Source organism: Bacillus sp. JJ1566, assembly GCF_036962685.1.
Classification (GTDB): Bacteria; Bacillota; Bacilli; order Bacillales; family Bacillaceae_L; genus Ferdinandcohnia.
In genome coordinates, this window is the sequence record NZ_JBALOP010000073.1 from 1 (window position 1) to 48,633 (window position 48,633).

Sequence of the window (48,633 nt, forward strand, 5' to 3'; positions counted from 1 at the left end):
GTTTGTTACTTAGAATTAAACGTTGACGCTTGTATTGTGTTCAGTTTTCAAAGAACTTTTTTTGGTACGCTGTTCATTAGCGACTTTTATAATATACCATCTTTAAAAGTCTATGTCAACACCCTTTAATCGGTGATTCTTTTTTTAAGGGGCTGTAGCAGCGACCTACTTAATATACCAAGTTTATACCGCACCGTCAACCTAATATGTTCTGGAATTTTCGACCAATTCCGCACCAGTATACTAAAACGCAACACATGTTGTCAGAATTAGTGCATCGTTCGAGTCAAAATAAAAAAGGATGCCAGATTTCGAATCCGGCATCCCCACTTTTAAACTAAGAAAATGAAATATAAAATAAAGATGATGAATAAAGCGTACATGATTGGGTGTATTTCTTTCGATCTTCCTTTTACCAACATTGTGATTGGGTAAAAGATGAAGCCAATTGCAATTCCGGATGCAATACTAGATGTTAATGGCATTGCAATGATTGTTAAGAATGCTGGAACTGCAATCTCGAATTGTTTCCATTCGATATCACCTAAGGTTGCAACCATTAGTACACCAACGATGATTAATGCTGGTGAAGTAACAGCTGGTGTTACTACTCCTAATAGAGGTGAGAAGAATAACGCTAATAAGAAAAACAATGCTGTTACAACTGAAGCAAATCCCGATTTCGCGCCTGCTGCAACACCTGCTGTTGATTCAACATAAGATGTTGTTGAAGAAGTTCCTAAGATTGCTCCGATTACTGTTCCAGATGAATCTGAAACTAAAGCTCTTCCTGCACGAGGAAGTTTATTATCTTTCATGATTCCTGCTTGGTTCGCTACCCCTACTAATGTTCCTGCTGTATCAAAGAAGTCTACAAACATAAATGTAAGGATAACAACCAACATTTCTATATTAAAAATTTCACCGAAATGTGTAAATGCTGCTCCGAATGTTGGTGCTAAACTTGGCACGTGACTTACAATTTTATCTGGGGCATCAATTAAATTAAATAGCATCCCAATGATAGCTGTAATTACCATACCAATAAAAACTGCTCCGTTTATCTTACGAACCATTAATATAACCGTAATAACAACACCAAAAACAGCTAATAATGTGTTTCCATTAGATAAATCACCCAATGCTACCATAGTAGCCGGATCCGCAATTACAATCCCTGCATTTTTTAGTCCTATAAATGTAATAAACAATCCAATCCCTGCACCAACTGCTAATTTTAGGTTTTGTGGGATGGCATCGATAATTTTTTCACGGATACGAGTTAAGGTTAGTATAACTAACACAATACCCGAAACTAAAACACCTGATAATGCGGTTTGCCATGCAATTCCCATTCCTAGTACAACTGAGTAAGCAAAGAATGCATTTAATCCCATACCTGGAGCTAAAGCAACTGGATATTTCGCAACGACACCCATGACGAGTGTGCCAAGCGCTGCTGCAAGAGCTGTCGCAACGAACACTGCGTTCGCATCCATTCTTAATTCTGCTGGTAAATCTGGTACATCGCTTAATGATAAAATTGATGGGTTAACGAATAAGATGTACGCCATAGATAAGAACGTTGTGATCCCACCAATGATTTCTCGTCTATAAGTAGTTCCAAGCTCATCGAATTGAAAATACTTTTTCATATGATTCCCTCTCCCTTTGTTCCATATCGTCGTAATTCATAAAACAAGCAAACAAAAGCGCTCCAGAGAAATATCTGAAGCGCTTGACGTTAAGGATAACGATAGAAAAGTAGAATCATATAGTAGACTCTCTTCATTATCTGTTATACCTCGTAGTCAAGCTAATTTACGGTAGCCTGGTAGAAACTTTTGGGCCATATCCCCAAGATTATACGACGTATTTCAACAAAATCTTAATTTCGACTTTATTATATGACAATGTACCTAGAGAGTCAACACTAAAAACGAACATTTATTTATTTTTATTTTTCATCGTTCGGATATCATTCCCACTCGATTGTTGCTGGCGGTTTACTTGTAATATCATACACAACTCGGTTGACATGACTTACTTCATTCACAATTCTTGTTGAAATGACTTCAAGAACGTCCCAAGGGATACGAGCCCAGTCTGATGTCATCCCATCAATTGATGTAACAGCACGGATTCCAATTGTGTGATCATATGTTCTTGCATCTCCCATTACTCCAACACTACGGATATCTGGAAGGACAGTAAAGTACTGCCAAATTTCGCGCTCAAGACCCGCTTTTCTAATTTCTTCTCGAAGAATGTAGTCAGATTCACGAACAATCTCCAGCTTGTCCTCAGTGATTTCACCTAGTACACGGATACCTAGTCCAGGACCTGGGAATGGTTGACGCCATACGATTTCATCAGGAATACCTAGCTCAGTTCCTAATGCACGAACCTCATCTTTAAATAACGCGTTAAGTGGTTCGATTAATTGAAACTGCATATCTTCCGGTAGTCCACCAACATTGTGATGTGATTTGATCGTTTGTGCAGTAGCTGTTCCACTTTCAATGATGTCTGTATAAAGAGTTCCTTGTGCAAGGTAATCGATTCCTTCAAGCTTAGCAGCCTCATCATCAAACACATAGATAAACTCATTACCGATGATTTTTCGTTTTTGTTCTGGGTCACTTACTCCTTTTAACTTAGATAAGAAGCGTTCCTTTGCATCGATTTTAATCACATTCATATGGAAGCCTTCACTAAAAGTCTTCATCACACTTTCAGCTTCTCCCTTACGAAGAAGGCCGTGGTCAACGAACATACATGTTAATTGATCGCCGATTGCTTTATGGATTAACACAGCGACAACTGAAGAATCTACGCCACCGCTAAGTGCGCAAAGTACTTTTTTATCGCCAACAGTTTGACGAATCTTTTCCATTTCGATTTCAATGAAATTTTCCATTGACCAGCTTTCTGTACTTCCGCAAACACCGAATACAAAGTTTTTAAGTAGATCATTTCCATATACGGAATGACGTACCTCTGGATGGAATTGAACTCCATATAATTTACGACCCTCGTCACTCATTGCTGAGATTGGGCAAGACGGGCTAACCGCATCAACAGTAAAACCGTCTGGTGTTTCTACTACTAAATCCCCGTGGCTCATCCACACTACTTGTTCATTTGGGATATTTGAAAATAGAGCAGATTCAGTTTTGACATTAATGGTTGCTTTACCGTACTCACGGTTATGCGCCTTTTCAACACGTCCACCGAAGTGTTGTGTCATGAGCTGCATTCCGTAGCAAATTCCTAATACAGGTATGCCTAAGTCGAAAATTTTCTCATCACATCTAAATGAATTTTCATCATAGACACTATTTGGGCCACCAGATAAAATGATTCCCTTTGGCTGCATCGCCTTAATCTCTTCAACTGTCAAAGTATGCGGGTGGAGCTCACTATATACCCCGAACTCGCGGATCCTTCTTGTAATTAATTGATTATATTGGCTGCCGAAATCTAAAACAACGATCATTTCTTGAACGTTATCCACAAAATCACCTCGTTATATTTTGTAATATACCTATTAAATAATATACATCAAATGCACCTTGCGTATTTGCGCCCAGATTTTTCGGCCTACAGGAAGTGGGTCATAAAGACGTTGCCACAGGAAATGGCGTTTTTAGTCTTTGAACTTACTGCTCGAAAAATTTCCTTTAAAAAATCTGAGGCACCCGCGGGAGGCTTTTACTTTATTCAACCGCAGTTCAAACCCCGGTTGAATATGGTAAAAAAAATAGAATCCCGCCTTTAAAAAGGCAGGATTCTAGTTCACGTACACAAATAGAATAGCTGCCTTCATAGTCAAACCATTTACGGTGGTTTGGTAGAAACTTTCGAACCATATTATCGAGGATATACGAAGGTATTTCTATTAAATTTGTGATAATTTTATCAATCAGGCACCTATTGGTCAAGATGATATCTTTTTAATTAAATTTTCCCATAATTCAACGGACTTTATCCATTCTTTATTTGCATTATCTTTACGATATAGAGCACGTTCGTAACTTAACGTTAATTGCTCCATTTCATGTCCTTTATAAAATTGATCAACCTGGACAGAATATTCCCTTAAGGTTTGCCCATCTTTTCTCGGGAAGCCAACACGTTCCAATTGTTTTAGCAGCGCTTTATAGGCTTTAAAATACACCTCTTCATCATTGGCATTTTTGTATAACCAAATATAAAGATACGGCATCCATTTCCTCCGAGTCTTAAATAAGCCATATGCAATCAAGAAAATGCTTAATAAAAAAATCAGTACATATTTCCATGAGAAGGTATCCGCCAGTTTTTCAAAAATGCTACTGTCTGTGTCTTCCGAAATAGGTTTTGCCACAGTTTCTTCCGCCTCTCCTTGCTTAGGCATTTCCTCTAGTGTAGTTTGTGGGGTTTGACTATTTTGGTTTCCAGTCGCTGTTAAATCATAGGAAAATAGATTGGAGTTACTAAAACCCTTGGTTGGTTCAAAGGGTACCCAACCGAACTCCGGAAAATAAACTTCAACCCAAGAGTGCGCATTATTATTCGTAACTTCATAGGAGTTTGTTTCAATTCGTTGTCCCTCTGTATACCCCTTTACCCATCTAGCCGGGATATCAACTGCACGTAATAAAACAACCATTGAAGTTGAAAAGTTATCACAATAGCCCATCTTTGTATCAAACAAGAACTGGTCAACATAGTCCTCGTTAGCTTCTGGGACGGCTACATTTTGGGTATCATATACAAATCCATTTACCTGGAAGTAATTTTCGACGGCTTTTACTTTATCGTATCGGTTCGTTTGTGAACTAGTAATTTCTACTGCAAGTTCTTTCACACGGTCTGGTAGGTCAATAGGTAGTTGTGTGTACCTTTTTTTGAAAATGTCATTCAGCTCAAAGCTCCCTGGCTCTGCAACCTCTGTTAGATGGTTAATATAGTATTTCGGATACTTATAGTTCAGAGAATAGTTCTCCAATTTAACCTCGTCATCGCCTCTGTATGTCGAGATTTTTTCAGATAGCAGGTTTACACTAAATTGGATATCTGGATTTACTTCAACAGACGTTAAACCTAGCGGATACACGATATGCGAATATTTTAGATCCATTTGAATTTCAGATTCGAATTCCTCTACCTCTGTTTTGGACTCATACCAATTCAATACGGTATTTTCATCGTAGAAAATTTCTTTTTCAGCTTGCCCTGATAATCTCCAACCCTTCCCAGTGTAGGTATCCTTGGATTCAACACGCCAATAATGGCGCTTTTCAGTCTTGGCTGTAAATACAACCGTGTCATCAGCGATAAAGGGTCCACCTAGATTTTGGTCATTTGTACCATAGCCTATTTTCTTTACTCCGTTAATAGCACCATTGGCATTATCCTGCCCATAGCCCTTTAAAAAAGGAACTGGGTCCGGCCATTGAGGAGCCGCTTTCGGTGATACATAGCCGATAAATGTCGAAAACAAAATAAAAACGGCTAATGGAATCGCCCAGCTTTTTCCAACATTTACGTGCTTTGAAAACTCTTTATCCTTTAAGCGCTCAAACTGTAATATTCCTAGCATGAAGAATCCGATTAACACAGTCCGAGTAATGGCAGCTTGGGCATTATACGGGCTAAATGTATCGATTACCGTAATATATATGATGGTCAACACAAAAAACAAAAGGATTCTTTTTTGATGAGTAAACCAATAATGAAGTAAATAACTCATTAACCAGAGCAATATACAAAAAAGAAGCGTCCGGAAAATCGGTGTCATGCCATACCAGTCCGCTTGGAACATGAGTCCGATATTTTTAAGTAATTCTGCAGCGAATTCACCCAACCATGCTAAATCTAAAAAGTCCTGTTTAAAATAGATGGAATGAATCATATAGAGCATTAGAAAAATCTTAATCGGTGCACCTAATAAAAACGGCACTCGTAGGAATAACAAGAGAAAACATACACCAATAAAAATAACAAACCCGGATGTCTCCTGAGTATCTGTCACGGTTTTAAGTGGTCGTAGCCATTCCCACAGCAATAGAAAGCCAAATATATTCAAGAATAGGTTGCGAATATCACGTTGTGCTGGAATTTTAGGCTTCATGATTTACTCACCTCCAATCAAATGCGCCATGGCGTATTTGCGCCCAGATTTTTAGGCCCACACGATGTGGGTCATGAAGACGTTGCCACAGGATGTGGTGTCTTTAGTCTTCGATCTTACTGCTCGAAAATTTTCCTTTTGAAAATCTGAGGCATTAACTTTATTCGGCCAGTGTTGCTCCCCAAACTAAATCATTTTTTTGTATTCATCCCCACTATCAAATAGAAAACTTCTACTGAATAAAGTTAAAGGTATCTGCAAAATTTCCTTCGTAGACGACTTTTGCAAATATATTGTGCTTTCTAATGGCTCCAAGGACGCCAACTTCTTCTTGTGTCAGCTGAGTTCCTTGCTCTTTTATCACGAAAATTTGCAAATCTGCATTTCGCATGGAGAATCTTGCGACTAAATGAATCGTATCCTCACTTAACTCACCCGTGACAAGCATGAAGGTAACAGGTTGATAGATTTTTTTAATCTCTGATTCTACAATTTGTGAAAAAGAGATGGGGCTATTGTCCTTTACCTTTGCTAGATGGTGATAGATTACCTGCTGCTGGGATTCACCATCTTTTAATGGAAAAATAGCTTGGTCCTCCCCAATGGAGACAAATGAAACCTGGGCACCCTTTCTCAAAATTGCTTTTGTAAGGGAGGCTGTAAAAGTAACAACCTGTTCAAAATGATTGGACTTCGTGCGGTCCATGAATAAAACGACATCATGGCTTTGCTGCTGCTCGAATTCCTTCGTCATAATATTATTTCGTCTTGCTGATGCCTTCCAATCAATCCATGAAAAACGGTCGCCCGGAGTGTACTCTCTTACACCAATTGCGATTGCTGTATCCCGCTGCAATCTCACATTCGAAGAGGTCATCCCTTGTTCAAAGCGACTTTCGAGCTGTCGATATACCATATCTACGTACTGTGGATATACTAAAAACTGGTCACGAACTGGGGTGATGGTTTCTTTTTCGACCAGCCCGAACAAATCTCCCGTCTTGATGCGAATTCCTTCTAATATATGTTCTCCCCTCGGAATTGAATCGAACTTATATTTATATGTTAATTCCCGCTTAAACCAGGGGAATAGAATGACCTTTGATTGCTTCGATTGCTCGTATTTTTTTAGTTGCGGCGGAAGAAGCTCCTCAATTATTACGTACATTAACGGGAAAGGAATCTTTCGTTTTATCACTATGGTTGCTTCAAATTTTTCCCCAGCCATATACTCTGCCTGGTTGATATGACGCATCATTTTAAAATCTTTAAGAGGATAGATTGATAGAACGAAAGAATATAATCCAAACGGAATAAAACTATAAAATAGAAACCAGCTTACAAACCCACCTTGAAACATCGCATATACAAATGTTGCAGCAATAAGAAGGAAGATGTTGACGAGCCTACCCGTTTCTTTTAGCTTTCGAAATAGTCTCCTCATCAACGATTCAACGACCTTTGAACTGGAATTGGTGTTCTTTCAATGATTTTTGCCACTATCTTATCGGTTGTCATTCCTTCAAATCTCGCTTCCGATTTTAAAATGAGACGATGTGGAAGAACAAATGGTGCAAGGTATTGGATATCGTCTGGAATGACAAAATCCCTTCCATGTATCAAGGCATAGGCCTGAGCTGCCTTCATTAACGCGATTGAACCACGTGGACTTGCTCCTAAATAGATAGAGTTATGCCCTCTAGTTCTGCCTACTAGATCAACGATATATTCTTTAATTGTTTGGTCAACATAGACCGCTTTTACTTCCTTTTGAAGCGCTACTAATTCTTCAAGGGTAATGACTGATTCAAGCTGTTCAATCGGCTTAGACTTTTCCGCTCTATTTAAAACCTCGATTTCCTCACTAACCGACGGGTAGCCCATTTTCATTTTTAATAGAAAACGATCGAGCTGTGCTTCTGGGAGTGGGTATGTTCCTTCATATTCAATCGGGTTTTGAGTTGCCATTACAAAGAATGGCTTTGGTAAGGCCCTAGTTACCCCGTCAACCGTGATACTACTTTCTTCCATTCCTTCAAGTAAAGCAGATTGTGTCTTCGGAGATGTCCGGTTTATTTCGTCCGCAAGTACAATATGACCAATAATCGGCCCCGGTCTGAATTCAAATTGGAGTTCTTTAGGATTATAAATTGACGTTCCAGTTACATCGGACGGCAATAGGTCTGGCGTAAATTGAATCCTCTTGAAATCCGCACTCACTGATTTTGCTAGCGAACGCACCATCATTGTCTTTCCTACACCTGGTACATCCTCTAACAAAACATGTCCTTCAGCTAGTAATGCAACCAAGCTCAATGTGGCCACATCTCTTTTTCCAATCATGACTTTTTCGATATTTTCGATAACTCTTCCTAAAACTGGATGTAACGTATCAAGCTGCGCCATTTTCCGTCCCCCTAAAACTCGTATCATCTTACAATATATGTAACTATTATACTATCCGCCCACTAATTATAAAAGCGATTAAAGACGATTCCATAATTCAACAAGTACCGTTCTTCAAGTTTCGATTGTGTCCGAAAACCTCAGCATGGAAGTATTAAAAAAATGACTCAGATTATGAAAACAATCTGAGCCATAAAATGTGAGTATTCTATTAAACGAGACTTGAAAGTACATGTACACGGAGGATGATTCCTAATAGTCGCCGATCCTCGTCCACTACTGCTAACGGGAATTTTGTTTCTAATGCCTTTGGAATAATATCTTGAACGTATTCATCCTTTGAAACTGTAAAAATATCATCCCGAATCACCTCAGACAGTGTCTTCTTTTCTTTGATTCCATCGATGCAATCGTCAATGGTAACAATTCCCTCTAATCGTCTATTCCTATTAACTACAAACACACTTGAAATTCCATTCTTCTGCATTTCTTTTACCGCTACCTGTAAACCATCCTTCAGGGAAACTAATGCATTTGATTTAATCATTACATGCTCTGCTTGTAAAATTTTCGAACGGTCGATATCCTTGATAAATTCAGAGATATAATCATTGGCCGGAGTCTCGATAATTTCCTCAGGTGTACCAATTTGCTCAACAACCCCGTCCTTCATTACAGCAACCCGATCTCCTAATTTAAAAGCTTCATTGATATCGTGGGTAATAAAAATAATCGTCTTTTGAAGCTTATCCTGCAGCTCTAATAACTCAAGCTGCATTTCTCTACGAATGAGTGGGTCAAGCGCACTAAAAGGTTCATCCATAAGCAGGATATCAGGGTCGTTTGCAAGCGCACGAGCAAGTCCTACACGCTGCTGCATTCCACCTGAGAGCTCTCCAGGATATTTATCCTCGTATCCTTTTAGGCCAACACTTTCAATATTTTTTAAAGCAATTTTTCTACGTTCTTCCCTTGAGACATTTTTAATCTCAAGACCATATTCCACATTTGCTAAGACCGTTCGGTGACTGAATAAACCAAAGTGCTGAAACACCATTGCAATTTTATCCTGTCTGAACTTCTTTAGCTGAGAAGAATGATAGCGAACAACATCTTCCCCATCTACAAAGATAGAGCCTGATGTAGGTTTATTTAAAAGGTTAAAGCAACGAATCAAGGTTGACTTACCACTTCCGGAAAGTCCCATGATGACAAAGATTTCACCTTTTTTAATTTCCATTGATGCATTGTACACACCCACGGTATGATTGGTTTTTTCTAAAATCTCTTTTTTACTCATTCCTTTTTCAACCATTGGAATGATTGATTTTGGTTTTGGACCAAATATTTTTGAGACGTTCTCTATTTTAATTTTCGTTTCCATTATTCCGACCCCCTGTGTTTCTGGAAGGAACTCGCTACTCCCGATGTCACACGGTCAATAATGATCGCTAGAAATACGATACTAATACCCGCTTCAAATCCAAGCGCCATGTCAATACGGTTAATTGCGATTAAAACCTGTTCCCCAAGGCCCTTCGCACCAACCATGGATGCAATAACCACCATCGCAAGTGCCATCATTGTTGTTTGGTTTACCCCAGCCATAATGGTTGGAAGTGCCTGAGGCAATTGAACTTTAGTCAGCATCTGCCATCTTGATGATCCGAACGATTGAGCAGATTCAATGACATCTTCATCAACATTTCGAATCGCTAGCTCAGTTAATCGAATAACTGGTGGCAATGCGTAAATTAACGTTGCAAATACAGCCGAAACATTTCCTAGGCTAAAGAAGAAAATAGCTGGAATTAAATAAACGAAGCTCGGCATTGTTTGCATCGCATCTAAAATTGGCCTCATGATAACGGAAAATCCCTTACTAAATGCCATCCACACACCAAGTGGAATCCCGATAATGAGGGATATAAGAACGGATGTTAAGACAATGGCTATCGTAATCATCAATACATCCCAAAGTCCAAACGTTCCAATTAAGAAAATAAAGAATGCATATAACACACCTGAAAGAATCGATTTAAAACGCCATCCTAAAAGGAAAATAATAATTAAGAAGAGCCACCATGGAATGAAATTAAGAAAATCACTTATTCCATTGATTGTTTGAGAGGAGATAAGATGTATGAAATCAAAAAACCCTTCGAAAGTTGTATCAATCCATTTAATAAATTTTTCTACATATTCACCGATAAATTCCCATCGTATATCTGGAAAACTACCCATAAGCAGGTTACATGCTGTAACCATTCACCTCACTTTTATTTAAACCATATATTCCTTAAAAATTGTAGTAGCTGGCAGGCTGCCAACTACTACTTTGAGCATTATTCCTGTCTAGCTTCAGGCGCCATCGGCTCTCTGGTCTAGCCAATCGCCTCTGAAGGCAAAAGAACGCCTTCTGTCAGCGCTTGTCTTATGCTTGTCGCCTAAGGCTGCGCGCCTTGTGCTTTTCCTATTCTAATGATTTTTTTACTTTTTCAGCAATGTCCTCTGAAACCCAAGTTGTCCAAATATCTTCATGCTGCTTCATCCACCACTGTGCAGCCTCTTCGGCAGATGCTTCTTTTTCATTCATATATTTCAGAGCCTCTTCTGTTAAGTCGTTACTCGTTTTATACTTTTTTAGAAACTCCACAACCTCTGGTGCTTGTTCAGGCATATCCTTATGAATAGATATAACTACATCGTTTGGTGGGAATGCAGTTCCAAAATCTTTGTTCCATTGTTCTTCGTTATATTCTGCTTCTTCTAAAAGAGTGAGATCATATTTTGCTGTTACCCATGTTGGTGACCAGTAATATCCGACCCAACCTTTGCCCTTTTCATATGCATCAACTAGAGTTGCAACTGCACTTGAGTCTGAACCAGGGCTAATATAGTTAAACGTATCTCCTAAGCCATAGGTGTCAACCTTAACCGACATTGTTTCCCCAACAGCCCATCCAGTAGGTGCACCTACGACAAGACCCTTGCTTGAATCCTCTGGGTCAGGGAATACTTCAGGGTATTTCTTCAAGTCCTCAACCGTTTTTAAATCCGGAGCTAATGGCTCAATTCCTCTTTCTTTATCCCCTTCAATCACATAGGTCGGAACATAAAACCCTTGGCTATTATCATCAAAGTTTGTAGAAACTGTTTCAATATCGCCGTTATCTAACATTTCCTGATAAAGCTCTTTTACATTGTCAGTCCAAACTTCCATATACACATTGATGTCACCTTGACGTAAGCCTTCAAGTGTTGCAGCAGTCGATCCAGCTGTAACCTCTGTTTCATATCCATATCCTTCTTCAAGGATTCTTTGTGCAATGCTATTATGGACGCGAATGCTATCCCAACCAGCATCAGCAAATACGATCTTATCTAATTTTTCCGGTTCTCCATCACCTGAAGACCCTCCGCTGCTACATCCAACTAAGGCTAGTAATAAAACAGTTAGTACTATAAATAACTTACTTTTCATAAATGATTTCTCCCTTTTTCCGGTTTTTTGTTAGTAAACCGATATATTTACTGTGTCAAAAATAAAGAATAACCCCCAAAAAATGAATACCCATTCATTTTTTTGTTGCTAACATATTCTATCTAACTTTTACAATGTGCCGACTATTTGATTAGAATAATAGAAAGGTAAGGATTAATTATTCAATCTGACGAAAAATGTAGAGGACTTAACAGGGCTACATTTTTCAGATATTTGAGGATACGTCTTTTGAACTATTGATCTTGGAGGAAATAAATATTTGTTTGTTGAACAGTGGTAAATCTCAGGGTTACATTAAAAAGTATAGAGGAATAATAAAATGAGGACAAACCTGATAATCTAGCATATTTCATGATAAACTAGCATATTTCGTGATTTCAAAACCTCAGAGGAGGAAAATGTTTTATCCTTCACAGATACTCCCATATCCTCTCATATCCTCCAAAAATGGTGTAATTTTCTGTTTTTTTATCAAAATACGCTATATGTAGTATTGGGGTAGTTCCTTAGTCCCCCCATTTAGTGCAGGTATGATTGGATATGTTCTTGTAAACAAGGGATTTTTATCGAAAAAAGTAAAAAAAACCAGAATGGAGCATCTGGTTTTCGTTTTTCCTCTATTTAACTTACCTTTTTTTCTTCTGCAAGTATTTTTCATTAATCACAAGCACTTTTCCGTCATCAGCCGGTCTGTACTTACGAAACTTAAATTTGTTTTTTTCAATAATGTTATTCCCAACCATATAAATCGGTAGAATAATAATTAAGTTAATTAGCATTTGAAGCAACAGGTTTAATTCATTTTCAAATATATAAATGGTAAAGACCGCATGAAACGCAAACGACACCATTAACACAATAAGCACATTACAAATATGAAAAGGGATTACACTCGTTTTTTCACGAAACATTCGTTCTAGTTCGACCTTGAAAAAAAGTGTAATAAACACTGAAATTCCTATTGCAATAAGGGTAACGATATACGTAAAAAACGTCTGCACTTTCCCAAACCCCCTCGCACTTATATATCCCCTTTTAATGAATGGTTTTATTGAGCCAAAGTTCTGAATATGTAATTTCATTGTATCACAATAGCAAAAAAGTAGGATTCTTACCTTACTATCAAGCAAGCTAAGGTTTCCCATTTTCTAGACTTTATTAGGCATTCGCACAATCGTTTGGGTATTGCGCTACATATGGTATACATGAGGAAAATACCTATTGTTTTGGAGGGGTTCATTTGTTCAAGCCATTTCAGGAACATTCGTATGGCAACCATACGTATCCTCGGATCGTAGCATTACTAGACAAGAAGCAAGGTGATGTTACTGGTGACGGTATTATGGATTACATCTATTTATATGGAAATAAACAATCTGAAACCGATATCTTTGCAGATAATATTACACTTGTAATTAAAGATGGCCGTTCTAACCAGGTATCGACAATTTATCTCCAAAACAATGCCGGGTACAATGCTAAGCTCTTCCTTGGAGATTTTTCTAAAGATAACATATTAGATATTTTCGTAAGTATTGAGTCTGGTGGAAGTGGGGGCTATGGTCTGTTCTATATATATAGTTTTAGAAATAATATTCCGCTCGAATTATTTGATTTTGAAAAATATAATAATGACTATAAGTTCGAAGTAAATTATCAAGATTTTTATAAAGTATGTGTAGTGAATCATTCACTAGGGGTATTTTTCACCCTTGACATTAGCCACAAAGGTAATGAGTATCTATCACAGATCTACGATGACAATGGGAAATTAAAAAATCCTGTAAAAGGGGAAGTTCTTGCTTTAGGTGTTTTATATCCTATAGTAACAAATGTAAATAGTACAAATTATGATTTACTTGCTTTTCAACGTATTATTGGTACTTCTAACTCGGATACATTAGGGTATATCGAAAATCTTTTATCCTGGGATGGAACACAATTTATATCATCAAGATTAACAACAGCCATACTTGGAACAAAGTTAATTAGGATTTACTAATCAAATTTTTTGAAAGCGTTTGGAGGTATGTGTATGACAAACTTTTATTCTTTCCACGGAACTGTTACCAAGATTAGTGATTTTTATACTGGTCAAGAAGGAGAAGGCTGTAATAAATTAATGACTGTAGAAAACGGATCGGGAGCAATAGTAAATTTTGTAGTATCACCTACTACTTACTTTGTCAATCATGTAATGGTAGCAGTAGGAGATCGGGTAACTGGATATTATGATGGAAATGCACCTGCTCTTCTTATTTATCCCCCACAATATAATGCGCTCGTCATGGTAAAAGATAACCCAAATCAGAATGTAAAAGTAGATTATTTTAATAGTCAGTTGGTGAGTAGCGATGGACAATTACAATTAAATATCTCTCCTTATACTCCAATCGTAATAAATAATGGGCAGGCCTTTACAAGACCCCCGGTGAACCGAGATTTAATTGTTATCTATGGACCTTCTACATTTAGTATCCCTGCACAAACTACACCCTATAGAATAATAGTATTGTGTTAGAGATTTTAATAAAAAGTCTAAGAACTCGCCTGTTTAGGCGGGTTTCTTAATAATATCAAAATTGCAATTACTGAACCCAAGCTATGAGCAATAACACATAAAGGGGCATCACCAGCTCCAGTTTCAATGGCGGGTTCTTTTAATTTTTCATCGATTTTATCATGTATTTTTTTAAAAAAGTTTTTTTGAGATGATACGTCCAGATAAAAAACTACCTCCTTCCTTTAGTTAAGCATACGTGAAAATAGCAGTTAATTATGTAAGTATGTTAGAATAGGCAAAAGCTAAACATACAAAACGAGGTGACGATATGTTTGATAAAATCAAAAGACAACTAAGAAATATCGCACGAGGAAGCAGTGGTAGAAGACACCGATCCTACGGAGGCAGTAGTAGCAACAAAAGACATCGTTACTTCGGAGGTAGTAGTAGCAGAAGTCATAAATATAACCCAATGAGTGGTAGTAAACGCTATAAGCGTAGGAGCTGGGGAAGTAGCAGCTGATTACCAGTCATCGACTATTTTTCGAAAGCTTTTACTGCTGTTTCAAGATTATTTAAGATTGGATCTATTGCAGTGTATGGTTCATCTATTCTTAGCAGTTTTTTCAATAAATAAACGGTTTCCTGTGTTAACGAAAGTTCTTCTGTCCACGGAAGGGCTTTTTTCTTTTTTGAAGTATACGTCGTATATAGCAAATATAAAAGAATATCCCCTAAATCATAATAGTCCTGAAGTTTCATCTCTTCACTATTATTTTCCATGAATGTCCCATTTGATTGATTAGGCTTCACTAGCTTTGCCAAGCCAAAATCGATTAAATAAGGCTCATTGTCTTTTAATAAAATGTTTGGGATCCGTAAATCAAGATGGTAAATATCCTTTTTATGAAGGTAATCAACTAGTTCAATTAATTTAGCAATAAATAATAAAGACTCTTTCTCATTAAATGTCTTCTTATTTAGGAAAATCTCATCCTCCAAGTTTATCCCATCAATATATCTCATTGCATAAAAATAATGACCTCTTTCCGAAAAGGCCTCATACAACATCGCCATTCGATTATTATTCAGTTTCCCCATAATTGATACTTCATCATGAAATAGCTTAATTTCATTCACATTTTTGCGCTTACTTGGTCGCAGTTGCTTTATAACCTTGTCTTCCTTCGTTTGTAAATCATGACAAAGATACACAATTCCATAGCTTCCAGCTCCAATAATATCTAGAACCTGGTACCGTTGATTTATTATTTCTGCTTCTTTTATAGGTTTATCAACAATATGCTGATAGATTTTTCGAAAGGGACGTAGCATGACTTACTCCTTTTTTTGATTTGAAGGTTACATCTTTAAAGGGATAATACCATATCGGATTGAGTTGCAAAACGCTTCATACAAAAAAAGCCTATAGAAGAACAAATAAATGCTTCTCCTATAGACTAATTTAAAAGAAATTTTTTTCTACAAAAGTATTGATATCATTTTTCGTTTTGTTTACACTAATAAACGGCAAAACACTTACGTAATAACAAAAGTGTTATGTGTTGTCGTTTTGGGTCTGTCTTATTTCCTATTTTCAACTTACCAGGTTAATTGGTAGGATTAGACACCCGAAACTTCAACTTCACTTGCTTCTTCATCATTGCTTGCTTGAACTCTTGGATAGTCAATCAATACGATTGTTTCATCATCTTCATGTTTGATTGTACACTTACTATACTCTTTTTTAATATCTTCTACTCTTACGGCATGACCGATTACAAATTCAGTGATGTCAATCTCAATACTATCAGGGAGATCATTCGCTTTTGCTGTTATATCCAATTCGTGAAGAAATTGATTCACAACTCCCCCGGATTTCTCTCCATTCGATGTTCCCTTTAGAATGACACTTACTTTTGTATCAATTTCAGTATCCTTATTTACTTGAAGAAAATCTACATGAAGGATCTCTTTTGTTACAGGGTTATTCTGGTAATCTCTTAAAATTACATTCTTTGATTTCCCATCAACATTTAGTGAGAAAATACCATTTCTCCCCACCTCTTTTAAGACATTTCTTAAATCAGCGTTATTAATTAAGATTGATTCTGTTTCAATAGCTCTACCATAAACGACCGCCGGGATTTTCCCATCACTTCTAAACCTTTTTAAATCAGATCTTTTGACGGTTTTTCTTTCTTCTGCCACTAGAGTACCCATTTTATTTCCACCTTTCTTTTTTAAAATCTTAGACATAAGTTTTTATAAAAGTATATCCTAAGAAATATTAGAATTACTTATATTTCTAGTATATCGAATCCATTCTTTTATTTCATCTAATTGGCTTTAATTACGAATTCGGAATACTTTATTGGTAAGTGGATATAAAAATTTAACCCCTTTTTTCGTAAGCATATCGGTTACTATATGCGAAAGGTAAGATATCGTAGAAATAAGTGCCAAACCGTCCACTTCGGTGCTAACCTCTAATAGATGTGACATATACCACCAATAAACCAATGCCCAAATACTATGCGTTGGACCTCTGTGTGCAAACCACCCTGCTCCTCCTATGTATACAGCAAACATAACCAACCACCAAAATTCATTCGAAACTGCATAGTATAGAAGGAATAAACTTAAGAGGCTCATTAGAATATTTTTTAACGTTTCCTGACTCTTCAAGGAAAGTCCCAAAATAACGGCTCCCCACCCAAATAGTAGGAGTTTATTTTGTTGATTAAACCATTTTTCATCTAAGAAAGATAAGAAATTTAAATCTAAAAAGAATGTAACCAACGACAGGAGCATTAACATCCCACCAACAAATACTCCACCCTTTTTAATTAGTTTAGCTGTTTTAGTTACACGTTTATTTAACAAATTATTTCCATCTAAATCAGGAGCAAGGGAAGCCACACCTGATGCAACTAATATGACAGGCATCATTTCAAACGACTGGCTAACAGACGCCACTACTCCTATTCCTAGACCCACTGTTAAATGAGTACGACCTTTCATGTTGCCACCTCTATTTTGTTCATTCTCTTTTTCTAGCAGGGTTATTAAAAATTGATCAACTTAACAGTTTGCCTCTATTAATCTAGAAAACGATATATAACACCAAGACATCCATTAGTCTTATTTCTATAACCTCTTACTCAACTTAAATCTACATATTTCGCTCTAATCATTTGTCGATTTCTACTTATAATTTGTGATATTTCCCGGGAATTTGTTGAAATTTGAAAATAGTGATGTTTATTGGGGGGGCATGGTAATGTTTCTATTGCTCAAGTATCGCGTAACGCTATATGGATCCGATGTAGGATTCTGCAAAGCATATCGCCCGGCGATACGAATTAAAAAATAGTGACCATCCATTCTCGTTGAACATATTCATGAGCGTTCTGTTAACTTGTGAACCTTTCTTTTAAACTGAATCCTATCGCTTATCAGATTGATATCACTTCACATGTAGCCGAGAGTTCATTGGTTCAATCTAATCTTTTTGTTTCTTGTTCGTATCGCGTAACGCTATAAGGCTCCATGTCTGGTTTAACATAAATACACAGATTGCCCTCTTTTAAAAAACTCATATCTTTTACACTTTTGAAATATGATCCTATCTTTGAACTTGTGGGTGCTGCATCCCCAGCTATGATATTCATCATATGTATATCATATCGCTTATCTGACTTTCTTTTCATTAGGCTCAGAGGATTGCAACGGCATATCGCCCAACGATACACAACAAAAAAAAGAGCCTCTCAACCCTTTCTTGATTACTCGATTAAATTAAGATTCTTAACTGCTTATCAAACATTCTTTTTTGCTTGCATCAAGTTGTGTCCATTTATTATTCAATTAAGCATAAAAAATTCAATCAGGCATCTTATTTTCGGAATAACGAGAAGATTCCTCCCCATTTTTCTTTAGGTTTATGTATCGCTTCTTCTAAACGTTTATTGAAATCACTTTGTGAATTCCATTCTTTTTTCTGTTCGTCCCGCATATTCTGTATTTCTTTTTGTAAAAGTTCAGTTTTTTCTTTTTCCTGTTGTAGCATTGTTTCGTAATGGTTCTTTTGTTGTTCAGTTAGTTTTTCAATTTTTGCATTTGTTTTTTGCGCTGAATTTCCAATAGCAGAACTTATTATATGATGATCTTGCTGAAGTCGGGATACCTTTGTTTTAAGCTCTACCATATCGTTCGTCAATTGGACATTCATTTCACGTGTGGCTGCGAGTTCATTTGCTAAAAACATGAAGATTTCTTTTAATTGATTAGGGTCTTGAGGTAAATTTTCATATGGATTGGTTATCGCAATCTTTGTTTCATTTGATTCTACTAATCTTTCTTTTTGTTGATTAACAAGGTCTTTAGCTGTATCGTCTAGAGACTTGTCTGTATCGCGTAACGCTATAAGCACTTCAATGTCAGAGTGAACAAAAATACGTCGATCGCCATCTTTTAAAAACTCATATCCATTCTGCTCTAAGATTTGACCATACTTTCGGACAGTTGGGGTTGCAATACCCACTTTTTCTGCAACTTCCTTAGTAGTGAAAGCTTGTTCATTAGGTTGTATATCGCGTCTCATATCGCACCTCCTCTTTATTTAATATGAATGTTTTTAAATTTATTTGCAAGTGTTATATCGCCCGGCGATACGAAACAAATTAAGAGCTGTTACTTGAAAAAAAGGAGAATTACATATGAATGGGATGCAAAATAATCCTTAATTCTACAACACATTAAATTATGTTGTCAATATAAAATTTGCATTTTTTTCAAAAAAAAGGTACAATAGTAGTACATTAACTATTTACAGCGTATTTCAAATTCTTTTGTAATTTTTTTACAGATTGAATATGGGTACGTTATTTTTTTTATCCCTCCTTCAAATCGAAGGAACTAAAGAAAAATGAAGGTAATAATGTGTGCTGTTATAGTATTAAGGAGGTCAAAAATATTGAATCTTATTAATGAAAAAGTATCACACAAGCGCTTTGGCAAGGGAAATGTTGTAAGTCTTAACGATTCTATCATAGAAGTACATTTCGCATCTGAAAATAAAAAGTTTGTTTTTCCCGATGCCTTTGGAAAACACCTTAAGCTTCAGGATAAAACTGCTGCTGATTCAATTAAAAGGATTATACAAAAAAAGGAATTGGAACAAGAGAAGGTAGAACAGGAAAAGGAAGCAGATAAAGAACGACAACGTAAAGAACAGCAACTTCGTTTGGAACATGAAAAACTTATGAAAAATTATAAGCTTCATCCCGATTCTCAAATTGTTTTTTGGTGTGACAGCGAAGAACTTAGTAAGGTATTTACGGAGTGGAAAGTTTTTACTGACTTAATAAAAAGCGGTAATAACAAAGGAAAGCCAAATAAACCTACCCGCATATTCCCAAATAGCGTTTGTCTTTTAACAGAGAGAGATTCCAGTATGAATGAAAAAGACAGACGTATCTTAGGTGTTTATATGGTGAATGAAGATTTTATCGGTAAGCTTTGTGAAGATGGATATATTCCTGCTCATTCAGAATACAAACTACAACTTACAGAACAGGAATCTGATAGGATGCCTTTTTGGAAGTATTATTTAAATGAAAAGTCCCCTCATAAAATGACTTGGAATACAGGTAAATACCGTTATTTTAATAATGTATGGATGGCTCAAATTTTACTTGATATTGTTTCTTTGAAAAGCGACACACCGGAACAAAAACTAGCACAGGACTTTTTTAAACATTTTTGTAGAATGAATCGGATCTTGGAAGAAGAGATACCAGAGCCTAATGGTGCATTAATGCGGATATAGATTTTGGCTCTAGTCGATTAACACCGTTATTTGTTGAAAATTGTTAGATAAGATAATAAAAGGATAGTTCATATTTTAGAATTGTAATCAATGTTAGAGAGAATAGCATCGTTCATTTTCCCTCAAAAAACGACGTTCATCCTATTAAAATGAACGTCGTTTTTTTATTGAATTTTTTCCTGAATATTATTTATGTATATCCCCCTTTTATCTCTAAATAATTACATTAAAGCATTTCACTTTTAAATCTAATATCGCAGACCCCTAGTGACTCTTCACCATATTTAACTTCCAAATGGTCTCCATCCTGCAGTGTTACTATGCCTTTTGGTGTCCCGGTGTAAATCAAGTCTCCGGCATCTAAACCGTAATTATTTCCGATAAAGTCTACTAGTTGCTGCAAAGAAAAGATCATTTGACTTGCCGATGCAGCTTGGGCTGTTTTTCCATTAAGAAGCATTGAAAATTCTTTGGATTGAATGTCTTTCAATGAAAATTGTTTAAATACACCTAGTGCTGCGGCTCCTGAAAAACCTTTCGCCGGTAGCCAAGGCTGCCCATTGTCTTTCACCTTATTCAATCGTTTTCTATAGGTAAAATCGATTCCAATAGTCATCTTATCGACTAATTCATCAATAGAAATTCCCTTTTCATACGCCCTGCCTATGCTCAGCACAATCTCGGCCTCCCCATTCACAATATCACCAGATGGATCAAAGCAAATATCGCAATCATTCATAATAGCTAATGAATGAGTTGGCTTCAGAAAAACAATAGGAGTTTCAGTCGGCTTATTACCCATTTCCTCAGCAAAAGCTGTATAATTTCTGCCAACACAATAAATATTTTGAAAAAGTTTTTTCTCATCATATTGTATTTGGTTCATTTTTTACCTCCGTAGTTCGTTCTTTAACCCTCAGTCTTTCATCCTTGTTTCATTTCCCATTCATGAATTTCATAAGACCGGGCCTCACCTACTATAAACGGATCATCTTTAGCCATTTTGTTGCCTTCCTCTATTGAATTCGCTTTGTAGATAATAAGGCCACCCGTACCGTCTGAGAACTTCCCTTTAGCAAATACTTTATTTTCCTTAGCTAACTTATTTAAATAATCTAGGTGTGCATCACGTAATTGCTTATTTTTTTCCATGTCCAACATCGTAGATATTGCTGCAAAATATTTCATGGTTTCATTCCTTTCTACTATTTGTCAATCCCCTCTAACTTTCGTTCAATAAGCATGTATAGATTATATAACAAACAAACACCTTTTTCGAATGGTTTTCTGAACATTTTGTTTATTCGCCTTCCAATGATAAAAGATTAAAAATAAATGCATTCGGGGAAGTTATTAACAACACAAAAAACCACTCCTCTATTTTTTATAGGAAGTGGTTTTTTACTCTACACACTTGATGTAATAATTAGATTTTCGTTTAGATGTCTTTTTTTCTTCAGCGTTTATTAGTGCCAACATGTTCAGGCATCATTTTATTCCTGACCTGCTGCGGAATCGGGCAAGCTTTAGCCTTTTCTTTAAACAATGTCCAAGCACGAATTTCGTAGCCTTCCGCTACGGTACTTTCATCTTTTACAAACTGATGGCTTATTTTGAATACCTTTTGGTGTAATTCTACAACTGAACTACGGACTGTTACTTCATCTTCAAATATTAACGGACTCTTAAATTGACAATTCGCCTCAAGTAATGGAGTCGCTATTTGCTGCTCAGCGTAAAGCGTAGAGCTTGGGAATCCAATAGCAGTGAAATATTCATGTGTTGCCTCATCCATCCATTTATAAAAGTTTGGGTAAAATACAATTCCCGCAGCATCCGTATCACCCCACCTTACTTTTAACTGGTACTCAACAATCATTTTCAACACTCCTCCAGCTGTTAGAGTATTCTACTTTCTTTACAGGTTCCCTTATTTTGTCTGTGCAGCCTTCTTTACTTTCAAGCCAATAATTGCTCTAGCCTCATCAGGAGTTGCCACTTCTCGCCCTAGTATTTTAGCTAATTCTACAATTCTCATAACAAATTGGGCATTCGATGTAGCTAGTTCACCCTTTCTGTAATAAACAGCATCCTCCATTCCAACTCGTACGTGACCTCCAAGTAAAATCGTCATCGTGTTAATCATTAATTGATCCTTACTTGCTCCGATAGCTGACCAAATTGAACCTTCTGGAATATTGCTTTTCATAAACATCAGATTTTCTGGTGTAGCAGGTATTCCACCGTGTGCTCCTAAAACAAACTGAAAAAAGAATGGTGGTTTAAGAAGGCCTTTTTTGACGATTCGCAAGGCATTATGAATCATGCCAACATCAAATACTTCAATTTCCGGCTTAACGTTATTTTCCAGCATTTTTTCTGCTAATTGCTCAAGCATTGCTGGAGTATGAATAAATACATTTGGTCCTATATTAAAAGATCCTGCATCATAGGAGGCAATCTCAGGCTGTAGTTCAACAATTGGAAAGCGTTTTGTAACATCTTTAAGTTCCCCGCCAGCAGTCGTAAAATTGATAATAATGTCACAGTTCATCTCTTCTAAACGTTTTACTACTTCAATATATTTAGCTGAATCAAGTGTTGGTATGCCTTCATCATCCCTGACATGGATATGAGCAATTGCTGCACCTGCTTTCCATGATTCATAAATAGATTCAGCAATTTCCTTCGGTGTTGTAGGCAAGTAAGGTGTATGATCCTTCGTTGCAAAATCTCCTGTTGTAGCTACAGTGATTATTAATTTTTCCATGCTATTCCCACCTTTTATTTTGAATTTATCTATTATGAATAAGTTAATAGTCTTCCGGTTTCTAACGGTTTACTTATTGAATTACTTTCCTAGAGGTGTAACTATTTCTCAACCAATTTACCGATTTATCACTTGATTATCATTAATCTCTTTTTTAACAACATATAAATCTTTTTGTTTAAATGAATAGATTACCAGAATTGCTATGATTGCAAATGCACTAAGCGTGAACATTCCTCTTGATATTGGCATATTTCCGAAAATCATTGGACCGAAAAAGCCCCCTAAGCTTGCAAATGCGTTAACCAATGCAATGCCTGCCGGTGCGGTAGATTCAGTAAAGAACATAGTCATAAAGGAGAAAAATGCGCCAACGAATCCATAAAGTCCAATCGCTGCAAAAGACAATGACATAATCATTAGGACAGCACTATCCGCAATTCCACACAAAGTAAAACCTAATCCTGCAATCAGGAAACTTACCATTAAATGTATCCTATGCTCTTTTCTCTTATCGGAGCTCCAGCCAAAAAGTAACATAGAAGGAATCCCAACCAGTGCCGGTATAATAGTCAACCAGCCGATTTCCATATTACTTGAACCTTCGGAAAAGGATTTAATGATACTAGGTAGCCAAAACCCAAGCCCATACATCGCTGAATAATTAGCAAAATAGATAACAGCCAGTTTCCATACTTTCATATCTTTTAACATTTCTAACTTCGTAGCTTTGTTTACCGCTAGACTTTGACGTTTCTCTTTCTCTAATTCATTTTCCAGCCAACCTTTTTCTTCAATTGTTAACCATTTTGCATCTTTCGGACGATTCTCTAAGTAAAGCAATGTTATAATCCCTAAAATAATGGCCGGAATTCCTTCGAGAATAAACATCCATCTCCAACCAGCCATCCCATTCCATGAAATATGATCCATAATCCATGTTGACAAAGGGGCTCCTATAATGGTACCAACAGGTAAAGCCATTACGAGCACTGCGGATGCACGACCTCTTTCCATACTTCGGAACCAGTATGTGAAATATAAAATGATTCCCGGGAAGAAACCTGCCTCAGCAATACCAAGTAAAAAGCGGGCAATATACAAATGTGTGGCACTTTGCACCAATCCTGTCAAGATTACGATAATTCCCCATGTGATCATGATTCGGGCAATCCATATTTTTGCTCCAACTTTATGCATGATCATATTGCTCGGTACTTCAAATAAGAAATAGCCAATAAAGAAAATACCTGATAATAAACCAAATACTTCTGCAGTTAACGCGAGATCTGCATTCATTTCCAAAGCGGCAAATCCCAAATTTACACGATCCAAATAGGCAACGACATAGCAGATGAATACAAATGGCAAAATTCGAAACATTACTTTTTTGATAGTAGTACTTTCAATTGATTGGTTAATAGAACTCATCTTAAAAAACCTCCTATAATATAAGTTATCTTGTGTAAAGAAGATTTTTACCTTTCTGCCCGACATAGACTACGTAAATGTAAACGTTAACAAATTTGCTTATTGTTTCCACCTTATCTTATCTTGAACTCCCATCCCCTTTCTCACTTTGTCAACTTATTAAAACTCGAATTGATACTATCACAGTATTTGGTCATATAGAAATATGATAANNATATGACAACATAAAAATTAATTTTAATTTTCAAATAAATCAAAGAGTGGAAATATTTTGCTAAAATAGAATCAACAAAATGATTTTCCTCTAAATTTTACAACCGCTTTACGTTTTTGGGTCTTAAAAGTTATTCGCTTATAACATCTAAATATTGAAATTAAATATAAGAAATTTGTTATCTAGTTTAGAAGGAGGCTATTGCTATGGATGAAAAATACATTATACATAAAGTCAATACTGTAAATGAAAAATACATCATCAATACCGTTAAAAATGCGATGCAGCTATTACAGTTATTCACCGTTAACTCTCCAGAATGGAGTTTAACTGAATTATCAAAAGAAAAATCATTAAATATCAGTCATACGAAAAGGCTGATTCAGACATTAACGGAATATGGATATTTAGAAAAAGATCATGTGTCTAAAAAATATCGACTTGGCTTAGCCATTGTTAAATTATCTGGTGTGTTGACGACAACAATGGAAATCTACAAGGAAGCTAGGCCAATCTTATTGAAGCTAGCAAAAAAATACGATGAAAACATTCATATAGGAGTTTTGGAAGAAACAAATGTCTTGTATCTTGATAAACTTGAAAGCTTGTATTCTTCTCGTCTGGCTTCACATGTCGGAAAACGAAATCCTGCCTATTGTACAGGTTGCGGAAAAGTATTATTAGCATATAAGCGAGAACCTGTGCAACAGGAATTATTAAAAAAAATAGAGGATCAGGGCTTTGAACAATTCGCCTCCAAAACCGTCAATACAATCGATGAATTGAAGAATGATTTAAATATGATCGTTAAAAGAGGGTATGCAATAAGTACCGATGAACTAGCAGATGGTTTTACAAGTATTGCTGTGCCTATATTGGATTATTCTGAGGAAGTCATAGCAGCAATTAGCATAACAGGACGTAACAACAAAATCAGCCCATCTGTTCATTTGAATGATTTGTTAGATTGCAGCAACCTAATTTCTGAAAAACTTGGATATATAAGTTGAAAGGTAGATGAATATGCAGAAAAAAAGTTTTTCATCGCTTGAAAATGCACTTAGACTAATGAATATCTTCTCTGTAGAAGAACCAGAGTATCCTCTAAATGAACTAGCTGAAAAACTATCGATTGCACCAAGTACTGTACATCGCTTATTAACAACTTTACGGTCAGAGGGGTTTGTAGTGAAAGACTCTCTTTCTAAAAAATACAGACTAGGAATTTCTATTCGTGCATTGGAATCTACTACCCGAAAGGAAATGGACTTATTTCATCTATCTCAGGACATCTTGGAAGAAATTGTATTACGAACAAATTTATCAACTTCATTGGCTATTAACTTTCAAGAATCTGCCTTTTATCTAAATGCCATTGAAGTGAATAATCCCCTCTTTAGTAGGTTTTGTTACATTGGAAAACAATCTCCTTTCGTAAGTACTAGTGCAGGGAAAGTGTTGTTATTAAGTAAAAAGGATACTGATATTATGACATTTATTAAGGAACAATCCATTGTTTCAGAGCTTCGCCGTGAGTTGCAAATGAATGGTTATATTCTAGGTTACGGTGATAACCAAATTGGAATAACAACGGTAGCTGTACCAATAAAAAACAAACAGAATGAAACCATTGCAGCACTCGAAATGATAGGTACTGAAATACAAATACAGAATAATGTCCAAACCATTAAAGAGGCAGGTATAAAACTTACCAATAAAGTAAAAACCTATTAGTCACAACCAAATAATTTAAAACATCACAGATAAAAGCCTTTAAACAACCGTTTATAGGCTAAATACTATTATTCCCCGCCAGTAACACCGAGTGCTTCGCCAGTGCGTTGCTGCTCCCACTCTGAAGCTAGGAATAGAGCTGTTGCTGCAATTTTATTGGATATTATTGTATTCACAAAACCTCCATAAAAAATTTTCACGAATTAGATTGTGTAATACTTCACAATAAGGTAATATATTAATATACATTGTGAATATATTCACAATAAGTAAATCCTATTTTGAAAGAGGGTTGTGATTTATATGACAAAATTCTGTACGATTTGTAACGCTCCTCTAGAAGATGAAGATACGGTCGTGATCAATAATTCTTATACTTTTTCTCATAGACATTGTTCCCATTTTACAATGGAAAACTATTGCGAAGTTTTAGAAACTGGCACTTTTAAAAATATAAAGGAAAAATACTTGTCTAACTCATCAAAAAATACGTTAAACAAGCCAAAAAGTTTTGTGAAGAATTCAATTCATAAATTTACTCTAAGAATATCTTCATAATAAAAAAAAGGCTGATGAAAAATTTCACCAGACCTCAAATCATTATATTAATAAATAAAAATATCTGCAGCAGGTCTTTAGATGATTATTCCCCGCCAGTAACACCGAGTGCTTCGCCAGTGATCGCTGCTGCACCGTCTGAAGCTAAGAATAAAGCTGTTGCTGCAATTTCTGAAGGTTCAAGTAAACGTCCCAACCATTGGCCACCAAGGATATGCGTTTTCAATGCTTCTTCTACTGTAGTTCCATCTTTTTCTGCAAGTACTGGTAATTGTTTTTCAATTAATTGTGTACGAGTTGGTCCAGGTAAAATTGAATTTGCTGTAATACCGTATTCTGCATTTTCCATCGCAACTACATTCGTAAACCCAATTTGTCCGTATTTTGCTGCAACATATGCAGATTTATATTTATCTGGTCTTCTACCGTGTCCTGAAGAAATTGTAATAATACGACCATATTTTTGCTTCTTCATTGCAGGAAGAACATGTTTCGTAGTTAAGAATGTTCCTTTTAGAATAACATCCACCACTAGATCCCATTTTTCTTCCGGGAATTCATCAGTAGGTGAAATAAACTGAAGACCTGCATTGTTTACTAATACGTCTACTGTTCCACGATCTGCAATAACCTGTTCAACTGCTGTTTTCACACTTTCTTCATTTGCTACGTTTGCTTTGTACCCTTTTGCATTTCCTAATTTTTCAGCTGCACCATTTGCTGCCTCTTCATTTAAATCAAAGATAGCAACAAAGTCACCATTTTTTACAAATCCCTCTGCGATCGCATAACCGATTCCTTGAGCTGCACCTGTTACGATTACTGTGCGTTCTTTTTGAGTTGTCATTGTTATTTCCTCCTACATTTCGAATGTTTTATTAAAATAAATAATTTAATTAAAAAATGATTAACTACTTGCTAGTGTGGAACCTTGTCTTTGGATTCACCTCCTAAAATGGAAGTTTTTCAGATATCAATAAATAATAATGGCTGTAATTAATACTGCAATTAGAGCAAGTAAATTAGCACCCGTTACTGCGATAAATTGATACTTAAATCCATTTTGATGAGTAAGTCCTGTTAAAGCTAAGAATGTTAATACCGCACCATTATGCGGCATAAGTGTAATCACTGATGATGCAATCGCTGATACTCTATGGATTACTTCAGGGTTAAGCCCCATATCTAAGTAACTTTGACCGAACGCTTGCATAACAATTCCTAACGCTCCTGATGCAGAGCCTGTTATCCCGCCAAAAAGAGCGGAAGCAACGGATAAACTGATAAGCGGATTACCCGGAATATTTAAAATAAAGTCAGAGATATACTTAAAGCCAGGAGAAAAGGTGATAACCACACCAAAAGCTACGGCTGATGAAGTGAAGAAAACCGGCATAATAGAACCGCTTGCGCCTTCGTTGATCACTGCTTTTTGGCTTGGGATATATTTTTTAAATAAAATGGCTGAGACAATAACAGCTGCAGCTAACCCAATCACAATAATATTTGGTACTTTTAAAACACTACCAACGACGATAATAGCAATCAAAAGGAAAATGGGAATGATACTTAAGAAAAAGGAAGGGATTTCCCTTTTTAATTCTTCATCCGATTCTTTCACATTAAAATCAGCAAATGTCTCTCCGTTTGCTATACTTTTATTTAAAGTAAATCTCATATACCATAAACCAAAGGCGGCTGCTACAACTGCTCCAATAATCCCTAAAAGTGGTGCTGCCGTAAGGGTTGTACCAAGATAGGCCGTAGGGACAACATTTTGAATAGATGGTGTAGCAGGTAACATCGTCATCGTAAACGTACCTAAACCAAGCTGTATAGGAATCGTTACTAAGTTCCATGCAATATTTAATTGTTTAAATAATGGTTTTGCAAGTGGAATAAGCACAAATATAACTACAAACAAACTAACTCCACCGTACGTTAAAATAGCCGTAATGATGAGTAGTGCCACTAATACCGAAAAAGGATTTTTTGTTCCTGTTTTTTCAAGAATCTTTTGTGCAATAGATTGAGCAGCTCCACTCTTATCGATATATTTAGCTAAAATTGCTCCTAAAAGAAAGACAACAAAGAAGTTTATTACAAAATCTGTTAAACCCGTCATATAGGAATTCTCTTTTCCAATTAAGGAAGAGAAAAAGTCCAACTGATTTGTTATGATCACGATAATCGATGCAATCGGAGCAACAATCAAAATACTAAAGCCTTTCATTGCTCCATAAATGACTACTATTATTCCAAGTAATATACCAATAATTTGGATTATATCCATAATTATCTTCCTCTCATTATTGTTACTTAAGTTATTATTTCCCGAAATCTTACTGTATTTATCTTCATTCCATATATCTCGAATTCAATATATATAACGTAAAAAACTAACTTTATTCAAATTCCTACATTAATAGTCTTAAAGTCAATAAATGCTAATGATATCTCCATTAGCTTTGTTATCTTTACTTTATTAATCCCCCCAAAATATTTAGTAAAACGTTTTCCTAAACTATTCCACTATAGTATGTCACAAACTATTCACATTTAGAAATACTATTTAGGTTATAGTTTTTATACTAGTTTGGTTATAAATTGATAAGAATTGCCTTCATATTTATAATGATGAAATAATATATCACAATTCATACTATAAAATACGAGTATGACAATTAGGTTATGTAAGGAGGCAAGCGAAAGATGAAAGATCTTTCTGGAAAGTATTTAAAGTCAATTGCCGAACACGGGAATTTCTCACATGCCGCCAAGGCCTTATATATATCACAGCCATACCTTAGCAAATATATTAAAAATTTGGAGGATGAACTAGGAATTGAATTGGTAAACCGGAGAGTAAATCCTTTAACATTAACATATGCAGGCGAACGATATTTATCTTATATGAATGATATAGAACTGACGTATAGCAAATTGCAACATGAAATTGAATCTATCTCTAATATGGAAAAAGGATACTTAAAGCTTGGCATAAACCCAATATTAGGTTCACATACCCTCTATAATATCTTGCCTGAATTCATTTTGAATTACCCTGGGATTGAAATCGAGTTGGTTGAAGAATCTGCGAATGATATGGAATCATTGCTTTTAGAGGGAAAAATTAATATTTGTTTAAACATGCTTCCTATATTTAATCAAGAAGTTGTCTATGAAATCCTTTATGAAGAAAAATTGTTTCTTGTTATTCCCCCTAACCATAAGCATTATAATCCTGATAAGAATCGTTTTGCTCACATTCCATTTAATCCCCATCTCCTAGACAGGGAAAAATTTATTTTACTAAAAAAGGGGCTTGGGCTAAGAAGACTCACAGATGAAATATTTAAAGAATACTCCATCAATCCGAATATTGTTATTGAAACGCAGAATGTCGAAAGCGCATTCCGTTTAGCAAATAAAGGTGTTGGTTTAACAATTATTCCAGAGAGTGTGGTTACCCGGGATAATTTAATTACAGATTCTATTTACTACACTTTAGGAAACCCGGTTTATAAGAATCATGTAGTGGTCAGTTATAAAAAAGGGGAATCCTTGTCTGCTCCAGCCCTTACATTCCTGAAAATAGCAAAAGAAAAGTATAAGCAATTTTAAGGTATGGTCCTTTGAGTTTTTAAGGGCTATTTGAACACAACAGAAAAGTCCTACAAGATTATAAAAACAATAATCTGTAGGGCTTTTTATTCAATGGTGTATACATTGGCGTTGCTTGGTAAAATACTTGTCATTTGGTGGTAAAAAACATGGCGAGGGTGGTAAATTCGAGTGGCCGAATTCAAGAGCCATAGATGGCTAAATCCTGATAGTCCAGTATAAACATATAACCATTCCATTTTAGCCTATTCTGCATAGTACCAATAGAATCTGCATGGTATGTTCCAGAAATCTGTTGATACGCAATTAAATCATACAAACCATCAAATGCAAAATCGATTGGGTATTAGCCACTTATGGGGTCAACCCACCCACTGATAGGCTTCTTCAATTTTCCATTTGCATCATATATTTCATTTAAATAATCAGGCTCCCTTAGTGATAGATCGATTAGATATCTTGCATTATTTCTTTTACTAAATACTTCAACCTTGTAATTATCCTTGTAAGTTACCTCATATTGATACGCTTGGTTAAATGCATCAGAGTCGAACAACAAACGTGGTTCGTTGTAAACAAATGAATAAATATAGTTGTTTGTCGTTCCGCCACTGCCACCTGTTGGGATGGTAATTAATATATCATTGATCCCATCTCCGGTAAAATCCCCCAAAAATAGCATAGGATCATACCCCATATTTTTCTTCAGAGGAATATTAATAGAGACACCTGTGGCTCCATCCCGTATTCCGAGTACCATATTTTGTATAATGGAAACATCTGAATCTCTGTAACCGGTCACGTATACAATATCAGGGATCAAGTCACCATTTACATCGCCAGTTACTGAAGCCACAACACCAGAAATTCTCATGTTTGAATTAAAATAATCTCTATTCATATTAGCCTCCCTGCAGAAAGTTACTTGTTACAACTAACCTATGCACTAAACTGTACACATGTTCATCCTACAAAATTCAAACAGGCACTTAAAAGCTCTATGGATTATACACTAGAGGGAGGGAAAGGAGTGTCAGCTATGCCTTGGCAACTGAAAATTCCGTACTTAATCAATCAGCCTATTGGAGTCTCGTTCTTAGATGGAACAGGAACTTCAGGGGTCTTATGCGGAGCCTCTGATGGAAAGCTCCTAGTTATGAAATACCTATACCAAGCACAATTCGCCTTAATGCAATATGATATGTATTCAATACAGGATATACATGGATATCCGCCTTGTCCTAATCAATAACCATGAATTAGGTTCCCAAGCGCGCAGCACGATGTCAAATATTGCATCGTTGGAACAACCCAACTAACACTACGCACATCGGTTGATCCTGATAAACAACCTCATTGCAAAGAGGAAAAAAGATATCCGCAATGTTTTTATCTTTTGATTGTATCGGCGCAATCAATAGACAAACTCACTTCTTTTTATCTTAACAGCAACTACTTGCACCTAATAATACTAGTCCTTCACCGTTTGAACTTTCTTCTCTATCTAAAGCGTAAAAATGACCAATCTAATCATTTCAGACTGGTCATTACATGTTAAATACAACAAGATTCTGATTTCACATTTGGAGTTTCAGTTGAACAACAGCTGGATTCTATATTTGTACTGCATACACCTGTTTCTGGCAACTCCAAATGTACTTCTTTTGCTCCTCCCAAATCTCCTATTAAATATGCAACAACTGATCGAACTTGTTCGTATCCTGTTGCAAGTAAGAAAGTTGGTGCTCGACCGTAGCTTTTCATTCCTATAATATAGAAATTCTTTTCTGTTTGTCTTAATTTCTCTTCCCCGTGTGGTCTTACTGTTCCACAACTATGAATATTAGGGTCAATAAGTGGAGCTAGTGCTTCTACACTTTCAACCGCAGGGTTGAGATTTAACCTAATTTCATGTAAGAATGACACATCTGGTCTAAAACCCGTGCTCACGACAATTTCATCAATATCAGGGATAGAAACTTCTTCCGAATTAAGGTTACCTGTTACTGTAATCTTTCCATTTTCCCCTTTAAGAGTATGGATATAAAACGGGGTTAAGACTTTTATTTGTTCTGATTCAACCATTTTCTGAATTTTAATGCCTAGTTCACCACGTGCTTGTAGTCCATCATTTTCCTGCCCACCGTATGCTTCGTTCACATGTTGCTTCCTCAACACCCAATAAATATTGGTATTCGGATAATTACATTTTAATTCTACTAGTTCAAGAAGTGCATTAATGGCAGAATGCCCACTTCCAATGACCATTACAGTTTTGTCCTTATAACGATCCTCAAGTTTATTAACGTTTGGAATTCCATAATAGATGTGATTGTTTAAGGTACGTTCGGCATTTGTCCAGATCCCATTTGAAAGGGCCGGATTAGGATTCTTCCACGTTCCAGATGAATCAATAACAGCTTTTGCTTCAAAAACCTTTGTATCTCCTTCAATTTCAACGTATATCTGGAATGGTACATCTTCTCTTTTAGCATTTTTTAATTTATCTATTCCTTTTCTTGCAATACCAACTACATTAGCATTTAGAATAATGTTATCTTTCATTTCTTTTAGTTGGCTTAACGGAAGTAGATATTCTTCAACCAACTCTTTACCCGTTGGCAGTAAATTTTCATTTGGAGACACCCATCCTGACTTTTCAAGTAACTCCTTTGAAACCCTATCAATATTGTATTGCCATGGAGAAAACATCTTTACGTGTCCCCACTCTAATATATTTGAACCCACTGTCGCCCCTGCTTCAAACAATATGAAACTTTCTCCTTTTTGTACAAGATGAGCAGCAGCTGCAAGCCCAACAGGACCACCACCAATGATTCCAACCGGAAGATTACTTTGTTGAATTTTTTCCATTTTATTAGCCTCCTAATTTAACATTTTCAATGTTATACGATTCATTAGTCTCATTCAGTTTTAAGATGAAGCAGTAGCTTTTCAATAACAAATTTTGCATCACGTCCTACTCCCCTTAATGTCGCAGAAGAAAATGAACGCTGGCCTTCCAACCCAACAAAATATATACCTTTTGCTTTCGTGCTTATGCCTGCTTTCTGTAAAGGATGCCCATCTGAGTCTATTGCTCCAATGGGATTAAGGTAGGAAAGATTCGGACGGTACCCTGTAGCAAAGATAACTGTATCAACCGGTTCCTTCTTCCCATCCGCCCAGATTACACCGTCTGTGTAAAAAGATTTAAACATATGTTTTTGATCTGGATTTCCTTTAGAAAGTCGCTCCTTGTAATCACCTAAGTCGGAGACCCCACCAGGAATTAGGGCCATTTTTCCAAATCTCCAAAAAGGGAAAGTATCAAGGCCGACAACCTTCAACCAAAAATGTATATCTTTCCCCCATATCCGTTGTTTCACAAGTTCAACTGGTTTTCGTATGGCTAAAGTCGTTTTGCTAACTTCTGCAAGCTCAAGTCCAATTTGGACTGCAGAATTTCTACGACCTACCACTACTACTCTTTGGTTAGTAAATTGTTTCGGGTTCCGATACATAGCAGAATGCAGCACATTACCCATAAATATTTCTTGTTCCTCTATTATCGGAGTATATGGATAGTGAAAAGAACCCGTTGCATTAATTATTGTTCTAGTCAGATATGTGTCTCTAGAGATTGTTCGAATTCTATACACTTCACCTTCCTTTTCTACAGACTCAACTCTCTGATTTATCATGACCGGTAACTGAAAATGTTTCTTGTAATCCTGTAAGTAGCGTATCACTTCATCCTTCGTAGGATAATGATCAGGATGTCCTGGAAAATTCATGCCAGGTAACGACGAAAAACGAGCCGGAGAAAACAACTTCAAACTGTCGTAATAGTTAGGCCATGATCCAGTTGCTTTGTCACTACCTTCTAAAATCAGGAATTCCAACCCTTTTTTTTGTAAGTGATAACCTGATGCAAGCCCCGATTGCCCTCCACCAATCACAATAGAATCCCAAATTTTTTTCATACTAATCCCTCCTTTTTAATTTATTTGCATTTTGCAAGTATTAATAATGGGAATACTACAACTAGTTCCCCCCACAGCATAGGCTAGATTTTGCCATTGCATTATTCAAAAGCTTAATGGAACGAATGACAGTTTCTTTTTCAAACTCATTCATATTTGAAAAGACTTCATTTAAGAAAGTGTTCATTTGTTCGTCAATTGTCGTTGCTACATACTTTCCTTCCGTTGTAAGAGAAAGAATATAGATTCGTCTATCATTTGGGTCAGGTGTTTTCGTTACTAAATTCATTTTTACTAATGATTGTACTTGACGGCTAAAAGTTGTAATATCTGTACCTAATGTTTCAGCAATTTGCTGCATCGAAGGATTATGTTGATGATCTATCTCATAAAGTATATGACTTTGAATGAGAGAAATATCGCAGCCCCCAGCACTACAACAATTTTTATTTAAAAGTCCGAAGCGACGTGTCATAACCTGAAATAATTCACGCAGATTTTCCAATACTTTTCACCTCTTTGCTTAAGTATATAAAGTTATTTGCAAAATGCAACCTTTTTCTTTGAACTATTTTTCTTTATTTAGCAGTTTGGAGTAAGCAGAACTAAAACTTTGATAAGTATCTTTACCATATAGCATCAGATTACCTTTAAAAAAGTTTTGAACGATAAACTCCTTAGCCTTTTCAATTTCATAATCTCTTGATAACATTACTAGCTTAAAATATGATTCAAAATATTCAACTGAAAGTACACTTGAATTGTTTACTGTCATAAGGTTCCCCACTTTCATGTATCTAGAACAATTAATTTCTCCATTGCCATAACATCAACATACTTTCCATCTAGAATGCCTTGATTTTTAAATACTCCAACTTCCCGAAATCCTCTTTTTTTATATAAACCTTGACCTAATTCATTGAAAGGGAAGGTAAACAAGACAATCTTATGGAACTCGTTTTCCTTTGCCAACCGTTCGATGTAAGAAAGTAACTTTCCTCCCACCCCTTTTCCACGAGAATTTCTTTTAATATAAATTGATAAATCTGCAACCCCATCATATGCTGAGCGGCTACTGTACTGATTTAGACTTGCCCACCCTACTGTCATCCCCTCAACTTCTGCAACTATGACTTTATAGCGTTCTGTATGCCTCTGAAACCATTCCATCATGTATGCTTTATCTTTTGTTGTTGTTTCTAGGGTTGCAATTCGGTCAATAATACCCTCGTTATAAATAAAGAGAATATCTTCAATGTCATGAATAGATGCTACTCGAATGTTGATTTCGTTCATTTGATAATTCCCCTGTTCTAATTCCGTAATCCTTAGGTTTTTTTGTAATTACTTCTGCAAGAAATTTATAATTTTATTTTCACATCCAATTTATAACATTTATACTTGCAAAATGCAAGTAATTTTATTAACAACTTTGATTTATTTATTAACTTCGATTAACAATGTACTCAGGGTATAATTCCTAAACTATAGAAGAGGGTTTTTTGATCCAACTTCTGCTCTGCTTTGTTCCTTATTTCAATTCATTTAGGTCACTCGCACCTTTTAATTTTTGTTATTGGACTATTTTCCCATCCATTTATTAATGTATTCCCAGAATACATCATTATAGAATAGGGTAATGATCCAACTAAAGGTAAATGATGCCGCACCAAGTGTAGTTACTTGTTTTGTTAAGCTAGCAAAGATATGTAAATATGTAATAGCAACTAGAAACGATAAACCTAATACATTCATATAGTATTTAAACTTATTCCAGATGATCAAATTACGAAAAATGTGTACCTATACGTAACCGAAGAAATGAAAAAAGAAGCCTCCCAAAAGTTCAGTGAACTTATGAGAAGCCTCGATTAAAAACCTCAATGTTAGCAAAATGTTAGCATTCCACTCTCATCTTACTTACAAATCCTTATATATCAAGGGATTGAGGGGCAGATTACATCATGCCGCCCATTCCACCCATGCCGCCCATGTCAGGCATTGCAGGAGCATCTTCTTTAATGTCAGCAATTACAGCTTCAGTAGTTAGGAACATAGCTGATACAGATGCTGCGTTTTGTAGTGCAGAACGAGTAACCTTAGTTGGGTCAACGATACCAGCGTCAACCATGTTTACCCACTCACCAGTTGCAGCGTTGAAGCCAACACCAAGTGCTTCGTTTTTCAAGCGTTCAACAACTACAGATCCTTCTAGACCAGCGTTGTGAGCGATTTGACGAACTGGCTCTTCTAATGCACGAAGAACGATGTTTACACCAGTTGCTTCGTCTCCAGCTAATTCGATAGCAGCTACTTTGTTATATACGTTCACAAGTGCTGTACCACCACCTGAAACGATACCTTCTTCAACTGCTGCACGAGTTGCGTTAAGAGCATCTTCAATACGAAGCTTGCGTTCTTTTAGCTCGGTTTCAGTAGCAGCACCAACTTTGATTACTGCAACTCCACCAGCTAATTTAGCTAGGCGCTCTTGTAATTTTTCTTTGTCAAATTCAGAAGTAGTTTCTTCCATTTGAACACGGATATTGTTAACGCGAGATGCAATCTTGTCAGACTCACCAGCACCTTCAACGATTGTTGTGTTTTCTTTTGTTACAACAATCTTAGAAGCGCGACCTAATTGAGTGATGTCAGCAGATTTAAGGTCTAAGCCTAAATCTTCAGTGATTACTTGACCACCAGTTAGGATTGCAATGTCTTCTAGCATTGCTTTACGACGGTCACCGAATCCAGGAGCTTTAACAGCTACTGCATTGAATGTACCACGAAGTTTATTCACAACTAGAGTTGCTAGAGCTTCACCTTCAACATCTTCAGCGATTAGTAATAATGGCTTGCCTTGTTGAACAACTTGCTCTAATACTGGTAGGATTTCTTGAATGCTAGAAATCTTTTTGTCAGTAATTAGTACATATGGGTTTTCTAGAACTGCTTCCATTTTGTCAGAATCAGTTACCATGTATGGAGATGCATATCCACGGTCAAATTGCATACCTTCTACTACTTCTAATTCAGTAGAGAAGCCTTTAGATTCTTCGATTGTGATAACACCGTCGTTACCAACGCGCTCCATTGCTTCAGCGATCAATTGGCCAACCTCATTGTCATCTGAAGAAATAGCAGCAACTTGTGCGATAGACTCTTTACCTTCAATTGGTTGTGAAATAGCTTTTAATTCTTCAACTGCTACAGCTACAGCTTTTTCAATACCTTTGCGAACTACCATTGGGTTTGCACCAGCAGTAACGTTCTTTAAGCCTTCGCGAATCATCGCTTGAGCAAGTACAGTTGCAGTTGTAGTACCGTCACCAGCTACATCGTTTGTTTTGCTAGCAACTTCAGCAACTAATTTAGCACCCATGTTTTCAAAAGCATCTTCTAGTTCGATTTCTTTTGCAATTGTTACACCGTCATTCGTGATGAGTGGTGAACCAAATTTTTTCTCAAGAACCACGTTACGTCCTTTTGGTCCTAATGTTACTTTTACAGCATTTGCTAATGCGTCAACACCACGAAGCATTGCGCGACGAGCATCTTCACTAAATTTAATTTCTTTTGCCATTCTTAAGCCCTCCTCAAAAAATTAAAAATTTATGATATAAAATGCTGCTTCCTATTATCCGATAACAGCTAAAATGTCGCTTTCGCGTAAAATTAAGTATTCAGTACCTTCGTATTTCACTTCAGTACCAGCATATTTTGAGAAGATAATGCGATCACCAACCGCAACCTCTAAAGCTACTTTTTCACCACTGTCTAGTACACGACCTGTACCTACAGCAACTACTTTACCTTCTTGAGGCTTTTCCTTTGCAGAATCTGGTAATACAATACCGCTTGCAGTTTTTTCCTCTGATTCAACTAGTTCAATAACAACGCGATCACCTAATGGCTTTAACAAGTGAAACGACCTCCTCAAATAATTTATAATTAGTTTATCTTTTTATTAGCACTCAGACCACCCGAGTGCTAACACAATTATTATATTAAATAATATNNATATCTACCTATTTTGCAAGTGATTTGATATAGAATTTGGAAAAAATATTCTCGTTCTCCGGCAAAATTTGTCCACCTACCTATCCTATGTCACAAACAGGAAAAATAAACCATCAATATTCATTCATTCAATTTCTTCAATGAAAATTTGAATTTGCATTATACTAAAGGATAGGCATGAATATATGTTACAATACAAAGGGTGGACAGTACATATTTATCATTTATTCCATCTATAAAAAGGAGATTTTCATGAAGGCTCGATATTGGTATGTCATTTTAACGTACATCATCATGCAGTTCTCTGGTATTTTAGGTATTCCGCTTTTATTGGCTTTAGGTGTTGGAAAAGACCTCGACCCAGCAACTGCTACTAATACGATTATTGCGCTTTGGACTGTTTTTAGTTTTGTAGCTGCACTTCCGATTGTATTATTTATATTAAGACCAGATATTAAGGATCGACATCAGAACTTGCGACGTTCCTCTAAAGGTGAGGCAATTGGGTGGGCGATTGCAGGTGTGTTTATGGCCATGACAGCCCAGATAATTGCGGCAAACATTGAGATTCATCTGTTTGGAATTGAACCTGGTTCCGAAAACACCCAAGAAATCATGGCTTTGGTAAAATCTTTACCATTGCTTGTAATCGTAGTTTCGATTATTGGTCCAATTCTTGAAGAGATCATTTTCCGCCAAATTATATTTGGATCTTTATATAAAAAATTTAACTTTTTCATCTCCGGCTTAATTAGTTCGTTAATTTTTGCTGTTGTACATATGGATTTCACCCACATTCTCATTTATACCGCAATGGGCTTTACCTTTGCATTCCTCTATGTACAGACAAAGCGAATTATCGTACCGATTTTTGCGCACGTAGCGATGAATTCTTTTGTTGTAGTAATGCAGACGATTTTTGCAGATGATATTGAAAGGATCATGAAGCAGGCCGAGAAGCTGCAACAGACATTTATTGGGGGCTTTTAATTTATGCGAAGAACTTCACCTTTTGCCATGGGCATCATTTACGCATTAATGGGAATATTATTTACTTATATTGCAATTAATAGTGCAACGGAGACGATTTGGAACTTTTCAACTATTCTTCTTGCAGTTGTAGCAACATTCGACTTTGCTGTGGCAATCCGAATGTTCTCCCTGCACTTCAAAATCAAAAAAGTGACAAACGTAAAAAAATAACCTCTGGACAGAGGTTATTTTTTATGTCTAGCTTCAGCGATTATTCCATACTATTAGCTGCCATCATTTCCGCTTTAAGCACCTTCCTGTAGGCACTTCTTGATACGAGAATACTGATCTCATATAAACCGAATAACGGAACGGTGACCATTAAATGAGAGACTAGCTCAGGAGGTGTGATTAAACCTCCAATTACTAGAAGGACAAAATACGCATATTTCCTTATTTTCGATAAGAACATCGGAGTGACAATTCCAAGCCTAGTTAAGAACATTACAACAACCGGTAGCTGAAACAAAAAGCCAAACGGTAAGGTTAGCTGTAACAGGAATTGAAAATACTCATTAATCCCGATTACCTGATTTATTTCAAGACGACCCGCTAACCGCGTCATAAAGTTCACAACAAATGGGAATAAAATAAAATAGGAAAATGAAACCCCTACTAAAAATAATCCTACCGAAATCGGAATATAACTCAACGTTACCTTTCTTTCCTTCTCATACAAGCCTGGACTAATAAAGGCCCAAAGCTGATACAGTAAAAAAGGAGAAGAGATAACAAACGCAATAATAAAGGCAAAATTCATATAAATTTTAATTGGATCTGTCATACGGAAAGCATTCATTGTCAGCTCTTTGGCTTCCTCAGCATTTTGCAAGTAAACAATTACCGGCTCAGCGAGAAAAAAACTCCCCAGTGCAACAATGAAGAAGAAAACGACTACATAAATCAGTCGTTTTCGCAGCTCACCAATATGATCATAGACGGACATTTCTCTTTCGTTCATCTGACTCATCCTATCATTACTTCACATCAGGAGTTTCATTCTTCTTAACATCATCATCGTCATCATCTGCTAAGCCTTTTGTTGCGTTTTTAAATTCACGCAATGTATTTCCTGCAGCTTTTCCTAATTGAGGTAACTTCTTAGGTCCGAAGATTAACAATGCTGCAAATACAATCAATAGAATACTACCAAATCCAAGATTTCCCATCATGAGCCACCTCCCAACAATTATAAAATCTATTTCTATTCTTCATTCGAATAATGCTTTAAAAAGTAAACAAGTGCTTGTAGCTCAACAGCTAGATCAATATGGTGAACCCGTATATGTTCGGGCACATTGATTCTTGCTGGAGTGAAATTAAGGATACCTTTGATCCCTTTATTCACCAGGCGGTCAGTAATTGACTGTGCTGCGCCAACCGGCACTGTTAAAATAGCAACCGTGACATCATCAGGCAATTCTTTTTCAAGATCATCTAAATGACACACCTTTACTCCGCCAATACTACTACCTACTTTATTATAATCCACATCAAACGCAAGCTCAATTTTTGTATTATTATTTTTTGAAAAATTATAATGTAAAAATGCAGTACCTAAGTTACCAACACCGATTAACGTAACCTTTGTTAACTCATCCTGATCAAGTGTCTTACTAAAAAAGGATAATAAATAATTGACATTATAGCCATACCCTTTTTTTCCCAATGCACCAAAATAGGAAAAATCGCGCCTAATCGTGGCTGAATCAACCTTTACCGCATCACTCAGCTCTGCAGATGATACCCTCTGCTTCCCCGAGGCATGCAAGTTTTTCAAAAACCGATAATAAAGTGGCAGCCTTTTGGCAGTTGCTTGTGGTATTTTTGATTGTTCCAGATTCATGTTTATTCCCCCGCTACTGGCCTTTTAAAATCTCCGTTCTTTCCACCTGTTTTTTCAGTTAAATAGGTTGGCCCAATCACCATGCCTTTATCAACCGCTTTACACATATCATACACAGTTAACGCACAAACCGATGCAGCCGTAAGGGCTTCCATCTCAACACCGGTGCTTCCCTTTGTTTTAACTGTTACAGTGATATGTAAAATATATTCACCTTGGGTCGTCCAACTAAAACGGATATCGACGCCTTTTAATGCCAATGGATGGCACATCGGGATTAGCTCTGATGTTTTTTTAGCTGCCATAATACCGGCAACCTGGGAAACAGCTAGAACATCCCCCTTGCTAATCTCATTCTTTATTATTTGCTCATAAATCAATTTATTTACAGTAATACTCGATTTTGCAATTGCTGTACGAACAGTATCAGATTTCTCTGTAATGTCGACCATTTTTGCCCGACCTTGCTCATTAAAATGGGTAAATGATGTCATATATGTACCCTCCCATAAACTATACACTATTTTACCACATCTGTCTTTGGAACATCTGTGAACATTATCATTGCAGTTGCTCTATTAAGATAATATAAGATACACTGTTGTTAGAAACAAGAGGTGAAATAGTATGATTTTACTACAAGTAAATCAGCTCAAAAAGTATTTTGCTGCTGATCTTATTTTATCCAATATAAAATTAGAAGTACAAACTCGCGACCGAATTGCTATTGTTGGCCGAAATGGTGCCGGAAAATCAACCTTATTAAAAATAATTGCTGGTCACATGTCCCATGATGGCGGTGAAATTATTAAGCCAAAAAGCGTCACTATTGATTACCTTGCACAGGACACTGGACTTGAATCAAATCTTACCATTTGGCAAGAAATGCTTACCGTCTTCGCATCTTTACAAAAACTAGAAAAAGACTTAAGAAAACTTGAAGTAAAAATGGGAGACCCATCTGTTTTTGAAAACCCAACTGATTATCAAAGGCTACTCGAAGAATATGATCAGCTCCAGGTCGATTTTAAAGAAAAGGGTGGCTATCAATATGAAGCCGATATTCGATCGATTCTACATGGCTTTCATTTTACAGACAAAGACTATGAAACCAAAATATCTAGCTTAAGTGGTGGTCAAAAGACGCGCTTAGCCCTTTGTAAACTATTACTAACAAAACCTGATTTATTGATTCTGGACGAGCCAACCAACCACCTCGATATTAGCACTCTTACCTGGCTTGAACAATATCTACAAGGCTATCCAGGTGCACTCTTAATTGTTTCTCATGACCGGTACTTCCTAGACAAAGTCGTCAACCAGGTCTATGAGATTTCGAGACACACAAGCACCAAATATGTCGGAAACTACAGCAACTATTTAAAATTAAAGGCTGAAAACTATGAGCTTGATCTAAAAAAATACGAAAAACAGCAGGAAGAAGTCGAAAGATTAAAAGACTTCATCGCGAAAAATCTAGTCAGAGCTTCCACAACAAAGCGCGCCCAAAGTAGACGAAAACAGCTTGATCGAATGGAGCTGATGGGCAGACCAGCTGGTGACGAAAAATCAGCTTCCTTCCGATTTGAAATCGAAAGACAAAGTGGAAATGACGTCTTAAGTGCTAAAGACATCTCAGTTTCCTATGAAAAGGATAAACCGATTATCACTAATATCAATTTCAATATTTATCGCGAAGACAGCATTGCGTTAGTGGGGCCAAACGGGATCGGAAAATCGACCCTATTAAAAGCAATTATCGATAAACTAGAGCATGTCAATGGAACAATTCGTTTTGGGTCGCATGTAACGGTTGGTTACTATGACCAACAACAAGCTGACCTAAACTCAAACAATCGTGTGTTAAATGAATTATGGGATGAATATCCACTTAAACCTGAAAAAGAAATCCGCACTGTTCTTGGGAATTTCCTTTTTTCCGGGGATGATGTGTTAAAAATCGTTTCAACCTTAAGTGGTGGCGAAAAAGCGAGACTTGCCCTTGCTAAGCTGATGATGGAGAAATCGAACTTCCTCATTCTTGACGAACCTACGAACCATCTAGACCTTGATAGTAAGGAAGTACTTGAAAACGCGCTAATTGATTATCCTGGGACCATTCTTTTTGTATCCCATGACCGGTACTTTATTAACCGAATCGCAACGAAAGTATTTGAGCTATCTCTAGATGGACTGACAGAATACCTTGGTGATTATGACTATTATCTTGAAAAAAAATTCGAAATGGAAGAATTGGCTCGACTTGAAGCACAAGAGAAAAAAGCTGATAAACGAGAAGTAATTCAAGAAAAAAACTCTTATGAACAAGAAAAGGAATTAAAGAAACAAGAGCGTCAACGAAAACGCAGAATTGAGGAAATCGAACTCGAGATATCCTCTCTTGAGGAAAAGACCGAAGAAAATGAACAGCTTCTTTGCGACCCAGAAGTCTACCAAAACCATGAAGAAGTACAACGAATTAATGAAGAAAATGAAAAAATTTCAACTAAGCTTGAAGCCCTAATGGAGGAATGGGAATCCCTCCATGAAATAAGTGGATAAACCTTTTCTCCTATCCACTTAAATAAGTTATCCCCATCTGAAAATCGATTTGGATGGGGATATTTTTGCACCATTTTCCACATTTTTTCGAGTTATGCACTGATTTATCCACACTATCCACATTTATCAACAGTGTTATCCACAGAAAATGTCCACAAATGCACATTAGTTATTTCAGTACTTTTTATAGGTTTTCCACAAATCCTGTGAACTTGTGGATTATTTATCAACAAAAAAGCCCTCTTATAGAATGAGGACTTTTTGACTACTTTTCGATATCTAAACCAGGATTTGCGTTTAATGCATAGGATGACCGTTTCCCTTTTTCATATAAGACACTTCCAACTGCCGCAATCATTGCAGCATTGTCTGTACAAAGCGAAAGGGGCGGAATAATGAGCTTTATTTCTGGCATCTCTGCAAATGCATGTTCTAAAGCTGCTCGCAATCCTTTATTTGCCGCAACTCCGCCAGCTAATAGAACTTGCTTTACTTGATATTCTTTCGCTGCTTTTACTGTCTTAGTTACTAACACATCAATAACACTTTCCTGAAAGCTTGCTGCCAGATTCTTTGGTTCAATCGTTTCCCCACGCTGCTCTGCATTGTGAAGAGTATTAATGACAGCTGATTTCAATCCACTAAAACTAAAATCGTATGAATCCTCTTCTAGCCATGCTCTTGGTAAATCAAGCGTCGCTGTTCCTTCATGGGCTAGTCGATCAATATGTGGTCCACCTGGGTACGGAAGGCTAAGAGTTCTAGCCACCTTGTCGTATGCTTCGCCAGCAGCATCATCCCTCGTTTCCCCGATAACCTTAAAGGATGCATGCTCTTCCATATAAACAAGCTCAGTATGGCCACCTGACACAACTAACGCTAATAATGGAAACTCCAGCTCCTCTACTAATCGATTTGCATAAATATGACCTGCAATATGATGTACTCCTAAAAGGGGAATATCGTGGGCAAATGCCACCGCTTTTGCTGCATTAACCCCAATTAATAATGCTCCTACAAGACCAGGACCCTCTGTTACCGCAATTCCATCAATATCCGCAAAATGAACATCAGCTTGCTTCAATGCCTCTTCAATCACAAGTGTTATGGCTTCAACATGATGCCTTGACGCAATTTCCGGAACAACCCCACCAAATCGCTTATGACTTTCAATTTGTGATGCAACAACATTTGATAAAATTTCTCGTCCATTTCGTACAATCGAAACAGCTGTTTCATCACAGCTCGTTTCAATTCCCATAATTATTTGGTTATCACTCATGTAAATTCACCCACATAACTAGCGCATCTTCATTATTATCTGTATAGTAATTTTTTCGGATTCCACCAGGCTTGAAGCCTAGTTTTTTATAGAGGTTTTGCGCAACATGATTCGACACTCTAACCTCTAGCGTCATCGTTGCTGCCTGATGCTGCATCGCTAAAAGCTTCGCCTGCATCAACAAAGCTTCCCCAAGCTTCTTTCCTCTATATTCTGGGAGCACTGCGATATTGGTAATGTGACATTCATCTAAAATAAGCCACATTCCGCAATAGCCAATCACATCATTGTTATCAGTCATCACTATATACTTTGCAAACTGATTATGAACTAACTCATTATAAAATGCTTCTCTCTTCCAAGGGACGGTAAATGCTGATGCTTCAACCTTCATGACACCATCAATGTCATCTAACGTCATGAAGCGAAACAAAATCTGTTGATCGATGATATCTTTCATGCTTACCCCTGCCTCTTCCCTAACCAATTCGCTTCCGCCTCTGCCAAACGAATATAATTTGGCACAAAAGTATGAACATCCACTGGCTCCTTTTTCGAACCTAACTCTGCTAACTCACTTGGTCTCGGATTCCAATCTGTGTATGGTGCAACATATGCAAATTGATTTGAATCTGTTTCTATCTGTTCCTTGTGGATAACTAAATCATTTCCGATAAAAAGCACTGGTGTTTCTTTCTTTTTAAGCTCCTCAAGCCAATCCGATAATAAAATAATTTTATCTTCTTCTATACAATTCAGTGTCTTGCCTTCATATTGATAAAGACCTGTATATACCTGGCCCCTTCTTGCATCAAATAATGGTGAAATAAAGCCATTAAAGTACCTGCCATTGGCTGCCACTACTTCTAGACTAGATACTCCTACCAAAGGAACCTGTAATGACCAGGCTAATGTTTTCGCAATTGTAACACCAATTCTCACCCCTGTATATGAGCCTGGCCCCATTGCCACTACAATTTTTTCAAGTTCCTTAGGGTTTATACCACATTCCTTCATCAACTGTTCAATGGTGGGCATCACACGGACAGAATGGTTTTTTGGAAGATTTGTAATGACCTCCCCAATCACCGTTTCTTCATCAACAATTGCGACCCCTAATACATAATTGGACGTATCTATAGCTAAAACCTTCATTCGCCAAATAACTCCTCACATAAATGTTGATACCTTTCCCCTTTTGGTATCACCGTAATCTTACGCTTCGTATCCCCTTGATGTTCAATTCTAATGGTGAGCTTTCGCTCTGGTAATCGATCCTCAATGAGATGTGCCCACTCCACCACTGTCACACCATCGCCCTCAAAATATTCGTCAAATCCAAGATCCTCATCACTATGCCCCAAACGATACACATCCATATGATAAAGAGGGATTCTCCCTTGATATTCCTTTATAATCGTAAATGTCGGACTATTCACCGTTCTTGTAATGCCAAGTCCTTTCGCCAGCCCTTTAGTAAAAGTTGTTTTTCCTGCCCCTAAATCTCCCTCAAGAGTTATGACATCGCCCGGTCGAAGCTTTTCAGCCAAGCGGTACGAAAAACTCCCCGTTTCTTCAGGCGTATTCGTTATTAATTCAAATTTTTCCATACAATCCACCTTATTCATCAAATACGCCTTGGCGTATCTTCGCCCGATTTTTTATGCCCACACGAGGTGGGTCACAAAGACGTTAACACATTAAGTAGCGTCCTTAGTCTTTGATCTTATGCTCGAAAAGTTTCCATTGAAAAATCGTGGCATCCGCCGGAGGCTTTAACTTTATTCAGCAGAGTGTCACCCCCGCACAAATTGGATACTTGCTCATTCACCATATTACTTATAGAGGTGAGGACTTTTTCTGAATAAAGTTAAAATGATTATAGCCCTTCATCTCAAGCTTTTGTAATTCACCATTTCGGTTTAAAAATACAGCTGGACCACCGTCCGAAACAGTACCAATTTTCGAAAGGACATAATCATGTTCCATTGCCTTTTTCTGTATTATATCCCAATCTGAAGCTGCCATCGTTCCAACTAGTTCAAAGTCCTCCCCACCGTATAATGCAAACTCAAGAGCACGGTCTTTAAACTGCGTCAAAATAGCCTCACTAAATGGTATTTTATCTTCATCTATTTGTAAAGTAACACCGCTAGCCTTTGCTATCTCATTTGCTTCACTAGCTAAACCATCACTAATATCATTTAATGAGACCCTTCCAAAGGAAGATAAAAGCCGCCCAATCTCTACTCTCGGTTTCGGATATTGATGTGTCCGAATAAGGGTTTCTTCTAACTCAGTAAATGAATGTTCGTTTCCATTATGTAATAATAAATTCAACCCAGCTGCTGAGTCTCCAACCGTCCCAGTAACAAAAACGATATCTCCTGGCTTTGCATGGCTTCGTAAAAAATGCTTTCCTTGCTCGACCTCACCAAGAACCGTAACAGTAATAACCAAGGTTTCAGCAATTGATACAGTATCGCCACCAATTAAATCCATTTGGTACTTATCTGCTAGCATTGCCATACCTTCATAAATCGATAACAAATCTGCTTCATTCCACTCCTTAGGAATAGCAATTGACACCAAATAAAAGGTAGGGATTCCACCCATCGCGGCAATATCACTAATATTAACAGCTAATGCCTTATATCCAATTTGATATGGATCCATTGTTTGAGAATTGAAATGAACACCCTCTACCATTGTATCCATGCAGATGATTTGTTCCATATTTGAAGTTGGTCTGAAAAGCGCAGCATCATCGCCAATCCCAGCTATTAAACCAGACCTGGAAACACGCTTCGGTTTGATTTGATCAATAAAGTGAAATTCATCCTGCAATGCCATCTAATATCACTCCTAATATTTCAAAAAGAAAATAGTAAACGAGGTAGTGAAAAAAAGCCTTAGGCCAACGCCTAAGGACCTTTATACAATATTATAAGTTTACCGTATTTCAACAAAATCAGCAAAAAAAGAAAGAAAATAAATGAATTTTCGAAGGAGACGGTCGGATTCAATTGTTCGTTTTCCTTAAAAATCTTGATGAAGTATTATTTAAAGAGGTACGCGATGCGGACGTGACTTTATCGCATAGGGACAGTGATAACCTTTTGAAGGTGATTCTGCTTTCGTTTAGGTCTTCATAGGTGCGATGAAGGACTTTTCGAGGCAGATTTGCTTTCGTTCGAGTCTTCATAAGG

The 48,633-nt window shown here is 36.7% G+C and carries 47 protein-coding genes and 2 riboswitches; of the genes, 10 read left to right on the plus strand and 37 right to left on the minus strand.

From position 1 onward, the window contains the following. Positions 1 to 332: 332 nt before the first annotated feature. The 9 genes from V7112_RS22595 to V7112_RS22635 all read right to left on the minus strand — a co-directional run bounded on the left by V7112_RS22595 (position 333) and on the right by V7112_RS22635 (position 13,030). Complete coding sequence (locus V7112_RS22595; protein WP_335424015.1) at positions 333 to 1,655, minus strand: NCS2 family permease; 1,323 nt, start codon at positions 1,653 to 1,655, stop codon at positions 333 to 335. A 133-nt stretch (positions 1,656 to 1,788) separates the two neighbouring features. Next, positions 1,789 to 1,891, minus strand: a riboswitch (purine riboswitch). An 87-nt stretch (positions 1,892 to 1,978) separates the two neighbouring features. After that, positions 1,979 to 3,499, minus strand: coding sequence for a glutamine-hydrolyzing GMP synthase (gene guaA / locus V7112_RS22600; RefSeq protein ID WP_335424097.1), 1,521 nt, complete (start codon positions 3,497 to 3,499; stop codon positions 1,979 to 1,981). Positions 3,500 to 3,808: 309 nt separating this feature from the next. Continuing rightward, a riboswitch (purine riboswitch) is annotated at positions 3,809 to 3,910 on the minus strand. 30 nt (positions 3,911 to 3,940) lie between these two features. After that, positions 3,941 to 6,118: a DUF4129 domain-containing transglutaminase family protein gene (locus V7112_RS22605; RefSeq protein WP_335424017.1), complete on the minus strand. Its 2,178-nt coding sequence runs from the start codon at positions 6,116 to 6,118 to the stop codon at positions 3,941 to 3,943. 232 nt (positions 6,119 to 6,350) lie between these two features. After that, the gene (locus tag V7112_RS22610; RefSeq protein ID WP_335424100.1) at positions 6,351 to 7,562 is read right to left on the minus strand and encodes a DUF58 domain-containing protein; all 1,212 of its coding nucleotides are present in this window, start codon (positions 7,560 to 7,562) and stop codon (positions 6,351 to 6,353) included. Beyond that, entirely contained in the window at positions 7,562 to 8,524 is a 963-nt protein-coding gene (locus V7112_RS22615) for an AAA family ATPase (RefSeq protein WP_335424019.1), read from the minus strand. The genes V7112_RS22610 and V7112_RS22615 overlap by 1 nt, the downstream gene beginning before the upstream one ends. A 211-nt stretch (positions 8,525 to 8,735) precedes the next feature. Continuing rightward, complete coding sequence (locus tag V7112_RS22620; protein ID WP_335424021.1) at positions 8,736 to 9,908, minus strand: quaternary amine ABC transporter ATP-binding protein; 1,173 nt, start codon at positions 9,906 to 9,908, stop codon at positions 8,736 to 8,738. Then, entirely contained in the window at positions 9,908 to 10,768 is an 861-nt protein-coding gene (locus tag V7112_RS22625) for an ABC transporter permease (RefSeq protein ID WP_335424102.1), read from the minus strand. Before V7112_RS22625 ends, V7112_RS22620 begins: the two co-directional genes overlap by 1 nt. 229 nt (positions 10,769 to 10,997) lie before the next feature. Then, positions 10,998 to 12,008 (minus strand): ABC transporter substrate-binding protein, encoded by a 1,011-nt coding sequence (locus V7112_RS22630; RefSeq protein WP_335424023.1) that lies wholly within the window; start codon positions 12,006 to 12,008, stop codon positions 10,998 to 11,000. Between the two features lie 647 nt (positions 12,009 to 12,655). Further along, positions 12,656 to 13,030 (minus strand): hypothetical protein, encoded by a 375-nt coding sequence (locus V7112_RS22635; RefSeq protein ID WP_335424025.1) that lies wholly within the window; start codon positions 13,028 to 13,030, stop codon positions 12,656 to 12,658. 239 nt (positions 13,031 to 13,269) lie between these two features. Between V7112_RS22635 and V7112_RS22640 the strand changes: the two genes are divergently transcribed. Beyond that, positions 13,270 to 14,031, plus strand: coding sequence for a VCBS repeat-containing protein (locus V7112_RS22640; RefSeq protein ID WP_335424026.1), 762 nt, complete (start codon positions 13,270 to 13,272; stop codon positions 14,029 to 14,031). A 33-nt stretch (positions 14,032 to 14,064) separates the two neighbouring features. Continuing rightward, on the plus strand, positions 14,065 to 14,550 hold the full coding sequence (locus V7112_RS22645) for a hypothetical protein (RefSeq protein WP_335424028.1): 486 nt from the start codon (positions 14,065 to 14,067) through the stop codon (positions 14,548 to 14,550). Between the two features lie 519 nt (positions 14,551 to 15,069). Here the strand turns inward: V7112_RS22645 and V7112_RS22650 are convergent. The 4 genes from V7112_RS22650 to V7112_RS22665 all read right to left on the minus strand — a co-directional run bounded on the left by V7112_RS22650 (position 15,070) and on the right by V7112_RS22665 (position 19,138). Further along, on the minus strand, positions 15,070 to 15,867 hold the full coding sequence (locus tag V7112_RS22650) for a serine/threonine protein kinase (protein WP_335424030.1): 798 nt from the start codon (positions 15,865 to 15,867) through the stop codon (positions 15,070 to 15,072). 288 nt (positions 15,868 to 16,155) lie between these two features. After that, on the minus strand, positions 16,156 to 16,755 hold the full coding sequence (locus V7112_RS22655) for a 50S ribosomal protein L25 (protein WP_335424032.1): 600 nt from the start codon (positions 16,753 to 16,755) through the stop codon (positions 16,156 to 16,158). A 126-nt stretch (positions 16,756 to 16,881) separates the two neighbouring features. Continuing rightward, positions 16,882 to 17,556 (minus strand): metal-dependent hydrolase, encoded by a 675-nt coding sequence (locus V7112_RS22660; RefSeq protein ID WP_335424035.1) that lies wholly within the window; start codon positions 17,554 to 17,556, stop codon positions 16,882 to 16,884. Positions 17,557 to 18,430: 874 nt separating this feature from the next. Further along, positions 18,431 to 19,138, minus strand: coding sequence for a hypothetical protein (locus V7112_RS22665; protein WP_335424036.1), 708 nt, complete (start codon positions 19,136 to 19,138; stop codon positions 18,431 to 18,433). A 372-nt stretch (positions 19,139 to 19,510) separates the two neighbouring features. Here V7112_RS22665 and V7112_RS22670 point away from each other — a divergent pair, with 372 nt between their 5' ends. Next, on the plus strand, positions 19,511 to 20,365 hold the full coding sequence (locus V7112_RS22670; RefSeq protein ID WP_335424038.1) for a malate synthase: 855 nt from the start codon (positions 19,511 to 19,513) through the stop codon (positions 20,363 to 20,365). A gap of 226 nt (positions 20,366 to 20,591) precedes the next feature. Here the strand turns inward: V7112_RS22670 and V7112_RS22675 are convergent, their stop codons facing one another. The 5 genes from V7112_RS22675 to V7112_RS22695 form a co-directional block, all read right to left on the minus strand. After that, a complete protein-coding gene (locus V7112_RS22675; RefSeq protein WP_335424041.1) occupies positions 20,592 to 21,251 on the minus strand; it encodes a fumarylacetoacetate hydrolase family protein in 660 nt (219 codons plus the stop codon). Positions 21,252 to 21,289: 38 nt separating this feature from the next. Next, positions 21,290 to 21,553: a YciI family protein gene (locus V7112_RS22680; RefSeq protein WP_335424043.1), complete on the minus strand. Its 264-nt coding sequence runs from the start codon at positions 21,551 to 21,553 to the stop codon at positions 21,290 to 21,292. 268 nt (positions 21,554 to 21,821) lie between these two features. Further along, positions 21,822 to 22,244 (minus strand): acyl-CoA thioesterase, encoded by a 423-nt coding sequence (locus tag V7112_RS22685; RefSeq protein WP_438823941.1) that lies wholly within the window; start codon positions 22,242 to 22,244, stop codon positions 21,822 to 21,824. Between the two features lie 51 nt (positions 22,245 to 22,295). Further along, positions 22,296 to 23,135 (minus strand): 3-keto-5-aminohexanoate cleavage protein, encoded by an 840-nt coding sequence (locus tag V7112_RS22690; protein WP_335424045.1) that lies wholly within the window; start codon positions 23,133 to 23,135, stop codon positions 22,296 to 22,298. 117 nt (positions 23,136 to 23,252) lie between these two features. Continuing rightward, a complete protein-coding gene (locus V7112_RS22695) occupies positions 23,253 to 24,566 on the minus strand; it encodes an MFS transporter (RefSeq protein ID WP_335424047.1) in 1,314 nt (437 codons plus the stop codon). Between the two features lie 420 nt (positions 24,567 to 24,986). On the opposite strand from V7112_RS22695, the gene V7112_RS22700 reads away from it, so the two are divergent. Beyond that, positions 24,987 to 25,790, plus strand: coding sequence for an IclR family transcriptional regulator (locus V7112_RS22700; RefSeq protein ID WP_335424049.1), 804 nt, complete (start codon positions 24,987 to 24,989; stop codon positions 25,788 to 25,790). 13 nt (positions 25,791 to 25,803) lie between these two features. Next, positions 25,804 to 26,514 carry an IclR family transcriptional regulator gene (locus tag V7112_RS22705; RefSeq protein WP_335424051.1) on the plus strand — a complete coding sequence of 237 codons (711 nt, stop codon included), beginning with the start codon at positions 25,804 to 25,806 and terminating at the stop codon, positions 26,512 to 26,514. Between the two features lie 643 nt (positions 26,515 to 27,157). On the opposite strand, the gene V7112_RS22710 is transcribed toward V7112_RS22705, so the two are convergent. Together V7112_RS22710 and V7112_RS22715 are read right to left on the minus strand one after the other, a co-directional pair. Continuing rightward, positions 27,158 to 27,919: an SDR family NAD(P)-dependent oxidoreductase gene (locus V7112_RS22710; protein ID WP_335424052.1), complete on the minus strand. Its 762-nt coding sequence runs from the start codon at positions 27,917 to 27,919 to the stop codon at positions 27,158 to 27,160. 126 nt (positions 27,920 to 28,045) lie between these two features. Then, positions 28,046 to 29,365, minus strand: a complete 1,320-nt coding sequence (locus V7112_RS22715) for a GntP family permease (RefSeq protein WP_335424054.1) — start codon at positions 29,363 to 29,365, stop codon at positions 28,046 to 28,048. 419 nt (positions 29,366 to 29,784) lie between these two features. Here V7112_RS22715 and V7112_RS22720 point away from each other — a divergent pair, with 419 nt between their 5' ends. After that, a complete protein-coding gene (locus tag V7112_RS22720; RefSeq protein ID WP_335424056.1) occupies positions 29,785 to 30,696 on the plus strand; it encodes a LysR family transcriptional regulator in 912 nt (303 codons plus the stop codon). Between the two features lie 346 nt (positions 30,697 to 31,042). On the opposite strand, the gene V7112_RS22725 is transcribed toward V7112_RS22720, so the two are convergent. Then, positions 31,043 to 31,597, minus strand: coding sequence for a VCBS repeat-containing protein (locus V7112_RS22725; RefSeq protein ID WP_335424059.1), 555 nt, complete (start codon positions 31,595 to 31,597; stop codon positions 31,043 to 31,045). 138 nt (positions 31,598 to 31,735) lie between these two features. On the opposite strand from V7112_RS22725, the gene V7112_RS22730 reads away from it, so the two are divergent. Next, entirely contained in the window at positions 31,736 to 31,948 is a 213-nt protein-coding gene (locus V7112_RS22730) for a hypothetical protein (protein ID WP_335424062.1), read from the plus strand. Between the two features lie 302 nt (positions 31,949 to 32,250). Here V7112_RS22730 and V7112_RS22735 read toward each other — a convergent pair whose 3' ends face one another. The 7 genes from V7112_RS22735 to groES all read right to left on the minus strand — a co-directional run bounded on the left by V7112_RS22735 (position 32,251) and on the right by groES (position 38,604). Further along, entirely contained in the window at positions 32,251 to 33,570 is a 1,320-nt protein-coding gene (locus tag V7112_RS22735; protein WP_335424064.1) for an NAD(P)-binding domain-containing protein, read from the minus strand. Between the two features lie 50 nt (positions 33,571 to 33,620). Then, entirely contained in the window at positions 33,621 to 34,682 is a 1,062-nt protein-coding gene (locus tag V7112_RS22740) for a flavin-containing monooxygenase (protein WP_335424067.1), read from the minus strand. Positions 34,683 to 34,743: 61 nt separating this feature from the next. Next, positions 34,744 to 35,187, minus strand: coding sequence for a MarR family winged helix-turn-helix transcriptional regulator (locus V7112_RS22745; protein WP_335424069.1), 444 nt, complete (start codon positions 35,185 to 35,187; stop codon positions 34,744 to 34,746). Positions 35,188 to 35,250: 63 nt separating this feature from the next. Continuing rightward, a complete protein-coding gene (locus V7112_RS22750) occupies positions 35,251 to 35,457 on the minus strand; it encodes a hypothetical protein (protein ID WP_335424071.1) in 207 nt (68 codons plus the stop codon). 14 nt (positions 35,458 to 35,471) lie between these two features. Next, positions 35,472 to 35,978 carry an arsinothricin resistance N-acetyltransferase ArsN1 family A gene (locus tag V7112_RS22755; RefSeq protein WP_335424073.1) on the minus strand — a complete coding sequence of 169 codons (507 nt, stop codon included), beginning with the start codon at positions 35,976 to 35,978 and terminating at the stop codon, positions 35,472 to 35,474. A 661-nt stretch (positions 35,979 to 36,639) separates the two neighbouring features. After that, complete coding sequence (groL, locus tag V7112_RS22760; RefSeq protein WP_335424075.1) at positions 36,640 to 38,265, minus strand: chaperonin GroEL; 1,626 nt, start codon at positions 38,263 to 38,265, stop codon at positions 36,640 to 36,642. A gap of 54 nt (positions 38,266 to 38,319) precedes the next feature. Next, positions 38,320 to 38,604: a co-chaperone GroES gene (groES, locus tag V7112_RS22765; protein ID WP_010285540.1), complete on the minus strand. Its 285-nt coding sequence runs from the start codon at positions 38,602 to 38,604 to the stop codon at positions 38,320 to 38,322. 350 nt (positions 38,605 to 38,954) lie between these two features. Here groES and V7112_RS22770 point away from each other — a divergent pair, with 350 nt between their 5' ends. Together V7112_RS22770 and V7112_RS22775 are read left to right on the plus strand one after the other, a co-directional pair. Continuing rightward, positions 38,955 to 39,692, plus strand: coding sequence for a CPBP family intramembrane glutamic endopeptidase (locus V7112_RS22770; RefSeq protein ID WP_335424077.1), 738 nt, complete (start codon positions 38,955 to 38,957; stop codon positions 39,690 to 39,692). Positions 39,693 to 39,695: 3 nt separating this feature from the next. After that, positions 39,696 to 39,905, plus strand: coding sequence for a YdiK family protein (locus tag V7112_RS22775; RefSeq protein WP_335424079.1), 210 nt, complete (start codon positions 39,696 to 39,698; stop codon positions 39,903 to 39,905). 40 nt (positions 39,906 to 39,945) lie between these two features. Here the strand turns inward: V7112_RS22775 and tatC are convergent, their stop codons facing one another. From tatC to moaC, 4 genes are read right to left on the minus strand one after another with little or no spacing between them, the layout of a single operon-like run. Beyond that, positions 39,946 to 40,695: a twin-arginine translocase subunit TatC gene (tatC, locus tag V7112_RS22780; protein WP_335424082.1), complete on the minus strand. Its 750-nt coding sequence runs from the start codon at positions 40,693 to 40,695 to the stop codon at positions 39,946 to 39,948. 16 nt (positions 40,696 to 40,711) lie between these two features. Then, positions 40,712 to 40,903, minus strand: a complete 192-nt coding sequence (locus tag V7112_RS22785; RefSeq protein WP_335424108.1) for a twin-arginine translocase TatA/TatE family subunit — start codon at positions 40,901 to 40,903, stop codon at positions 40,712 to 40,714. A gap of 35 nt (positions 40,904 to 40,938) precedes the next feature. Continuing rightward, positions 40,939 to 41,580 carry a redox-sensing transcriptional repressor Rex gene (locus V7112_RS22790; protein WP_335424084.1) on the minus strand — a complete coding sequence of 214 codons (642 nt, stop codon included), beginning with the start codon at positions 41,578 to 41,580 and terminating at the stop codon, positions 40,939 to 40,941. Between the two features lie 2 nt (positions 41,581 to 41,582). Then, the gene (gene moaC / locus V7112_RS22795) at positions 41,583 to 42,074 is read right to left on the minus strand and encodes a cyclic pyranopterin monophosphate synthase MoaC (protein WP_335424086.1); all 492 of its coding nucleotides are present in this window, start codon (positions 42,072 to 42,074) and stop codon (positions 41,583 to 41,585) included. A gap of 133 nt (positions 42,075 to 42,207) precedes the next feature. Here moaC and V7112_RS22800 point away from each other — a divergent pair, with 133 nt between their 5' ends. Continuing rightward, a complete protein-coding gene (locus V7112_RS22800; protein ID WP_335424088.1) occupies positions 42,208 to 44,142 on the plus strand; it encodes an ABC transporter ATP-binding protein in 1,935 nt (644 codons plus the stop codon). A 265-nt stretch (positions 44,143 to 44,407) separates the two neighbouring features. Here the strand turns inward: V7112_RS22800 and tsaD are convergent, their stop codons facing one another. The 5 genes from tsaD to thiL form a co-directional block, all read right to left on the minus strand. Continuing rightward, entirely contained in the window at positions 44,408 to 45,424 is a 1,017-nt protein-coding gene (gene tsaD / locus V7112_RS22805) for a tRNA (adenosine(37)-N6)-threonylcarbamoyltransferase complex transferase subunit TsaD (protein ID WP_335424089.1), read from the minus strand. Then, the gene (gene rimI, locus V7112_RS22810) at positions 45,417 to 45,884 is read right to left on the minus strand and encodes a ribosomal protein S18-alanine N-acetyltransferase (RefSeq protein WP_438823942.1); all 468 of its coding nucleotides are present in this window, start codon (positions 45,882 to 45,884) and stop codon (positions 45,417 to 45,419) included. Before rimI ends, tsaD begins: the two co-directional genes overlap by 8 nt. A 2-nt stretch (positions 45,885 to 45,886) precedes the next feature. Further along, positions 45,887 to 46,579: a tRNA (adenosine(37)-N6)-threonylcarbamoyltransferase complex dimerization subunit type 1 TsaB gene (tsaB, locus tag V7112_RS22815; RefSeq protein ID WP_335424092.1), complete on the minus strand. Its 693-nt coding sequence runs from the start codon at positions 46,577 to 46,579 to the stop codon at positions 45,887 to 45,889. After that, complete coding sequence (tsaE, locus tag V7112_RS22820) at positions 46,576 to 47,034, minus strand: tRNA (adenosine(37)-N6)-threonylcarbamoyltransferase complex ATPase subunit type 1 TsaE (protein WP_335424094.1); 459 nt, start codon at positions 47,032 to 47,034, stop codon at positions 46,576 to 46,578. Before tsaE ends, tsaB begins: the two co-directional genes overlap by 4 nt. Positions 47,035 to 47,263: 229 nt before the next feature. Then, the gene (gene thiL, locus V7112_RS22825) at positions 47,264 to 48,277 is read right to left on the minus strand and encodes a thiamine-phosphate kinase (RefSeq protein WP_335424095.1); all 1,014 of its coding nucleotides are present in this window, start codon (positions 48,275 to 48,277) and stop codon (positions 47,264 to 47,266) included. Positions 48,278 to 48,633: the final 356 nt, after the last annotated feature.

Coding starts and splice junctions, on each gene's coding strand:
- V7112_RS22595 (WP_335424015.1), bottom strand. CDS start 1,655: ATGAAAAAGTATTTTCAATTCGATGAGCTTGGAACTACTTATAGACGA.
- guaA (WP_335424097.1), bottom strand. CDS start 3,499: ATGATCGTTGTTTTAGATTTCGGCAGCCAATATAATCAATTAATTACA.
- V7112_RS22605 (WP_335424017.1), bottom strand. CDS start 6,118: ATGAAGCCTAAAATTCCAGCACAACGTGATATTCGCAACCTATTCTTG.
- V7112_RS22610 (WP_335424100.1), bottom strand. CDS start 7,562: ATGAGGAGACTATTTCGAAAGCTAAAAGAAACGGGTAGGCTCGTCAAC.
- V7112_RS22615 (WP_335424019.1), bottom strand. CDS start 8,524: ATGGCGCAGCTTGATACGTTACATCCAGTTTTAGGAAGAGTTATCGAA.
- V7112_RS22620 (WP_335424021.1), bottom strand. CDS start 9,908: ATGGAAACGAAAATTAAAATAGAGAACGTCTCAAAAATATTTGGTCCA.
- V7112_RS22625 (WP_335424102.1), bottom strand. CDS start 10,768: ATGGGTAGTTTTCCAGATATACGATGGGAATTTATCGGTGAATATGTA.
- V7112_RS22630 (WP_335424023.1), bottom strand. CDS start 12,008: ATGAAAAGTAAGTTATTTATAGTACTAACTGTTTTATTACTAGCCTTA.
- V7112_RS22645 (WP_335424028.1), top strand. CDS start 14,065: ATGACAAACTTTTATTCTTTCCACGGAACTGTTACCAAGATTAGTGAT.
- V7112_RS22650 (WP_335424030.1), bottom strand. CDS start 15,867: ATGCTACGTCCCTTTCGAAAAATCTATCAGCATATTGTTGATAAACCT.
- V7112_RS22655 (WP_335424032.1), bottom strand. CDS start 16,755: ATGGGTACTCTAGTGGCAGAAGAAAGAAAAACCGTCAAAAGATCTGAT.
- V7112_RS22660 (WP_335424035.1), bottom strand. CDS start 17,556: ATGAAAGGTCGTACTCATTTAACAGTGGGTCTAGGAATAGGAGTAGTG.
- V7112_RS22665 (WP_335424036.1), bottom strand. CDS start 19,138: ATGAGACGCGATATACAACCTAATGAACAAGCTTTCACTACTAAGGAA.
- V7112_RS22675 (WP_335424041.1), bottom strand. CDS start 21,251: ATGAACCAAATACAATATGATGAGAAAAAACTTTTTCAAAATATTTAT.
- V7112_RS22680 (WP_335424043.1), bottom strand. CDS start 21,553: ATGAAATATTTTGCAGCAATATCTACGATGTTGGACATGGAAAAAAAT.
- V7112_RS22685 (WP_438823941.1), bottom strand. CDS start 22,244: ATGATTGTTGAGTACCAGTTAAAAGTAAGGTGGGGTGATACGGATGCT.
- V7112_RS22690 (WP_335424045.1), bottom strand. CDS start 23,135: ATGGAAAAATTAATAATCACTGTAGCTACAACAGGAGATTTTGCAACG.
- V7112_RS22695 (WP_335424047.1), bottom strand. CDS start 24,566: ATGAGTTCTATTAACCAATCAATTGAAAGTACTACTATCAAAAAAGTA.
- V7112_RS22700 (WP_335424049.1), top strand. CDS start 24,987: ATGGATGAAAAATACATTATACATAAAGTCAATACTGTAAATGAAAAA.
- V7112_RS22705 (WP_335424051.1), top strand. CDS start 25,804: ATGCAGAAAAAAAGTTTTTCATCGCTTGAAAATGCACTTAGACTAATG.
- V7112_RS22710 (WP_335424052.1), bottom strand. CDS start 27,919: ATGACAACTCAAAAAGAACGCACAGTAATCGTAACAGGTGCAGCTCAA.
- V7112_RS22715 (WP_335424054.1), bottom strand. CDS start 29,365: ATGGATATAATCCAAATTATTGGTATATTACTTGGAATAATAGTAGTC.
- V7112_RS22720 (WP_335424056.1), top strand. CDS start 29,785: ATGAAAGATCTTTCTGGAAAGTATTTAAAGTCAATTGCCGAACACGGG.
- V7112_RS22725 (WP_335424059.1), bottom strand. CDS start 31,597: ATGAATAGAGATTATTTTAATTCAAACATGAGAATTTCTGGTGTTGTG.
- V7112_RS22730 (WP_335424062.1), top strand. CDS start 31,736: ATGCCTTGGCAACTGAAAATTCCGTACTTAATCAATCAGCCTATTGGA.
- V7112_RS22735 (WP_335424064.1), bottom strand. CDS start 33,570: ATGGAAAAAATTCAACAAAGTAATCTTCCGGTTGGAATCATTGGTGGT.
- V7112_RS22740 (WP_335424067.1), bottom strand. CDS start 34,682: ATGAAAAAAATTTGGGATTCTATTGTGATTGGTGGAGGGCAATCGGGG.
- V7112_RS22750 (WP_335424071.1), bottom strand. CDS start 35,457: ATGACAGTAAACAATTCAAGTGTACTTTCAGTTGAATATTTTGAATCA.
- V7112_RS22755 (WP_335424073.1), bottom strand. CDS start 35,978: ATGAACGAAATCAACATTCGAGTAGCATCTATTCATGACATTGAAGAT.
- groL (WP_335424075.1), bottom strand. CDS start 38,265: ATGGCAAAAGAAATTAAATTTAGTGAAGATGCTCGTCGCGCAATGCTT.
- V7112_RS22770 (WP_335424077.1), top strand. CDS start 38,955: ATGAAGGCTCGATATTGGTATGTCATTTTAACGTACATCATCATGCAG.
- V7112_RS22775 (WP_335424079.1), top strand. CDS start 39,696: ATGCGAAGAACTTCACCTTTTGCCATGGGCATCATTTACGCATTAATG.
- tatC (WP_335424082.1), bottom strand. CDS start 40,695: ATGAACGAAAGAGAAATGTCCGTCTATGATCATATTGGTGAGCTGCGA.
- V7112_RS22785 (WP_335424108.1), bottom strand. CDS start 40,903: ATGGGAAATCTTGGATTTGGTAGTATTCTATTGATTGTATTTGCAGCA.
- V7112_RS22790 (WP_335424084.1), bottom strand. CDS start 41,580: ATGAATCTGGAACAATCAAAAATACCACAAGCAACTGCCAAAAGGCTG.
- moaC (WP_335424086.1), bottom strand. CDS start 42,074: ATGACATCATTTACCCATTTTAATGAGCAAGGTCGGGCAAAAATGGTC.
- V7112_RS22800 (WP_335424088.1), top strand. CDS start 42,208: ATGATTTTACTACAAGTAAATCAGCTCAAAAAGTATTTTGCTGCTGAT.
- tsaD (WP_335424089.1), bottom strand. CDS start 45,424: ATGAGTGATAACCAAATAATTATGGGAATTGAAACGAGCTGTGATGAA.
- rimI (WP_438823942.1), bottom strand. CDS start 45,884: ATGAAAGATATCATCGATCAACAGATTTTGTTTCGCTTCATGACGTTA.
- tsaB (WP_335424092.1), bottom strand. CDS start 46,579: ATGAAGGTTTTAGCTATAGATACGTCCAATTATGTATTAGGGGTCGCA.
- tsaE (WP_335424094.1), bottom strand. CDS start 47,034: ATGGAAAAATTTGAATTAATAACGAATACGCCTGAAGAAACGGGGAGT.
- thiL (WP_335424095.1), bottom strand. CDS start 48,277: ATGGCATTGCAGGATGAATTTCACTTTATTGATCAAATCAAACCGAAG.